We start from the raw sequence: 41,511 nt of genomic DNA, 5'->3' as shown, positions 1-41,511 counted from the left end.
CGCTGGTTTAGGGCGCGGGCCCGCCCCCCGCGGCGGCGCCCAGGCTCGATCAAACCACGGTGTGGGCGGCTTCGATCATTTCCCAGCGTTGGCGCGGAAGCGAATTACCGTGTGCCGTTTGCACGTAGGCCATCATTGATTCCCTGACGAGGCAGCGCAGATCCCACAGTGCGTCGCTGTCCTTGGCGCTGACCACTATGCGGATGCGCACCAGGGAGTTCACGGTGTCCGTCACTTCAAGCTTGCCTGTGCGCCCGTCCCAGAGCGGAGTTGCAGCCAGCAAAGCGTCAAGGTGGGCCCGCAGTTCAGCCACCGGGGTGTGCCAGTCCAAGTCAAGTTCCACGCTGCCCTTGATCTTGGGACTGTTCCTCGTCCAGTTTTCAAACGGTGTTGTGGTGAAGTACGTCGAAGGCAGGATGAGCATCCGTTCATCCCACACGCGCACCACCACATAGGTCATGGTGATTTCCTCGATGGTGCCCCACAGCTTTTCCACCACGACGACGTCGTCGATCCTGATGGCATCGGTGAAGGCGAGCTGAACCCCGGCAAAGACGTTGGAGAGGGAGCTTTGCACGGCCAGGCCGGCAACAATGGAGATCAGCCCAGCTGAAGCGAGCAGGCCAGTGCCCAGGGCGCGGACCTCGGGGATGGTCAAAAGCAGGCCTGCCACCGCAATGGTGATGAGCAGTGCCGCGACGATGCGCCGCCCCAGGGTGATTTGCGTGGTCAGCCGGCGCATCCTCCGGCTGTCCTTGATACGGGAGCGGAAATGGCGCAGCGTCAGACGCTCGGTGATGGCAAGCGTGGCCAGGGCCAACCACACCAGTGCGGCGATGAAGCCCAGCATGAGAACGAAGTCAACCGCGGCGAACCAAGGCTGGTTGGGCAGACTATAGGCCAGCGCCATGCGTATGCCAATAAAAACCAGCACACCGAACACGGGGTACTTTGCCTGGGTTGAGCGGCGGCTGAAGTCAGGAATCTTGTGGAAAATCCGGTTGGCGGCGGTTCGGAGAACCAAGGTGAGCAGCAGTGCTGACGCTACTGCCGCCAAAATTGCCAAGGTGGGTTTAATGATTACTTCCAAGTCTGCCATTGCTCAATCGTGACAGAGGACCCTGGGGGTTTGTCCAACCGGGCCCCGGCGCAGTCCCGGTTCCAGGCGTCCCACGGAGCCTGCGACGCGGCCGCGGAACTTTCTTCCCGCCAACAGCGCCGTTGCCGGGTTTACTGACATACGATGCACACAAAAGACTTGATCGCGAAGGCCGTGCCAGTGAAGGCCGCCTCGCCCTGGTTGGACCAAAAAGGCTGGAGGAAGCATGGATGATGAGGCACGCCGCCGCGAGTTGGGTGAAAACGACGCCCCGGTGGAGGAAGAACTGGAAACCGCCTTTGACAGGATCGTGGACGAAGGTGCGCAGCGGCTGCACAGGTCCTGGCCTTCGGTACTGGTGACAGGCTTCTTTGGCGGCATCGAAGTGGGCCTGGGAGTCATGGGCTACCTCGCCGTGGAACATGCCACGGGCAGCAAGCTGCTGGGTGGGCTGGCGTTTGGCATCGGCTTCGTCGCCCTGCTGCTGGCCAAAAGTGAACTTTTCACGGAAGGTTTCCTGGTCCCTCTCGCTGCGGTGGCTGCGAAGCAGGCCAGGCTGAGCCTGCTGTTCAAGCTCTGGGGCGGGACACTGGCCAGCAACCTGGTGGGTGGGTGGATCTTCATGTGGCTTGTGGTGCAGGCGTTCCCGCAATGGCACGAAACCGTGATCGAATCGGGGACGCAATTTGCTTTGGCTCCCTTGTCAGTCCAAACCGCAGCCCTGGCCATTCTGGGCGGCAGCACCATTACGCTCATGACCCGTATGCAGCACGGCACGGATTCGGTGCCGGCAAAGATTGTCGCAGCCATGGGCGGCGGGTTCCTTTTGGCCGGCCTGCCGCTGTTCCATTCCGTGTTGGATTCCTTATTGATTTTTGGCGCAATCCATGCAGGGGCGTCCTTTGGCTATCTTCAGTGGCTGGGCTGGTTCTGGTATGCGGTGGTGTTCAATGTCATCGGCGGGGTGGTTCTTGTCACGGCCCTTCGCCTGGTGCGCTCGATGGAACTCATCAAGGAGCGTCGCGAAGAAGACGGCGCCCGCACGGGAGGGGCCAGTTAGCGTGGCATAGGTTTTCAGGTGAATTTTCCCGTAGGCTTTGCTGCATGCGTATAGCCCGATTTGTTGCTGATAATGACCCGATGTACGGCGTTGTGACGGGGGAGGCCGGCAGTGAAGTTGTCACTGTCATCAAGGGCGATCCCTTCTTCAACGGCGTGGAACCCACCACCATCAAATATCCATTAGCGGACGTGCGCCTCCTTGCACCGATCATCCCGCGCAGCAAGGTCATTGGCGTAGGCCGCAACTTCGCCGCCCACGCCCGCGAATTGGGCAACGAAGTGCCGGAGAGCCCGTTGCTGTTCCTGAAACCCAACACCTCCGTCATTGGTCCGGGCGAGCCGATCGTGCTGCCTGAATTTTCGGAAGAGGTATCCTACGAGGCCGAGCTGTGTGTGGTCATCGGCCGCATCTGCAAGGACGTTCCGGAAGAACGCGTGGACGAGGTCATCTTCGGGTATACATGCGGTAACGACCTCACTGCCCGCGATGTCCAGGCCGGCGACGGTCAGTGGGCCCGCGCCAAGGGCTTCGACACCTCTGCACCGCTGGGACCGTGGATCGAAACCGAACTGGATCCCGACGACGTCTCCATCAAAGGCTGGCTCAACGGCGAAATCCGCCAGGACGGCAGCAGTAACCAGATGGTCCGCAGCGTCCGCGAACTCGTCTCGATCGTGTCCCATGCCTTCACACTGCTCCCTGGCGACGTCATCATGACAGGTACACCCGCTGGCGTGGACCTGTTGCAAGCCGGGGACCGCTTCGACGTTGAAATCGAGGGTATTGGCCGCCTCTCCAACCCGGTGGTCCGCCGCTGACACCGGTATTCGAGGTCTCATCCCGTTTCGCCCCGCAGTGGCATGGGGCATGACGCCGGAACCTCGCGTGAGAGGGCAGCGCGCCTTGGGGCGTGGGATGGTCCGGGTGATGAACGAGCCGGCGCACCGGCGGCTGAAGAACCCGCCGCCCAAGCCGTATGCCCGTATGGTCTTCGCCGCTGCCGCACTGTTGGGCGTGGTGGCCCGTGTGATTTTCTTGTCCGACGGCCCGCAACTGTTGGCGCAGGTCCTGATCGCTGCCGCCGTTGTTCTGGCTGCCGTCAGCTTCGTCCTCAAACTGCGCATGCGGCGTAAGCAGGGCGGGCGCAAATAGCGAATCGGCAGCGGCCCGGGAAGGCAGTGCGGAAGGGGGCACTTTAGTTGGATGTGCCTTCCTGTCACTGACTTTGAGGCTCAAAGCATGAACACCAATGCACTCACCCTTGGAAGTCCGTGGCGCACCGTGCCGCCGGTTATTGTTGTGGCCGTCGCTGACGTCCTCAGGTGTTTCATCGTGGTGGGATTGTCCATCGATGACGGGGTGATCCCGGAGCCGGAGACCGCCGGGCTTGAATGGGCTCGTTACGGATTTGCCCCACTTACGGCTCCCTTGGGTGCCGTGGCTTTGATTTGGCGGCAGCGCCTCAGCAGTGCAACGGCTGGCGCTGCTGCACTTCTGGGCGGATTGTCGCTTAGCGGCATGGTCTTCTTTGTTGCTCTGTTTCTGCTGTCCCAGTGGCGCCTACCGTGGCCAGAGTGCCCGATTCCGGGATTATCAAATGAACTCCTTGAAGGAACGCGCCGGACGCACCGAAGCTGAACGGACGGCCCAAACGGAACGCACCAAACTGGCTGAACGCGACCGGATCACGCGCGAAATGCATGAAACGCTGGCGCACAGAATGTCGCTTGTGGCAGTCCAAGCGGCGTCGCTGCAGGTTGCCGAACCCGACACGGAAACGGCGGCCGCCGCCAACATCATCCGCCAAACCGTCCATGCGGCGCTGCTGTTTCGCGATTCCAGACACTGATCCGGCAGCGTGACCAAGCACGGAGGAGTAGAATCGAGCAGTCCTTTCTCCTCCGTGCGGTGCTAAACCGCGAAATGGCGGGGGATTTCCTGCAGGGACCCACCCCGACCTAAGGACACCTGAGTGTCACACGACGTCATAGACACTGACTTAAGCCTGCCTGCTCCCGGCAGCATTACCGAAGAGGGCTACCAGCGTACCCTTAGCCAGCGCCACGTCACCATGATCGCCATGGGCGGGGCGATCGGCGTCGGACTTTTCATGGGTGCGGGAGGGCGGCTGGCCTCCACCGGCCCGGCCCTGATTTTCTCCTACGCCATTGCCGGCGTCATCGCATACCTGCTGATGCGGGCGCTGGGCGAGCTGGTCATGTACCGGCAAACGTCGGGCTCGTTTGTCTCGTACGCGGGGGAGCTCTTCGGTAAGAAGGGCGCTTTCCTGTCCGGGTGGATGTACTTCATCAACTGGGCCATGACGGGTGTGGCGGAACTGATCGCCATCGGCCTGTATTTCCAGTTCTTCTTCCCCGGCGTGCCGGTCGAGATCAGTGCGCTGTGTGCACTCGTGCTGCTGGTGGGCGTCAACTTGCTCAGCGTTAAAGCTTTCGGTGAGTTTGAATTCTGGGCCTCCTGCCTGAAGGTTGCTGCCATTGTGCTCTTCCTCGTGGTGGGCACGTTCATGGTGGCCACGAACGCTGCTGTGGGCGACAGCCACGCGGCGGTTGGAAACCTGTTCCACGCCGAAGGCGGTATGTTCCCCAAGGGCGGGCTGGTGATGATTCTGGTGCTCAACGCCGTCATCTTCGCCTACAACGCCATCGAATTGGTGGGTATCACCGCCGGTGAGATGCAGAATCCGGAACGCGAAGTGCCCAAGGCGATCCGCGCCGTCGTACTTCGCATTGTGGTTTTTTACGTGGGTTCGGTGACGCTGCTGGCCATGATCATGCCCAGCGATAACTACAAGTCCGGGGAGAGCCCGTTCGTCACCGTGTTTGCCACCATGGGTCTGGACTGGGTGGGCTCGGTCATGAACTTCGTGGTGATCACGGCAGCCCTGTCCTCCTGCAATTCGGGGCTCTACTCGATTGGCCGAATTTTCCGCACCATGGCGAACAATGGGCATGCGCCGCAATGGCTGACCCGGATGTCCTCCCGCCATGTGCCGTACGCAGCCGTGCTGAGCATTGCCACCGTCTACCTTGTGGGCGTGCTGGCCAACGTTGTCTTTGGCGGCTCGTATGCCTTTGACCTGGCGCTGAACACCGCATCCATTGGCGTGATCTTCACATGGGCTTCCATTTTTGCGTGCCAGATCATGCTGCGGCACAAGAAAGGCAAGGTCTCCAAGTTGCCCATGCCCGGTTCGCCGTGGACAAGTTGGATCGGACTGGGGGCTCTGCTGGTCATCACCGTGCTGATCGGATTCGACACCCTGACAAAACCGGGCGGCGGGGTGTACCTGCTGGGATTGTGGACCCTGTGCACCATCCCGGTGCTGGCCCTGGTGCTGTGGTTCGGGTGGCAGTTCGTGAAGCACAACGAACCGAAAAACGAGCTGTTCAGCTAGGCTGCCGGGCGGTGTTTTCCGTGACCCACGGCGGTTCGTGCGGATCACGCCGTCGGGCGTCTAAACTGGATCCATCATGACTATTTCTGCCCAGATCCCCACTGTCACCGCCGAAACCCCCGTCCGGGTGCGTTTTTGCCCCTCACCGACCGGAACGCCGCACGTAGGCCTCATCCGCACCGCTTTGTTCAACTGGGCGTACGCCCGGCATACGAACGGCACGTTGATCTTCCGCATCGAAGACACCGATGCCAAGCGTGACAGTGAGGAAAGTTACCTCCAGCTCCTGGACGGGCTGAAGTGGCTGGGCATCACCTGGGATGAGGGCGTGGAGGTTGGCGGGCCGCACGAACCATATCGCCAGTCACAGCGTGGGGACATCTACCAGGACGTCATCGCCAAGCTTGTTGCCGGTGGCCACGCCTATGAGTCGTATTCCACACCCGCAGAAGTCGAAGATCGTCACAAGGCGGCCGGGCGGGACGTTAAGCTTGGCTACGACAACTTTGACCGCGATCTCAGCGCTGAGCAGATTGCCGCTTTCAAGGCGGAGGGACGCGAGCCCGCGCTGCGCCTGCGCATGCCCGAGACGGACATCACGTTCACAGATTTGGTCCGGGGCGAGATCACCTTTAAGGCAGGATCAGTCCCGGACTACGCAATCGTCCGTCCCAATGGCGCGCCGCTGTACACGCTCGTCAATCCCGTCGACGATGCCCTGATGGGCGTCACCCACGTGCTGCGTGGCGAGGACCTGCTTTCCTCCACACCCCGCCAGGTGGCCCTGTACCGGGCACTGTATGAAATCGGTGTCGCCGAGTACATGCCGCTGTTCGGCCACCTGCCCTACGTGATGGGCGCCGGCAACAAGAAGCTCTCCAAGCGTGACCCCGAGTCCAGTCTGTTCCTGCACCGTGACCGCGGCTTTATCCCCGAGGGCCTGCTGAACTACTTGTCGCTACTGGGCTGGTCGCTCTCCGCTGACGAGGACATCTTCACCGTGGCGCAGCTGGTGGAGAACTTCGACGTTCACGACGTCCTTGCCAACCCGGCCCGCTTCGACATCAAGAAGGCCGAGGCCATCAACGGCACCCACGTGCGCATGCTCGACGCCACCGACTTCCGTAACCGCCTGGTCCCGTACCTGCAGGCAGCTGGCGTAGTGGGGGAGACCCTGAGCGCCCGCGAGGAGGAAATCCTTGCCGAAGCCGCCCCGCTGGTCCAGGAACGCATCACGCTGTTGGGCGAGGCGCCCGAGATGCTGGCGTTCCTTTTCAAGAAGGACGACGCCGTTGACGTCGCCGACGATGCGCGCAAGGGCCTGCCGGAGAACCTTGGCGAGGTCCTGGATGCTGCCCTGGCGGTACTGGAACCGCTGGAGGACTGGAGCGCGGAGTCAATCCAGACTGCGTTGAAGACGGCCCTTGTCGAGGGCTTGGGTGTGAAGCCGCGCCTCGCGTTCGGCCCGGTGCGCACGGCCTTGTCCGGTCGGCGGATCTCCCCGCCGCTCTTTGAATCCATGGTGATCCTGGGCAAGGATTCCGCACTGGCCCGCCTGCAGGCCTTCCGCGGACAATCGGCCTGAACCAGTGTCTGAAAAAGCTATACTCAACACCCCCAGCCTGCCCCCTTTTCCGGGACGGGTTGGGGGTGTTTTGTTTGACATCGATGAAACCCTGGTGGATCTGGTACAGGCCATGAAGGATGCCATGGTGTTTGCCGGAACCCACCTGCTGCCTGACTACACCCCGGCGCAGTGGGACAATTTCGCCGCACTGTATATGGCTGATCCCAACGACTTCTACGACCGCTACGTGATGGGTGAATTCACTTTTGGCCAGCAGCGGGGGCTGCGTGCCCGTGCCGTTTTTGAACAATTGGGCTTCACAGTTTTTGATGCAGCGGCCGAGCAGCGGTGGATCACCGATTTTGAGGAGGCGCAGCCACGCTACATCCGTGCTTTTGATGATGTGGCGCCGCTCCTTGACGCGTTGGACGCGGCCGGTATTCCCTACGGCGCCGTCAGCAACAACGTCCACGACTACCAGCGCGCGAAACTTGACCATGCCGGCCTTCAACGGATCGGCGTGCTCGTTGGCATTGACACGGTGAAGGCCGCCAAACCGCGCCCGGAAATCTTTCTGGAGGGTTGCCGCCAGCTGGGGACGGCGCCGTCAGAAACCCTATACGTGGGGGACAACTTCCTGGTCGACGGCGTGGGCTCCGTCAAGGCTGGCCTGCACGGAGTGTGGCTGAACAGGGAAAACAAGGCAATACCCGCTGTTGTGGCAGAGGATACTGCCTGTGCGCAGGCGGTACGGATCATCAGTTCCCTGACCCAAATGGGGGAGTTGGCTGGACTTTCGAACCTGCCCCAAGCCTGTGACGCACGACTCAGCAGATAATGGCATTCTCGTTTTGGCGTTCAGCAATCTCTCGGGTATAGTTTTATCCCGGCGCGAGGGCCGCAGAAGAACCGGGGAAACCCGCGGATTTCACGGCAGAACGCAGCCATTGGGATATGGTGTAATTGGCAACACATCGGTTTCTGGTACCGACATTCTAGGTTCGAGTCCTGGTATCCCAGCGCTTGCAAAAGCCGCCTTTTTATTTGGCGTGAACAGCAAATTTCAGGTATTGTTCCTGAAGTTCGTTGGGCAAAAAAGTGAATGTATTAGGGCCCCATCGTATAGCGGCCTAGTACGCTGCCCTCTCACGGCGGTAACGCGGGTTCGAATCCCGCTGGGGTCACAAGCAAGACCGGGAATCAAAAGATTCCCGGTCTTTTTGCTGTGCGCTTGGCACCAGTGGTCGAGCCCATTGAGACTCACTTGTACGCCTGCGCATGTTCAGCACTGCAAGTGGCGCTACCGTCACGGTGGCGCCACTTCTCTGCTTGGCGGTGCGCTGGAGTCAAAGTGGTCCTGAAACTTGCCATCCACCACGCGGTAATCCCGTGCTCTTCCGCCCTGAACTGGCATGATGAAGCTGTGAACTCCACTGATTCGAGTCCTTCAAGCAGCAATGGCGCCTCTGCCTTGGTACAAGAGGCAGCCGTTGAGCTGCTGGAAAATGTGCGCACCGAGCTGGCCGGGTTGGAACTGCCGCTGGCGTTGCCGGGCGTGGACGAAGCCCGCACCACGACCACTTCTGCACTTGCACAGCTCGATGACTACATATTGCCGCGCTGGAAAAGCTTGGATGCTCCGCTGCTGGCCGTGGTAGGCGGATCCACTGGTGCCGGGAAGTCAACGCTTGTCAACGCCCTGGTGGGTCATCCCGTCACGCGTTCGGGCGCCATTCGTCCGACCACGCGCCAACCGATCCTGTTGCACCACCCGGACGACGCCCCATGGTTCACCTCCGGCCGGGTCCTGCCCACGCTGCACCGTGTGCACGGGGAAATTGTCAAGACGCACACACCGGCGTCGCGTGCCGGTGCTTCCCCGGACGCATCTGCAATGGCTTCCCTTGTCCTGGTGGAGGATCCTGCTGTGCCGGCCGGTGTGGCACTTCTTGACGCGCCCGACGTCGACTCCATCTCCGATGACAACCGCCAGCTGGCGGGGCAGTTGCTGGCCGCAGCGGATTTGTGGCTCTTTGTCACCACTGCCAACAGATACGCCGACGCCGTCCCGTGGAAACTGCTATTGGATGCGGCGTCCCGGGACATCACCGTGGCCGTCATTCTTGACCGTGTGCCCCAGGGCGCAGAAGCTGAAGTTGCACAGGACCTGCAGGCGATGCTCCAACGAGAAGGGCTGGCCGGGGCACAGTTGTTTGTGGTCGCGGAAACAGCGCTTGATGAACTCGGCATGCTTCCGGCACACGCCGTTGCGCCGATCCTTGACTGGCTGCGGGAGATCAGCGACGATTCGGCCGGTCGTGCGGACATTGTCCGCCGGACGTTGAATGGCACCGTGCGGTCCCTCTCGGGACGGCTGGAGGTTCTTGCCAGTGCCGCCACGGCACAGCAGGATGCCGGAAGGCAGCTGGCACAGGACGTTGAATCTGCCTTTGCCGATGCTGCGGCCCGCATCAGTAAAGCCAGCAGCGATGGCACGCTGCTGCGCGGAGAAGTGCTGGCACGGTGGCAGGACTTTGTGGGTACAGGCGAGTTTTTCCGGGCGCTGGAATCCGGCATTGGCCGGCTGCGGGACAGGATCGGCGCTTTCTTCAAGGGCCAGCCACCGCCGGCCGTCAAGGTTGAAACAGCCATTGAAACCGGTTTACAAGCCGTCATTGTCGATCAGGCATCGCGTGCAGCCGAAGACGCAGACCAGCGCTGGCGCGCAGATCCGGCCGGCCGGCAGCTGCTGGGCACGGATGACCTGTCTTCCACCAGCGCAGACTTCGCTGTCCAATCAGCCGCTGAAATCCGTGCCTGGCAGGGCGAAGTGCTTGAGCTCATCAGGGCGGAAGGTGCAGCCAAACGCACCCAGGCCCGATGGATGTCCTTTGGCGTCAACGGCCTGGGCGTGGTGCTGATGATCGTCGTTTTCTCTTTCACCGGGGGACTGACGGGAGCCGAAGTGGGCATTGCAGGAGGTACCGCCGTCGTCGGTCAAAAAGTGCTGGAAGCCATGTTTGGCGAGGATGCCGTGCGGCGTCTGGCCAAGGAAGCCAAACTGTCTCTCGAAGCGCGCTGTGAAAATCTGCTTGAGCACGAGAAACGCCGCTTTCTGGATCGAATCGGCAACGGCGAGGACTCCCTTGACGCCCCGGCGGAGCGATTGCAGGCGCTGGCCGCGCAACTTTCCAGCCTTGGCGGAACGGGGGAGCGCGCATGAGTCGTCACCGCCAGGCCCGTGCCGAATCCAGCCTTGACCGCTCACTGGTGGCGTTGAACGAAGCACGCAAACTGGGTGAAGGCCGCCTCGACGACGCCACGCTGGAGCAGGTTTACGGCGTCTTGGAGCGCGCCTCGTCCCGCCGTTCACTGAGCGCCGACCATACTGTCGTCGGCTTCTTCGGAGCCACTGGCAGCGGAAAGTCCTCGCTGTTCAACGCCGTGGCGGGCTCGGATGCGGCACGGGTTGCCGTCCGGCGCCCCACCACGAGCGAGCCGTTGGCCATGATCTGGGGCATGCCGGGCAGTGCTCCGCTGCTTGACTGGCTTGAGGTTGCCGACCGCCGTGAAGGCACCCCCGTGCCGGGTCTGACGTCCGACGCCGGCGGGCTGGTTTTGCTCGATCTGCCGGATTTCGATTCGGTCCAGTTGGAGAACCGTGCGATCGTGGAGCGCCTGGCCGGACAGGTCGACGTGCTGGTGTGGGTGGTTGACCCGCAAAAGTACGCCGATGCCGCCGTCCACAATGACTTCATTCGGCCGTTTTCCAGCCATGCGGCTGTGACGCTTGTGGTGCTGAACCAGGTGGACAAGCTGGCTCCGCACGAGGTCAAACCCGTCCTGGATTCGCTGGCCGCAATACTCGAGCGCGACGGCCTGGGCAAGGCACAGCTGGCCGCCGTCTCGGCCTTGACCGGTGAGGGTGTGGACGGGCTGCGCGCACGCATTGCCGCCGTCGTGAAGGCTAAGGCAGCTAAATCTGCCCGGCTGGCGGCTGATGTTGCCGTCGCCGCTCAGCGCCTGGCCGAGGCTTCTGGCGAGGGCGACGCTGCCGGAGTGCATCAGCAAGATCGCAAGCAGCTGGCCGCCGGACTGGCGGACGCAGTGCATATTGAAACGGTGGTTTCGGCCGTGGGCAGCTCCTACCGGCTCGAGGCCACCCGGCGGACCGGCTGGCCTGTGACACGTTGGATCAGCCGTTTCCGCAAAGACCCGCTGCGTCGGTTGAGCCTGCGCCGGGAGGATTCCTCCGAGCTGAACAGAACCTCGCTTCCGCCGGCCGGGGCCGCCGAGCTGGCCCGGATCGACTCCTCCATCCGGGGCTTTGCCGATGCTGCCAGTGATGGAGCCGCTGGTCCGTGGCGCGTCTCCATCCGCTCGGCTGCGCGCAGTAACCGTGAGGTGCTGCCCGACTCGCTTGATCAGGCCGTGGCCGGCACAGACTTGAAAGCCAACACGGGCGCCTGGTGGTGGCCGCTGTTTGCCGTCATCCAGTGGCTTGCCCTGCTGGTGGCCGTGGGTGGGCTGCTGTGGTTGGGCGGGCTCGCCGTGATGGGCTACTTCCAGTTCCCCGTCCCTGAAACGCCCAAGGTGGAAGGCTGGCCGCTGCCCACGCTCATGGTTTTGGCAGGGGTGGTGGTGGGGATATTCCTAGCGGTCTCCAGCAAGTTCTTGGCGCTGGCCGGTGCCAAGGCGCGGGCGGCCCAAGCACGACGCCGGCTGCGTGAGAGTGTCGCTGGGGTCTCCCAGGCGCTTGTGGGGGAACCCGTCGAAGCGGAGATTGCCCACTACCGTGACTTTCAGGCAGCCCTGGCCGGAGCCCGCCCCTGACGCGGTGGCGGGGTTAGGGCATGGCGTCGCGGCATTTGAGGAGCGTGCGCACGTTGCGGGTCGTCGTCGTGCTTTTGTAGCGCGGCCGTGCTGAAAGTTTGCTGAACGGGTTCTCGAGGGTCCCGCCTGCGGCCGCCCGCCAAGCCAGTGCAATCGGAGCCAACCGGGCAAGTTCGGTGCTGGGAATCCCGCCGGCGTGCCGGGCCAGTTCGTCAAGAATGGCCGGCTCAGCGGACAGGGTCACATAGGCGTGGTGGGTGGCGTCGTCGGCGGGGTAGGGGCAGGCGTCGATGATGGCGGCCAGCTCGGATTCATCGACCACAACCACCCATGCTTCATAGCCAAAGGATTCGCGCAGCAGCGTCTCCACCATGGATTTGAGCTCGGCAGCGGATGATTCTGCCGTGCACACGACGTTTCCAGAGGCCAGCAGCGTCTTGACATTCGAGACTGGCAGCGTGGCCAGGGCTGTCCGCAGATCGGCCATCTTGATGTAGATGCGGCCAACGTTGACTCCGCGCAGGAACATCGCATAGTTCATCATGCCCACACCCTAGCCGGGAGCCACAGGTGAGGCTAGGAAGCGCTCTTGCGTAGGGCTTCGGTGAGAATCCGGGAGGCGTTGCAAACGATTTCTGCGTGCAGGCGACCGGGCTGACGGGTCAGGCGCTCGATGGGACCCGAGATGGAGACGGCAGCGATGACGCGTCCGGAGGGACCCCGCACAGGTGCTGAGACCGAGGCGACCCCGGGCTCACGTTCGCCGAGAGACTGGCCCCAGCCCCGGCGTCGGACGCCAGCCAGGACGGTCGGGGTGAAGCGGGCACCGTGCAGGCCCTCAAGCAAGCGCTCGTGGTCCTCCCACGCCAGCAGAACCTGTGCGGCCGAGCCAGCCTTCATCGTCAGCTGTGTGCCAACGGGGATGGTGTCGCGCAGGCCGATGGGACGCTCAGCCGAAGCCACGCACACACGGGAGTCGCCCTGCCGCCGGAAGATCTGGGCGCTCTCACCGGTGGAGTCGCGCAATTGCAACAGGACTGGGCCGGCGGCGGCGATGAGCCGGTCCTCGCCGGCGGCGGAGGCCAACTCCACGAGCCTGGCGCCGAGGACGAACCGGCCCTGCATATCCCGGCTGACGAGTCTATGATGTACCAAGGCAAGTGCCAACCTGTGCACGGTGGGACGGGCCAAACCGGTGGCTGCCACGAGCTGTGCCAAGGTGGTGGGGCCGGCCTCAAGTGCATCGAGCACCAGGGCCGCTTTGTCAATGACGCCAACGCCGCTAGAATTGTCCATGTAATGATACTGACGTCTCATTATGTGAGATGCAAATCGAAGAATTGGCTTCCATCCAGCGGAGACTGGAACAGTGGGAGCATACAAGTCAACGAAACGGCCGACGGACCTCCCCAAATTCCATGCGAATGCGGCATCCGCCAGGAACGGATTCACCGAGTGAAGGGAGCTGCTGTGAGCGAGTCAACCACTCCCCACGCGGTGGAAAATACAGCAGTGGAAAGTGCAGCAGCACAAGCAGCCGAGCACGTGTCCAAGGTGGCCCCGCGCAGAGCCGCAAAGACACTGGCTGAAAAAGTTTGGCGCGACCACGTGGTTCGCCAAGGTGAGGGTGTTGGCGACGCCGCCCAGCCTGACCTCTTGTACATCGATCTTCACCTGATCCACGAAGTCACCTCCCCGCAGGCTTTTGAGGGTCTGCGCCTGGCCGGTCGGCCGCTGCGCCGCCCGGATCTGACGATCGCCACGGAAGACCACAACACCCCGACGCTGGCCATCAACAAGCCGATTGCCGATTTGACCAGCCGCACCCAGATCCAGACGCTGCGGAACAACTGTGCCGAGTTTGGTGTGCGCCTGCACTCGCTCGGTGACGCCGAGCAGGGCATTGTGCACGTGGTGGGCCCGCAGCTGGGCCTGACCCAGCCGGGCATGACCGTGGTCTGCGGTGACTCCCACACTTCCACCCACGGCGCAGTAGGAGCGTTGGCGTTCGGAATTGGCACCTCCGAGGTGGAGCACGTCATGGCCACCCAGACACTACCCCTGAAGCCGTTCAGGACCATGGCCATCAACGTCGAGGGAACCCTGCGCCCCGGCGTCAGCTCCAAGGACATCATCTTGGCCATCATTGCCAAGATCGGCACCGGCGGCGGGCAGGGTTACGTACTGGAATACCGCGGCTCCGCGATCCGTGCACTGTCCATGGACGCCCGCATGACCATCTGCAACATGTCCATCGAGGCTGGCGCCCGTGCAGGGATGATTGCCCCGGATGAGACAACCTTTGCCTACCTCAAGGGCCGCCCCCACGCTCCGGTGGGCGAAGAGTGGGATGCAGCCGTCGAGTACTGGAAGTCGCTGACTACCGAGGACGACGCCGAATTCGACACCGAAGTGTTCCTGGACGCCAACACGTTGGAGCCCTTTGTCACTTGGGGTACCAACCCCGGCCAGGGTGTTTCGCTGAGCGGTTCCGTGCCGTTCCCGGAGGACTTTGGCGATGAAAACGCGAAGGCTGCCGCCGAGCGCGCCTTGGCATATATGGATCTTGAAGCTGGCACGCCCATGAAGGAGATCCGCGTCAACACGGTGTTCCTGGGCTCCTGTACCAACTCCCGCATCGAGGACCTGCGCGCAGCTGCGGACATCATCCGCGGCCGCGAAAAGGACCCCAATATCCGCATGATGGTGGTGCCTGGTTCCGCTCGCGTGCGTCTGGAAGCTGAGGCTGAAGGCCTGGACAAGGTGTTCCTGGACTTTGGTGCAGAATGGCGTTTTGCCGGCTGCTCCATGTGCCTGGGCATGAACCCGGACCAGCTGGAGCCGGGCGAGCGTTGCGCCTCCACCTCCAACCGCAACTTTGAAGGCCGCCAGGGCAAGGGCGGGCGCACGCACCTCGTCTCTCCCGTAGTGGCAGCCGCCACCGCCGTCCGCGGAACCCTGAGTTCGCCGTCGGACCTCGAATCAGCACTGACCGTAGCGTAAGGAGCTAGCACCATGGAAAAGTTTTCCACCCACACCGGCATTGGTGTCCCGCTGCGTCAAAGCAATGTTGACACCGACCAGATCATTCCGGCCGTCTACCTGAAGCGGATCACCCGTACAGGCTTCGAGGATGCACTGTTCTCCAGTTGGCGCAAGAACCCGGAATTCATCCTGAACCAGGAACCGTTCTCGCGGGGTTCGGTGCTTGTTGCCGGCGCCGATTTCGGCACGGGCTCCTCGCGGGAGCACGCGGTTTGGGCGTTGAAGGACTACGGTTTCAAGGCCGTGCTGTCCTCGCGCTTCGCCGACATTTTCCGCGGCAACTCCGGCAAGCAGGGCCTTGTTGCCGCCGAGCTGGCCCAGGATGACATCGAGTTGATCTGGAAGGTGCTCGAAAACGCACCCGGCACCGAAGTCACCGTGGACTTGGAATCCAAGCTGGTCACGGCTGACACGGTGGTTGTCCCGTTCCATGTTGACGACTACACGCGCTGGCGCCTCCTCGAAGGCCTTGATGACATTGGCCTGACGCTGCGCAACGAACCGGACATCACCGCGTTCGAGGCCACCCGCCCGGCCATCAAGCCCACCACGCTGCCGGCAAAGGTCCAACTTTCGCAGGCTTAACTTTCGCGCTGCCCGAGCCGGTCCGTCCCGAAAAGGACGGGCCGGCTTTCGCTGTTTAAGCGCTCTGGGGGCTGTAGTGGTGATGCGACGGCGCTATAGCGGGGTCCGTGGACCACAACAGCCCCCCGCAGTGCCTTCGCAGGTGGATCGCGGCGCTCCCAGAAAATTCACAGCATAAAAATAGTTCGATGACCGAACAAAGTGCTTACGCTTGAACAGTGGAAACACGGCTGGACTTCACAGGTGAGCCGGATGCCGCAATTGCGGCTGTCCGGTCGCTGGTGCGCGTGTCCCGGCTGCTGGAGCGGTCTCTGGACGAACTCAGCCTCCCGCACTACCGGGTTTTGGCTGCCGTCTCGGCGGGGGAAGAGCGTGCGTCCAAGGTCGCAGCAAGCCTGGCCTTGGGCCGACCCGCCGTGAGCGCGGCCGTCGCTTCGTTAGCTGGGCGCGGCCTGCTGGCCCGGACGGATGTGACCGGAGACCAGCGGGCGGCGGGGTTGAGCCTGACGGAAGCCGGTGCGCAGACGCTGGTCCGCGCAGATGCGGCCATGTCGGCGGCACTGCGAATCCTTGCTGCGAAGACCGATGACCCTGAGGCGATTCTTGAAACGCTGGGGCGGCTCAACGAGGCAGTCAGCGAAACGTTCACTCAACGCATGGCCGGGCTGACTCCCAGACTGGCTGTACTGTGACCCAGCTCAGGGATGCCGCCACAGACACTGGCACGCAGCCAGCGGAACAAAGCCGGGCGAAGACCCAGGGCTGGGTGCGCCGGCTCTGGGGCTATCTCATGCGGCACAAGGCAGACATGGTGATTTCGTTTGCCGCCGCAGTGCTCGGCAGCACCGCCCAAACGATTGTTCCGCTGATCACCCGGCAGATCGTGGACAACGTCATCCTGATCCCGTCCTCGCCGCTGTGGCCGTGGTTGGCCCTTCTCATTGCCCTCGGCGTGGCCACGTTCGGGTTCTCCTACCTGCGCCGTTACCACGGTGGCCGAGTGGCGCTGTCGGTGCAATACGACCTCCGCAACGACATGCAGAAGCACCTGCAGACCATGGACGCCGGCAACCTGGACAGGATGCCCACCGGCCAGCTCGTCGCGCGCGCAAATTCAGACTCTGCCCTGGTCCAAGGACTGCTGGCGTTCCTGCCCATGATGAGCGGGAATCTGCTCATGATGCTGTTGTCCATCGCCGTCATGCTGTACCTCTCGCCGCTGCTGGCCATCATCAGCCTTGTCATGGCACCGGCGCTGCTCCTGGTCTCCTACCGCTTGCGGTGGAGGGTCTTTCCTGCCACGTGGGACGCCCAGCAGCGCGAGGGCGAGGTGGTGCAGATTGTCGATGAGAGCGTCAACGGTGTCCGCGTGGTCAAGGCGTTCGGGCAGGAAGAGCATGAGATCGGCCGGATTGCGGACTCTGCCGGGAAACTCTACGGCTCCCAGATGCGCGCTACCCGTATCCAAGCCCGTTACCAGCCGCTTCTGCAGGCCATCCCGTCGCTGGGCCAGGTGGCCGTCCTCGCCGTCGGCGGCTACTTCGTCCTGCACCAGCAGATCACGCTCGGTACGTTCCTGGCGTTCTCCACCTATGTGGCCCAGCTCATGGCCCCGGCGCGGCAGCTGGCTGGACTGCTCACTATTGGCCAGCAGGCGCGCGCCGGCATGGAACGCATCTTCCAGCTCCTTGACCTCAAACCGGCCATCGTCGACGCCCCCGATGCGCTGGAGTTGGCCGACGTCGCCGGGGACGTCGAGTTCCGTAACGTCACCTTCAGCTACACCGGGACGGACGACGGCGCCACCAAGGCTGTGCTGGAGAACGTCACCTTCCGCATCAACGCGGGGGAGCGCGTGGCTCTTGTGGGCCCGAGCGGCAGCGGAAAGTCCACCGCATCCTTGCTCGTTTCACGGTTTTACGACCCCCAATCCGGCACGGTGCGGATCGACGGCCACAACATCCGCAACCTCGCGCTGAATCCGCTGCGCCGCCGCATCGGGACAGTGTTTGAGGAGAGCTTCCTGTTCTCCGATACCGTCCGGGCCAACATTGCCTACGGCCGCCCGGATGCCACGGACCAGCAGATCGAGGAAGCTGCCCGGATCTGCCAGGCTGACGGCTTCATCCGGGCACTTCCCGCGGGCTACGACACCCCGGTGGGTGAGCGAGGACTGGTCCTCTCCGGCGGGCAACGGCAGCGGATCGCCCTGGCCCGGGCCATCGTGGCGGACCCGCGCATTCTCATTCTTGATGACGCCACCAGTGCCGTGGATGCCAGGACTGAGGAGTCCATCCATGAGGGGTTGCGCGAAACCAGCGATGGGCGGACCATGCTGCTGGTCGCCCACAGGCTCTCCTCCCTGCATCTCGCCGACCGCATCCTTGTGTTCGACGGCGGACGGATCGTCGCCGGGGGCAGTCACGAACAGCTGATGGCCACCAGCGCCATCTACCGGTCGCTGCTGACGGGATTCACGGACGACCCGGACGCTCCGCCGCCGGCCGGAGCCGGAATCGAGGCGCTCGCCGCCTACAACGCACGGAAAAAGGCCTGGGATGCTGCAGAATCCGGTGGGGGCACCACCGCCGCCGCATGGGGCGAGCCGCATGAATCCGGAGCCGCAGCGTCGAGTGGATCGGCCATCGGTGCACCCAGCATCGGAGCCGGGCTGGGCCGCGGCGGAGGCGGCAGCTGGCGGCGCAACCTGGCACCGACCCCTGAACTGTTGGCCCGTGTCGCCGGGCTGAGGCCGGTCAGGGACGTGGCCGCCGTCGACCTTGATCGGGAAACACGGCCGGAGCCACATTTCAGCTTGTGGGGTCTGCTGCGGGAATTCCGCCGCCCGCTGCTGCTCGGCCTTGTGCTGGTGGTGCTCGACGCCGCCGCCTCGCTGATTGGCCCGGTGCTGGTGCGCACGGGGATTGACCAGGGAGTGGGCCAGGGGCTGGAATCCGTGCTGTTTGCGGCGTCTGGCATCTACCTGGTCGCCACACTGGCGGACTTCATCATCATGGTCGGTGAAACATTCGTCACCGGCCGCACGGCGCAGCGGATCATGCTGTCTTTGCGGATCAGGATCTGGGCCCAGCTGCAGCGCCTGTCCCTTGACTACTACGAACGCGAAATGTCCGGGCGCATCATGACCCGGATGACAACGGACGTGGATCAGTTCGAGTCGCTGATCCAGAATGGGCTGCTGTCCGCGCTGGTGGCCTTCGTGACATTCGCCGGTGTCGGCACGGCCCTGGTTATCTTCAATGCCGAATTGGCGCTCTGCGTCTTCGCCGTCGTCGTGCCGCTGGCCATCGCCACGGTGCTGTTCAGGCGCAAGGCCGCGGGGCTGTACGACCAGTCGCGTGACCGCATCGCCGTCGTCAACGCGGACTTCCAGGAGAGCCTTGCCGGGGTACGCGAATCGCAGGCGTTTGTGCACGAGGCGCTCACCGTCGAACGGTTTCAAGGTTTCGGCCAACGGTATCTGGAGTCCCGGCTGGCGGCGCAACGGCTGGTCGCCACGTACTTCCCCTTTGTGGCGTTCCTGTCCGACGCCGCCGCTGCGATTGTGCTGGGCGTCGGTGCGGGCATGGTCACCGGGGGAGCGTTGAGCACGGGCGCGCTGATCGCGTTCCTGCTGTACATCGACATGTTCTTCTCTCCGATCCAACAGCTTTCCCAGGTCTTTGACGCGTGGCAGCAGACGAGGGTGTCGGTGCTGCGGATTGCGGACCTGATGAAGATGGACACGCTCACACCCAATGCGGCGGGCGCAGCTGACCCGGGCCGGCTCGACGGCGAGCTGGTCATGGCCGGGGTCCACTTCAGCTATCCGTCCGAGCCCCTCCAACGCAGCGGCCGCCCCGCTCTTCGCGGACCTGCGGATGCCCGGCAGATCGGCCCGGCGTATGCGGGGCTCAGCAAACCTCCTGAGGCGATCCGTGGACTGCAGCTGCAGATCATCCCCGGGGAGACCGTGGCGTTGGTGGGGGAGACCGGGGCTGGCAAATCCACCGTCATGAAGCTCTTGATCCGCTTCTACGACCCCGAAGCCGGCAGCGTCCGCGTCGATGGAAAGGAGCTGCGAGGGCTGGATCTCACCGGATACCGGCGCCAGCTGGGCTATGTGCCGCAGGAGGCGTTCCTTTTCACCGGCTCCATCAGGGACAACATCGCCTACGGACGCCCGGACGCCGATGACGCAGTGGTGGAAGCCGCCGCGCGGGCCGTGGGGGCGCACGATTTCATTGCCACGCTCGACGGCGGCTACCGGCATGAGCTGGCCGAGCGCGGGCGTTCGCTGTCGGCGGGGCAGCGCCAGCTCATTGCGCTGGCACGGGCGGAGCTGGTGGACCCGGCCATCCTGATGCTCGACGAGGCAACCTCCAATCTGGACCTCGCCACCGAAGCCAAAGTCAGTGCCGCCATGCACCGGCTGTCCAAGGGCCGCACCACCGTGGTTATCGCACACAGGCTGCAAACGGCCCGCGCAGCAGACAGGATCGTAGTGCTGTCGCAGGGGCGGATCGTGGAAGTTGGCTCCCACGCGGAACTGCTCCGCCACGAGGGGGGGTACGCGGCCATGTGGCAGGCCTTCGAACCTGGGAGTTGATTCCCGGGGCTGGTGCAGGGGCTGGTTCCGGAAGTGCTTCTGAAAGGTCAAAAGGCTGGATTTCATCGTGACGGCAGCCCAGCCTCGTGCAAAAGAGCAGGAAGCCTGCGGGGATCGGCAAGGTCGTCCCACACCCAACGGACCACGCTGTAGCCGAGCGCTCGCAGGCGGTCCTCGCGCACCTTCTCCGCCACGACCACTTGGGCGGGTGTCCTGCCCTTGAGATAACGTTGCACCGAATACTTCTCGAAACCGTCGAATTTTCCGAGGACCTTGTATTCGTCCCATACAAAATCGGGGTACCCAACGAGGCCTCGCTTGTCGTGGAAAGGCACCTGCAATGCAGCAGCCGGGAACCCGTTTTCAAGCATGATCGCCCGGCTGAGTGATTCACCGGCGGATTGGGACAGCCCGTTCCCAGCTGCAAGCACCCGCAAGGCCCGGCGTTTCTGGGAGGCGTAGGGCAGCCGTGAAATGGCCAGCTGGATCGTCTCCACGGGGAACGTCAACGGGACGTTGGCGGGGGAACCGGGCAGGACCCGCATCGACAGCAGCCTGTCCATTGCGGGCAGGGACTGGGCCAGTGGCAGGCACACGGCCATGTCACGGGCGGTGATGTGGGGTTGGGTCACGAGCAGTCCGTACATCTGCCACGGGGGAGGGTCGCCGTCGATCGCGGGGAGCCGGTGCACGCCATTGCTGCTCTGGCCGCCGTTCTTCGCGGCGCACAGCGTCTCAACCGGGCGGGGCGCGCGGACCAGCGGCAGGCCCATGACCTGGGCTGCTGACTGCCGGGCGAAAACCGGGGCCGTATGGGCCAACTCGTGCACTGCCTGAATGTGGACCCTGTATTGTTCCCACGGTTTGAGCGAACTCCACAGTTCAGTGCGCAGATACAGGCCGCGTCGCACGCGGTGAAGCTCACCGGATGCGGCCAGCCGGGACAGCTGCCGGGCGCCGTATTCCTCGACCAGAACGCTTGGGGCCTTGATGAATTCGGGTATCTGGAAAGGGCTCATGCTCCATCGTGGATGCTGCCGGTCCGCACACCTCGGGGTGCCGAGGCGAAAGTGGACAAAACTATTCGCAGCCCGGCCTGTGGGGGATGGAGGTGGCCGGGGACTGACGCGCGGAGAGCCTGTTCAGAGACGCCGGGGGCTGTAGTGGTCCACGGACTCCGCTATAGCAGCGTCGGATCACCACAACAGCCCCCGAGCCACTTTTCGCCTCGACCCGGCCGGAGCGCGCATTTCAGCATCTTGAGACGGGAAACTATGCTTGACTGAAGCCCGGGCAGGTTGCGAGCCCACACGTGGAACAAAGGATTAGGTGACGATGAGCAGAATTCTGACAGTCCGAGGCGGTGTTCCGCTCAAGGGACGTGTCAAGGTGCGCGGTGCCAAGAACTTGGTTCCCAAAGCCATGGTGGCCGCGTTGCTGGGAAATGCCCCTTCAACGCTGCGCAACGTTCCGGAGATCAAGGACGTCGAGGTGGTGACCTCGCTGTTGCGGATCCACGGTGTCACAGTTGACATGGATTCCGTCACAGGCGACCTCACGATGAACCCGGCCCTGGCGAAGAAGGCCTCCAGCGCCGAGATCAACACACACGCAGGGGACTCACGCATCCCCATTTTGCTGTGCGGGCCGCTGATCCACTCCATCGGCCATGCCTTCATCCCCGACCTTGGCGGCTGCAAGATCGGTGACCGCCCCATCGACTACCACCTGGACGTGCTGCGCCAGTTCGGTGCCGTCGTGGAAAAGACCAGTGGTGGAATTGCCATCACCGCTCCCATGGGCCTGAAGGGGACCAAGATTTCCCTCCCATACCCCAGCGTCGGCGCCACGGAACAAGTGCTGCTTTCCGCCACCCGCGCCGAGGGCATCACCGAACTCCAAGGTGCCGCCACCGAGCCGGAGATCATCGACCTGATTGCCATCTTGCAAAAGATGGGTGCCATTATTTCGGTGCAGACGGACAGAACCATCCGCATTGAGGGCGTTGCTGAGCTCACCGGCTACGACCACACTGCCCTGCCGGACCGCAACGAGTCAGCCTCGTGGGCCTCGGCGGCTCTTGTCACCGGCGGAGATATTTACGTTGAGGGCGCCACCCAGCGCGACATGATGACCTTTGTGAACACGTTCCGCAAGATCGGCGGCGGCATGGACATTCACGACGACGGGATTCGGTTCTTCCACAAGGGCGGCAGCCTGAAGCCGCTGGTCTTGGAAACGAACGTGCACCCCGGCTTCATGACCGACTGGCAGCAGCCGCTGGTCGTTGCGCTGACCCAGGCCGAGGGCGTCTCGATTGTGCACGAGACAGTGTATGAAAACCGGTTTGGCTTCACCGAGGCACTGACCCGCATGGGGGCGAACATCCAGCTGCACCGCGAGTGCTTGGGCAGCATCCCGTGCCGTTTTGGCCAGCGCAACTTCATTCACTCAGCAGTGATTTCCGGACCCACGCCACTGAGGGGTGCCGATATCAACATTCCTGATCTGCGCGGTGGTTTCAGCCATATGATTGCGGCTCTGGCCGCCCAGGGTACCTCGAACGTCACGGGCATTGATGTGATTAGTCGCGGCTACGAACATTTCACCGCCAAACTTGATGGCCTGGGCGCCGATTTTGACGTTCTGGAATCTGACCGGAAGGCGGGGTAGCCTCCATGGGTGCCGGTTCAAACCCCGACCTCCCCAATTCAGGCCAGCCCAGCCCCAACCTCCTGAGCCAGGGCAAACCGGCGCACAAGCGGCCCTTCAAACCCCAGGGCATGACGCTGCGCACCCGCATGTTCTTCGCCCTTCTTGCAGGGGTGGCGCGGAGCATCATGAACGTGCTCATCGGCAAGGAATGGTTTGGACTGGACCGCCTGCCCCGGGATGAGGGCTTCATTGTGGTGCCCAACCACTGCACCGAAATCGATCCCATCGTGGTAGGGCATTTGCTGTACAACCAGAACGTCATGCCGTATTTCCTGGCTAAGGACGGACTGTTCAAAACCCCCGTCCTCGGCGCTGTCCTGCGCGGAGCCCACCAGATACCGGTGGAGCGTAGCGGTGTGGGTGCAGGCAAGTCGCTCGTGGTGGCACAGGAAGTGCTCGTCGGCGGCGGCGCAGTGGTGGTTTATCCCGAGGGCACGCTCACCCGTGACCCCGAATTGTGGCCCATGAAGGGTCACACGGGCGCTGCCCGGCTGGCTCTGGGCACCGGCGCCAAGGTGATTCCCGTGGTGCATTGGGGCGCCCAAGAGGTGTTCCCACGCTACGCCAAGGGGTTCAAGATTTTCCCGCGCAAAAAAGTGCGGGTTGTGGTGGGCGATCCCGTTGATCTGAGCGCCTTTGCCGGTCATGATGCCGACAAGGCCACCCTGGAAGCCATGACGGAGGTCATCATGGCAGCCATCACCGCCATTTTGGTCGAGTTGCGCGGTGAGCCCGCCCCGGCCCAGCGCTGGGATCCTGCCGCCCACCACCAAGCGGCCCACGGCCGGTTCGTGGAGCGCGGCGGGCAGAGCCCCAAGGCTCCCAAACCGGGGGCACCCAGCACTGGGAAAGACATGAAGAACGACGCCGGCCCAACAGAATCAGGGGACCTGAAGTGAGCTACGTGGATGGCAAGGCGCCTGCCAAGATTGCGGTTTTGGGTGCAGGCAGCTGGGGCACCACGTTTGCGAAGATCCTCGCTGACGGCGCAGAAGGCACCGACCTCAAAGTGGTGCTGTGGGGCCGGCGGCAAGAGGTGGTGGACCAGATCAATGACAACCACCGCAATCCCCGCTACCTGACAAGCATTGCGCTGCCGGCCATCATCACCGCGTCCACGGATGTTGCGGAAGTGCTGCGCGACGCCGAGCTGGTGGTGCTCGCCGTGCCTGCACAAACGCTGCGCGAACAGTTGAGCGGGTGGGCCCCGCACCTGGCGAAGGACGCCGTCGTCGTCAGTTTGATGAAGGGGTTGGAGCTGGGAACGGACCAGCGCATGTCCCAGGTGATCCAGTCGGAACTGGGACTGGGCCCGGAGCGCGTTGTGGTGGTTTCTGGCCCGAACCTGGCCATGGAAATTGCGCGCCAGGAGCCCACAGCCTCGGTGGTGGCTTGTGTGGATGAGAATACTGCCAAATGGGTTGCGAAAATGTGCAAGTCCAAGTATTTCCGTCCCTACACGGTCTCCGATGTGGTGGGCGTGGAGATTGGCGGGATCGTGAAGAACGTGATTGCGCTGTGCGTGGGCATGTGTGAGGGTCAGAAGGTGGGCGACAACACGAAGGCCGCCGTCATTACCCGCGGCCTGGCCGAGACCACGCGGTTGGCACTGGCGCTGGGCGGCAAGGCCGAGACCATGGCCGGGCTGGCCGGGCTGGGCGACCTCGTGGCCACGTGCTCGTCGTCGCTGAGCCGCAACCACACGGCCGGTCGCATGCTCGGTGAGGGCCTTACGCTGGAGGACGTCAACAACCGCATGACGCAGACCGCCGAGGGCATCAAGTCCGGGCGTGCAGTCTCGGATTTGGCCGCGAAGATGGGTGTTGACATGCCCATCACGAATGCCGTGGTGGCCGTGCTTGAGGGTAAACTGACTGTCGATGAACTGGGCCCGCTGCTGTTGGCCCGCCAACTGAAATCCGAAGGCGATTAACGCGTGACTACTGATTCCCCCGCTACATCTGCGCGTATTCGCGTTGCCGTTCTTTTCGGGGGCCGCTCCAGCGAACATTCGGTCAGCTGCGTGACGGCCGCCGGCGTGCTGGGTGCCATTGACAAGGACAAGTACGACGTCGTCCCCATCGGCATTGCGAAGGACGGTCAGTGGGTTTTGGTTGGCGGGGAGATCGACGGCGTGTCCCTCGCCGGGGGTGCCCTGCCGGAGGTTGCCGGGGGAGAGCAGACCGTTTCGCTGGCGCACCTGGGCGGTGGCCACCAGCTGGTGGTCTCGGATGCTGTGAACGTGCCCGAGCAGCTCGGCGCCGTGGACGTGGTGTTCCCGCTGCTGCACGGGCCGTGGGGTGAGGACGGCACCGTCCAGGGCCTGCTGGAACTTTCAGACACCCGGTACGTGGGCGCCGGAGTGCTGGCGTCCGCGATCGGCATGGACAAGCACTTCATGAAGGTGGTTTTTGAGGCCGCCGGACTGAGCGTTGGGCCTTATGTTGCGGTCACCGATAGGGAATGGACCGTGAGCCCGGAGAAGGTGCGCGCGCGCGTGGCAGCCCTTGGCTTCCCCGTCTTCGTGAAGCCCGCCCGCGCCGGCTCCTCCATGGGCATCTCGAAGGTGGACTCGGCCGAGCAGCTGGATGCTGCCATCACCGAGGCACGCGAGCACGATCTCAAGCTGGTGATTGAGGCCGGCATCGTGGGCCGCGAAATCGAAATCGCCGTCCTTGAGGGCCGGGGGAGCGACGCTCCCAGGGTGTCCCTGCCCGGTGAAATTGCCATGGTCGACGGCGACCACCATCAGTTCTACGACTTTGCGGCCAAGTATGTCCAGGGCGATGCCGTGAACCTCAGCTGCCCTGCGCAGATGCCCGAGGCGGACATCGTGCGTGTGCGCGAGCTGGCTGCGGCAGCCTTTGACGCCGTCGGCGCCGAGGGACTCTCCCGCGTGGACTTCTTCTACACCGCGGCCGGGGAACTGATCATCAATGAGATCAACACGATGCCCGGCTTCACGCCGTCGTCCATGTACCCGCAAATGTGGGAAGCCTCGGGACTGAGCTACCCGGAACTGATCGACGAGCTGCTCCAGCTTGCCCTGCACCGCAAAGTTGGCCTGCGCTAACCGGATGGTTCAACGAACCGATATCTGAAGCGACTTCATTCTTCCGCGGCTGCCCGAATTTTTGTGCGCGCTACCGCGGTTGAGAATAGTCGAGCCTGCCGTCAAGGGGTGCATTCCCGGCCGGACGATGGGATCATTGCGGCATGGCGGATGTGCGGGGTAGCCGGGAGTTGATGTATCACCACGGGCCCAGGGTCCTCCTACGGTGTAGGAACCATCCCTGAAAGGACCATCATGGACGAGATCAACGAACCGAGGAAGTACCCGGGCAACCCGTTCCCGCAGATCGACCCGCACGTTGCGGCTGCGTGGAAATTCCGTGTCGTGACGCCTCCTGACGGTTCTGCCACCGTCTACGTCGCGGACTCACTTTTGCTTTCCTGTCCGGCAAGTGAGGTCCAGGAGCGAGTGGAGCTCATCAAAAAAGTGGCCCAGGAGCTTGGCATCAGCGTGGATTTCGTGCCTCTTGGGGTGATGGCGAAAATCGGCATCGAACGTGCCAAAAATCGCTCCACGATGAGCAAGCTCGTCCTTCTAGGCGAGCCTGCGGACCTCGACGCGTGGCGCCTGCTCGTGCACCTCAGGCAGGTGGGCGCCGGGAAGGGGGTTTCCCTCGACCATGCCATGACGGCAGCTCAAGCTTCTTCAGGCCAGTGGGAAGGACCGAACTACTCCGGCACCCCGTACTATGTGGGTGCGCCTTACTACGTGGGGGCTGGAACACCCGCAGCCAGCTACGGTTTCCCCGGCGCGGGCGGACGCTCACCGGTCACCGTGGTCCTGCCCGACCCTTGCGTGCCCGCACCGCCTGGCCAACGGGCTCCTGTGGTCGTCATTCCGGATACAGGTCTCGAAGAGCATCCGTGGTTCGAAGATCCGGAAACTGCTACCGCCAATGTATTCGTGTCCGGCGAGCTGCTGGGCAGGAAGGGGACTGTCTCCGGCTCGGCGACACCTGAACCGGTGCGCAACCCGTTGGACGGCACCCTGCTTCCGCTCGCCGGGCACGGCACGTTCATTGCGGGCATCATCCGGCAAATCTGTCCCACGGCCGTGATCCTGGGAATCCCGGTGATGACGGACGACGGCGTCGTGTCCGAATCCTGCCTCATCGCAACCCTCAACTCACTGCTTAGCCGGCAGGAGGAGGCGCTGATATCCGGCGACACAGCCGAGCTTATCGACGTGCTGAGTCTGTCGCTTGGCTACTACCACGAGGCGCCGGAGGACCAGACGGCAGATGCGCCGCTGTGTGAACTGCTCGAACGCTTCGGCGAGCTTGGAGTTGCCGTGGTTTCAGCGGCAGGCAACAGCTCGACAACCGCGCCCATGTATCCGGCTGCTTTTGCAGCCAACACGCCGGTTCACGGGAAGCTGCCGCTCGTCGGTGTGGGTGCGTTGAATCCCGACAAGACCGTGGCCTACTTCAGCAATGCCGGGTCATGGGTCAGCTGCCACCGGGCCGGTGCCGCCGTGGTCTCCACGATGCCCACGCACCTCCGCGGGGATCGGCAGATGATTGCCACGCTCAACGGTGCTGATCCGCAGCGCTCCACCATTGACCCGGATGACTTCACCGGCGGCTTCGGGGTGTGGAGTGGCACCTCCTTCGCCGCACCCGTCTTGGCTGCGGAGCTTGCCCGGCACATGGTGGACTCCACGGAGCCTGTGGCCGAGAAACGCGTGGACTTGGGCTGGGTGGCGTATGCCAAAGTCCTTGAATGGACAAGGCCATGAGCACGCCACGGAGCCTCGTCGATGAAGCGGCGGAGTTGTTCCGTGAGTTCCAGGGTGGGAAGCGCAGCCAGATAGAACCGCTGGTGCGGCTGCTCAATCCCACCCTGTGGCACTTGGCCCGCGGCTGCGGGCTCGAACGCGCAGACGCGGAGGACGTGATCCAAACGACCTGGCTCACATTGGTGAAAAAAGCCGAGGGAATCAGGGATCCGCAGGCCGTGCTCGCCTGGCTTGGTATCTCGGTCCGCCGTGAGGCTTGGCGGGTTGCCGGGGAACGGCGTCGGGAGGCTCCCCGGCAGGATGCCGAAGTCCTTGTTCAAGTGCAGGATACTGGCCCTGGGCCGGATGAAACCGTGCTGATGGACGAGTCCCAGCGTCAGCTCTGGATGCACATCTCCCGGCTCACCCCCCGGTGCCAAGCCATCCTGCGCGTCGTCAGCCGCGGCGGCCCGCCGGACTATGCCGCCCTCTCCGAGACGCTCGGTATTCCGGTGGGGTCGATCGGCCCGACCCGCGGCCGTTGCCTGGCAGCACTTCGCCAGGCTCTTGCCACTGACCCGACCTGGAGCACACTATGAGCAATGCAGCCGATTCACCACTGGAGAACCTCGACGCCGGGCTGATGGACTCCATTGCCGCGCTGTACGACGTCGTTGATCCGCCCCCGCCTTCACTCGACGACGACGTCATCTTCGCCCTCTCACTCGGGGTGCTCGATGCCGAAATCGCGACCCTCACTGAAGAAGTCATGCCGGCCATGCGTTCAGGGGAGACTGAGACCACCAACACGGTAACCTTCACCAGCTCCGCACTGCAGTTGATGATCCGGACAGTCGAGGAAGATGACGGCACCCTGAGGATTGACGGCTGGGTGACCGGTGGTGGCATCGATGTGGCCGTCCTTTCCGGAGCGAACGCGCGGTGGAGCACCTCGGATGCCCACGGACGGCTGCTGTGGAGGAACGTCGCCCGTGGTGCGTTGCGCTTCCTGCTCCGTCCAGCCGATCCGGCGGAACGGCCCGTGATGACGCCGGTGATTGAGTTTTAAGTGTCTGTACCCGGGGCACTTCCGGCCGCCGACGCGGCGTATCAGGCGGCACGTACTGCAGTCGCCAGATACGACTTGGCCGAGGTCCGCAAACAGCTGGATGAAGCTGGACGTCAGCTGGAGGGGTTGGAGGGACGGGTTGCCGAGGAGTTGCGGCTTCGCCTCCGTCTGACCGGAGCGTGGCTGAGATGCGACGAACAAGGGCTGGCGGCGGGGCTGGAGACAATCGACGTAGTTCTTGCCGAAGCGGCTGCCCGCGGGAGTGCAGACACCTGCGCCCTGGCCCACCTTCAGGCGGGCGTCTTGTTGGCCCGCTCCGGGGAATTCGATGTGGCACTCGGGCGTATGCGCGCCGCCGTGAAACTCTCCGCAGCCCTGTCTGTCGATGAACAGATCAGGTTGTTGATCAACAAGGGAACCATCGGTTCCAGGACCAGTTCACTGGCCGAAGCCGCCGCTGACCTGCAGGCGGCTGCGGACCTGGCCACGGACCTGCCAGTGTACCGATTCATCGCGATGCACAACCGAGGATTCGTTGAATACCTGCGGGGGGACTTGCCGGAAGCGTTGCGGATCATGGCGGAGGCGGACGCACTTGATGTGGACGTGGAACGTTCAGTGGCGTGGCATGACCGGGCGCGGGTGCTACTGGAAGCGGGGCTCGTTGAGGAGGCTGGTGGGCTCCTGGAACAGGCTGTCGAAGGGCTGCACACGGCGGGACTCTTCCAAGAATGGTCTGAAGCCAGGCTGGACCAGGCTCGCTGGGCCGTGCTCTCGGGACAGCCCGCGCGGGGCGTGGCAATTGCCCACGACGTCGTAGTGGATTCCGTCCGGCGCGGGGAGGACGCCCGTGCGCAGGGAGCTGAACTTGTTGCTCTTGAGGCCCGGCTGCCCGGCACCGGTACCGCAGATGCCGAACTTGCCGCCGCAGCGGGGGACTTGGCGTCCCGAACACGAGCAGCCGGTCGCCCATGGCTGGCGGACAGGGCCATCGCCGTGCAGGTCATCGCGGCAGGGACCGTCGGTGGCACGACGCCGGGGGGCGAGACGGTACGTGCCCTGCGGCGGCTGCGGGAATCCTCATACCTTGCCACGCGGATCATGGGTATTTCCGCCCAGCTTTCCATTGCCGGAAGTCCCGCCCACCGCAACAAGCTGATGCGTGAAGCTGCCGCACTCACTGCTGCTGCTCGTGCAGGCGTGTCCAGCTTGGATCTGCGCACCGCCGTCGCCATCCATCTGCAGCCCATAGTCAGGGCCGATCTTGAACGGGTGGCTGCTGATGGGCACGGATGGGCGGCCCTGCAGGCCACCGAGCGCTGGCGGGCGGCCCTACAGGGATTTCCCTCCGTTATTCCGCCGGCCAAGGTGGAGATTGCAGGCCTCTGGTCCAGCCTGCGCCGGCTCCACGAGGAACTGCGCACAGGCGTACCCGGAGCAGCCCCGCAAACACGGACAGCAATTGGCGTGATTGAACTCCAATTGCGTGAGCATTATTGGGCTAGCCAGAAGCAGGGACCGGCCCTCCCGGCACAACGACTGACGAGATCATTTGTCGGCGACGCCGGGGTCATGGACTATTTCTGGGCAGGGGATTTCCTGCATGCCGTACGTCTCGCCCCGGGCCGGCCCGCACAGCTGCTGCGTCTGGGAACCCGGCAGGAAGTCACCGACCTGCTCTCGCGCGTCACCGCCGATGCACAAGCAGGCGCCCAAGCCCCGGCAGGCCGTTTGGAAGCAACTATCCTTTCCTCGCTCGCAGAGTCCTTGGAGCGGCTTGAAGAGATGGTTCTGCCTGATGCTCCCGGCAGCGGCCCGTTGGTCGTGGTGCCCAGCGGGGCACTGGCGCGGCTGCCGTGGGCAATGTTGCCCAGCCTGCGTGGCCGCGGCGTGGTGGTCAGCCGTTCCCTGCGTTCCTGGCGCGCTGGCGCCACCGTTCTTGGCCGTGCCCCCCGGGTGGCCGTTGCAGCAGGCCCTGGACTGGCTCTGGCGGAGAAGGAATGCGCCGGTGTCGCAGCCCACTGGGCCGCCGTGCGGACTATTCCTGCCGATCAGGGCGCGGTCATTAGGGCGCTGGCCACCTACGACGTGGTCCACATTGCCGCCCACGGGCGGCACCGCGAGGACAGCCCGTTGTTTTCCTCGCTGCGGTTGCACGGTGGATTGCTCTTCGCCCACGAGTTGGAACAGGTGCCAATCCGGTCCTCACTCGTGGTGCTCTCCGCCTGCGGCGTCGGCCTGGGGAGGCTGCGCCCGGGAGACGAGGCCCTTGGGCTGACCTCCAGCCTCTTGGCGATGGGCGTGGGGGCCGTGGTGGCCCCGCTGACGGATGTCCCCGATACCACCGCTTCCCGGGTCATGGCAGAGCTGCACCGTCGGCTTGCTGCCGGGCAGGACGGGCCCGCAGCCTTGGCCGCTGCCTGCGACAGCCCGCTCGATGCCAGCTTCACCTGGTTTGGCTCGCCGTGGTGTGCCCCTCGCCTGGAATGACACACCGGAACTGGCATGTACGTATCAAAGGACGATTTTTGCCCTCTTAGTGGGTGCAACGCAAAGACGCGGTGCACCCAACATCACTAAAGGAGCAGCATCATGTCGGACATGACCGATACCACGGCCTATTACTACGCCGATGGAGAGCGGGTACCCTTGGTTCCCTCACGCCACTTCGTCGCCGTCCGGGCGACCCACGATGAAGCGGATTCGATGGTCCGGGGCGCCGCTGCCCTTTCAGCCGATTCACAGGAGCCAGTTGAGGCCTTCCGGATGAGCGACCTGGGCCTGGTGGTCTTCAAGGTCGAGAATGCCGGGGAACCCGGGACGGTTCCGGGTGCCGTGCATGCGGCGGCCAGCCTTGGTGCCGAGGCTGCAACCACGGGACCGAACGTTTACGAATCACAAACCGACGAGGCCGACGGCGTGGAGCCTGCGGCCCTCATCGACAACGGAGAGTTGATCGTCAAGTTCGGCGGCGATGCGTCCGCAGCGGCACGGGTGCTGAAGAAGTACCGGCTCGAAACCGTCCAGGACGACTACCCGGAGCCTGGGGCCAGGCTGGTCAAGACCACAGGCGAGCAGGGTTCGGCCGTGGAGGTTGCCAACGAATTACACGAGCTGGACGGCGTCGATTATGCCGTCCCGAACTTCGTGCGTCTCACCTCTCAGCTGACCGCCATTCAAGAGTTTGAAGCGGAAACTGAGGAACTGGGGGAGAGCGGGCCGTCCTTCACTCCCAATGACCCGCTGCTCTCTTCGCAATGGGGTATCACCAAGATCCGTTGCCCTGAGGCGTGGGATATTTCGCGGGGCAGCTCGGCCATCTCGGTGGCCATTATCGACGAGGGCGGAAACGCGCACGAGGACTACGTTCAAGCAGCTGGCTACGATGCGCGGTTCAACGACTCTGATCCGAGTCCGTATGCCGCTGACGGTCACGGAGTGGCCTGCGCGGGAATTGCCGCCGCCACCGCCGGCAACGGCAGGGGAATCTCCGGCGTGGCACCCAACAGCCGGGTTCGTCACGTGCGCATCGCCTACGGCTTTATTGGCAGTGACGGCAAGAGGTACTGGTCCACAACGGACGCCACCACTGCCGCTGGCATCCGCCGCGCCGTCGATCTCGGGGCAGATGTATTGTCCAACTCGTGGGGTGGTGGAGGGGCCAGCACGGCGATCACCAACGCCTTCAAGTACGCGCAGACCAACGGGCGGGGCGGGCGTGGAACTCCGATCGCGGCAGCCACAGGCAATGACAATGTCCGCGGCGTCAGCTACCCGGCGCGGCTGTCCTCATCCATCCGGGGATTCCTCGCCGTCGGCGCCAGCAACCAGTGGGACCAGCGCAAGAGCAAGACCAGTCTCGACGGCGAGACCTGGTGGGGCTCGAACTACGGCCCCGAGATGGACGTGGTGGCTCCCGGGGTCAAGATTCCGACCACCGACATGATGGGAAGCGGGGGCTATTCAGCGGGCAACCACATCAACACCTTCAACGGCACGTCCGCGGCAACCCCGCACGTTGCCGGACTCATGGCCCTGATTCTGGCGGTGGATCCTGATCTGCGTTCATGGGAGGTGGAGGACATCATCAAGCTGACCGCCAAGGATTTGGGGACAGCCGGCCGGGACGAAGGCTTCGGCTTTGGGCGGATCGATGCCCGTGCCGCCTTGGAAGCGGCTTCGAGAATCTGGTACGACATCAAGGTGACGCCCGTCTTCCTGGGCGCGGGCCGCGAGACCTTCATCAAGGTGTCGATCCGGATGTTCAACCCGGGCATCAACACGGTGCGGCTGAACGGGCTGACTTTCCGCTCGCATGCTCCGAATGGGGCCGTGATTGACGAGTTCACGTTCCAAGGCAACCCCGGGCCGGTCATGCTGGCCCGCAGTGGGCACGATGTCCGTTTCGCCACCCTGCTGTTGCGTGCCAACGGGAACCAGTCCAGCTGGTCGCACAGCTGGTCTGCGTTCTGGGGCACTACGTTCTGGCGCCCGAGCGCACCGGTGCTGGCGCTGGGAGCTATGGATGCCGGCGCTGATGCCGCAGCCACAGGGGCGGGGGTCCTTGACGAAAGTCAGGGCATCAGCGAAATGGGACGGACGTTGGAGGGCAGCGGCTCCGGCAGCCGTGCAGCTGCTGAGTCGAATGAGAGCATCGCCAAGGTGACACCAGCGGTGGAAACAGCTGGGGACCTGATCACCTTCGACCGGGCCACGAGGGAGATCACCATCGTGGTGCGCTGATCCACACCAAGCACAGCACGGTGGGGCCCGACGCCAGAATCCAGGCGCCGGGCCCCACCGTGCTTTGCGGTGCTCGCGTCATGATGCCCGCGTGGTTGTCACCACTCACTGCAAGCGGCGCCCGGACTTATGCTTTGGATAAAAGGTCACGTACTTCTGGGAAGTCTCAATGCTGTATCCGGTTGTTCGTGTTGGCATTGTTGATGACAATGAAGTGGTGCGCATCGGCTTTTCGGCTGGTGCCGCCCTGAACGCCAAGTTTTCTGAACACCCACTGAAGGTCGTGACAGCTGCGGACACTGTGGGCAGGTTGCTGCAAGGATCGCCCGGAATGTTTGATGTGGAGGTGCTGGACTTGTCGCTGTCTGACGGCTCCGCACCGGCGGACAACGTCCGCGCGGGTCTCGCCGCCGGCTACCCGGTTCTTTTTCAGCTTGGGCGACAACCCGGACGCCATCCGCGAAGCCCTCACCGCTGGGGCCTCGGGAATTTCCCGCAAGGCCGAAGACATTCGCGACACCTTGGAGATGGTGCGCATGGTCGCCGCCGGCCAGACCATTGACAACCAGGAACTGGCCGCCGCGATTTCATCGGACAGGGGCTTCGTCGCCGCTGAACTGAGCAAGTGCGAACACGAGACCCTGAAGTTCTACGCCACCGGATTCACGCGGGGCCAAATCGCCACGCGCATGAACATCTCCGCCAACACGGTGGGCACCAACATCAAGCGCATCCGCGAAAAGTACGCGGCAGCCGGCCGCTACGCCCCCACTCCAAAGTTCCGGAGGCAGTCAAGCCCCGCACCAAACCACGACTCGCCATCAAGCCCAACACGGTCGAGTTGACCGAATTGTTGCTGGCCCGTTCCATTGGCTTCTTTGCCTTGCTTCCTCATTGCGCTGGCCCTGCCCGACCTCCTCCAGGGTGCGGGGAGTAAAGCCCGCCTCGACTACATGGTTTTCGTGGTCCTGATCCCGGTGCTGACCCTAGCCACCATGATCCCCCGGAAACGTGCTGGCCTGCGCCGCCTCTTAGCCGGGACGGTCGCGTGGATGATCCTGCTCGGCTTTCTGCTGTGGCATCTGGGCCTGATCGGCAATGGCCTGAGCCCCGACGCCCGCCCCTGGTCATGGGGCATTGCCGGCGCCGGGGTGGGGGCTGACAGCGGTCGCGAAGGACATCAAGATGGCCAGCATCTATGGGCTGGTTTTTTCGATACTGATACTTGCCGTCCCGCTGCTGCCGGCCGGTTCCGGGCGCCACTGGTCCGACTCCTGGCAGGACGCGCTGCTGACCGTTGCCATGACCACCGTGATCGTCGCCCCCATCTGGGCGGTGCTCGGCGCTGTCCTGGAATCTGACCAAGCCGCCGTGGAAGCCGTGGAAAAGTTCGTCGAGGCCGCCCGCTCGGAGGCAGTTTCGCTGGAGCGCCGGCGTCTTGACGCACTGACCCATGACATCATCCTCAGCACCTTGATTGTCGCTTCGCAGGCCCGCTCCCAGGAGGTGGTGGAGGCCGCGCATCGCGCTGCGGTGGCTGCCTTGGCCCAGCTTGAAACTGTGAAGCACGACGCCGGAACCTCATCCGACGACCATCTCACCACCCGCGAGTGGCTGGTCAGGTTGGGGGCCGCCGTTGGCAGCCTGGGTGTGCAGGTAGAGGTTCCGGAGTCTGTGCCGGGTGGCAGGCAGGAGATCCCCCTGCTCGCGGCACGAGCCTTGACCCAGGCAGCCATGGAGGCTGTGCGGAATGCGGCCGAATATGCTCTCGGAGCTGCACTGCAGGTGGGAGTTCAGTTCCCGGGCCGGCACCCGAGACAAGTAGCAGGGCATCCGGTGCCGGGGGTGGGGCCAATGAACACTTCAATGACTTAGAAACTGACTTGGAAACTGACCACGCAATAGTGGTGCTTGACATCAGCGATGACGGGCCGGGCTTCGATGTGGGAACGGTTCCGTTGGAGCGGATGGGGGTGCGTTTTTCCATCTTCGAGCGCATGTGCCAGGCCGGTGGCAGCGCCGAAATTATCTCCCGTCCAGGCGGAGGAACGCTGGTGCGGCTGCAATGGCCACGGAAAGGGGGTGTCCGTGGACAAGGTGATTAGCAAGTGGCTGGTGCTGGCCGTTGCCATTCCCATGCCTGTTGTCCACGTGATTCTTGGCGTGGCCAACCTGCACAAGGTCACGTCCCTTTGGCAGCCGTTGGCGGCCATGGTCGTCACTCTGGCCCTGGTGGTGGCAATTTGCTGGCGGACACGTGAGCACAAGCTGCCGCTGGGCTCGGCACTGGCTGTTGTGACCGGCGTCGTGCTTGTCGATGTGTTGGTGACCGGCGTGCTGCCAACAGGGGTGCATCCGGGCTATGCGTCATGGCAAAACGGTGCCATTCAGATGCTGCTGGTGGCGATGGCGTTTAGGAACCGGGTACTGCTGGCATGGCTGGGCATGGTGGCGTTTGCCGTCCTGGACTTCAGCGCGTCGATGGCGCACGGGCTGTCGTTGGTGGATGCGTTGGCGCTGGTGCTTACCCCTGTCATGTGGATGGTCATTGCCACGGCCATGCATGTCATGCTCGGTCGCAGCCGCAGCAATATCGCCGCGTACACGGAGCAGAGTAGGGAGTCGGCCACGCGTCTGGGTCGCGAACATGCGCACAGACTGTACCGGGACACGTGGATGCTTGAACTGGAGCAGACCACCCGCCCGGCCCTGGAAGCCATCGCGGCGGGGGAGCTTTCCACGGGGCAGCGGCAGGAGCTCGCCCTGTTGGAGGCTGAGCTGCGCGATCAGGTCCGTGGCCGCCTCCTGGCCACCCCGGAGGTTGTGCAGGCAGCGCGGGCAGCGAGGGTGCGGGCCCGCGCGCTTCCCGCGGGAGGAGAACTGGCGGTCACCATTTTGGCGTTCGACGAGTTAATACCGGACAATGAGGTGTACGCGGAAATCAACGAAGTAGAACTGGCGAGGTAGCAGAACGTGAAGAGCATCCCCGGCAGCAGCACTACGCTGGGTCCGAAATTGCAGGCTGTGGTGGCCGTGCTGGCTGGTTTGGCCTTGGCCGCCGGCGGCAGCCCCCCCATGAGCTTCAGCGTCAAAACTGCCACCGCCGTGACCAAAACGACTTCTGGCGGAGTGTCGCTCGTCGTTCCGGGCGCCAACACTTCTTCCCCCGGCCGCGGCATCTCGGCTGGAAAGCCCCGCCTGCGCTGTGATGGACGCCGACGCCGGAATGCGAAGGGCCCCAAAGCTTCTATCTGCCGTGATCGGAACGTCCCCCTCCACCGTCGCCGCCCGCGCGGGCACCGCCACCTCAGCGCCGTCGACGCGAATGCAGTGAGCTAAGCACACACCTTCGTGAGCAACGCGAAAATCCCCGTCTGCCGCCATCCCAAGGAGCATTTTCGCCCATGAGCCATGAGCCATTGCCTGCGGCACCCACCCTGAGCTGGACACAGGGAGACACCGGGCATACGGCCGTGTGGTTCTCCGCCAGCGGCGCACCGGCGCCAAAAAAGGTGCAGGTGGTGGACGATTCTCTCACAGCCGACGATGCCCACCGCCTTGCCGCCCACGGAACGGCCATGCTGTGGCAGGGTGACTATCACAATGCCCGCCAGTTGCTCTCCGCCATGGCCAGGCGCCTGCCCATTTTTTCCAGGCATGACGGCGAGCACGTCGCCAAGGCGTTCTACCGCTACCGCCAAGGGCGGACACAGCGGGCCAGGATGCTGGGCCTGCTGCTCGTGCCGCTGGAGGCGGGCCCCACCGTAGCACTGCGCCGGGCACCCGATGTGGCTGATGCTTGGAGGGCCGCAGCTGGAGACGTGGTGGGGCCCGTGGTGGCCCCGTTGCAGGACGTGCTGGGCGCCGTCGGAGCGTATGAATGGCGCCGCAACGGTGTGTTTGTGCAGGAGCTGGACGCTGTCATCTACCCGCACTACGGTACTTTTGCGCCCATCCGCAGCGAATACCTGGGGCTCGTGGCGCAGGCACCGCTGCCCTCGCAGGAATTGGCCTTTGACATTGGCACTGGCACGGGAGTCCTGGCGGCCATCGTGGCGCAGCGCGGCGTAAAACGGGTAGTGGCCACGGACAGCGAACCGCGGGCCATCGCCTGTGCACAGGACAATCTTGAACGGTTGAGGCTGGCGGATGTTGTCGAGGCCACCGAAGGGGACATGTTCCCGGACGGGCGGGCCCCGCTGGTGCTCTGCAACCCGCCATGGCTGCCGGGGACCGCGAACACCTTGTTGGACAACGCCGTCTACGACCCCAAATCCCGTATGCTCAAGGCGTTCCTGAACGGGCTCGCGGGGCACCTGATGCCCGGGGGAGAAGGCTGGCTGGTCATCTCAGATCTGGCTGAATACCTAGGTCTGCGCTCGCGCGAAGAACTGCTGGAGTGGATTGACAAGGGCGGGCTCGAGGTTTTGGGAAAACTGGACACACCTCCCAAACATCCGCGCTCCATGGATCGCAGCGACCCGTTCTTCGCTGCGCGGAGCAAGGAAACCACCTCACTGTGGAGGCTGGGCGCGAAAGCCTAGTTCGGCGTCGTGCTTGGGCTGGGGTTGGGCACATCATTGGGGCCTACACAGCCGTGCCCTGTGGTTGGAATTTTGGCTGCAGCGGCGGAGATTTCCGTCAGGACCGTGTCGGAGGGAACCTTGTTCTTGGAGAGCAGCAGCTCGGTGGCGGGGTTGCGGCCGTACGTGGTCAGCGTCCAGTAGGAGTCCCCTTCCTTCATGACCCAGTCCACGCCGTTCACGGTGACGCACTTGTCCGTGGTGGGTCCCGGGACGGTGACGCCGCAGCGCAGAATGACCACGGAGGGATCTCCCCAGGCTGCCGTGGCCTGGCTGCTGGTGGTGCGGCGCTTGGCATCGGCCAGCGCATCGGGCAGGGCCACCATCATCGGCGCGCATGCGGGGTTGTTGGCATCCTTGGCTTCGTCGACTGTCACCGACGGCCCGCAAGCGGTCAGAAGTAGCAGGGCGACGGCGGCAAACGGCACAGCAGTGCGCCAGGAACAAACATTCAAAGGCATACACCAAGCCTAGCCGTTGTCTGGATCGTCAACGCACGTGCCTTTTCGCAAGGCTCCGGCTGTGGGGGTGGCATGTCCGGTATGACAGACAGCTGCACAGCGTGATCCCTAGAATGGTGCGTCAGTCAGGGGTTGGATGGAAGGAAAGGAACTTCTGCCCGGAACCAGCTGGTTCCATGAAGTAGACCAGCAGCTAAGGAATTCATCATGGCAACGATTCACGACCCTTCTCGCACCATCCGCGCAGCACGCGGCACCGATTTGTCGGCCAAGTCGTGGCAGACGGAGGCGCCCCTGCGTATGCTCATGAACAACCTGGATCCGGAAGTTGCCGAACGCCCCGAGGACCTGGTGGTCTATGGGGGAACCGGCCGCGCCGCACGTTCATGGGAAGCCTACGACGCCATTGTGGCCACGCTGAAGACCCTCGACGACGACGAAACCCTGCTGGTGCAATCGGGCAAGCCCGTGGGAGTGTTCCGCACCAACGTCTGGGCTCCCCGGGTGCTGCTGGCCAACTCGAACCTGGTGGGGGACTGGGCCACCTGGCCCGAATTTCGCAAGCTCGAGGCCGAGGGCCTGATCATGTACGGACAGATGACGGCCGGCTCCTGGATTTACATTGGCACCCAGGGCATCCTGCAGGGCACGTTTGAAACGTTCGCCGCCATTGCCGTTAAGCGCTTCGGCGGCACCCTTGCCGGGACGCTGACCCTGACCGGCGGCTGCGGTGGCATGGGCGGTGCCCAGCCGTTGGCCGTCACGCTCAACGGCGGCGCCTGCTTGGTTGTTGATGTGTCCGCCGAGCGGCTGCAGCGCCGGGTTGGCAAACGCTACCTTGACGAGCTCGCCCCGGACCTGGACACCGCCTTGGCCCGCGTGCTGGAAGCCAAGGCGCAGAAGCGGCCCTTGAGCGTCGGCGTCGTCGGCAATGCGGCTGAGGTGTTCCCGGAGGTGCTGCGCCGCCACCAGGCTGGCGAATTCACGGTGGACATTGTCACCGACCAGACCAGCGCCCATGACCCGCTCTCCTACCTCCCCACGGAATACTCGGTGGAGGAGTGGCACAACGAGGCCGCGGCCGACCCCGACGGCTTCACGAAGAAGTCGCAGAACGCGATGGCCCGCCACGTCCAGGCCATGGTGGAGTTCCAGGATGCCGGCGCCGAGGTCTTTGACTATGGCAACTCGATCCGCGACGAGGCGCGCAAGGGCGGGTACAACCGGGCCTTTGAGTTCCCCGGCTTTGTCCCGGCCTACATCCGCCCGCTGTTCTGTGAGGGGATGGGCCCGTTCCGCTGGGTCGCACTCTCCGGGGACCCGGAGGATATCTGCGTGACGGATGAGGCGTTGCAGGAGCTGTTCCCGGAAGATGCGCACCTGCACCGCTGGCTCAACGCAGCCGCCGAGCATGTTGAGTTTGAAGGACTGCCGGCCAGGATCTGCTGGCTGGGCTACGGCGACCGGGCGAAGGCCGGCGTCATGTTCAACCAGCTCGTGGCCGACGGCCGCGTGAAGGCGCCCATTGTGATTGGCCGCGATCATCTGGACTCCGGTTCCGTTGCCTCCCCATACCGTGAGACGGAAGCCATGAAGGATGGCTCGGACGCCATCGCCGACTGGCCGCTGCTGAACGCCATGTTGAACACCGCCTCCGGTGCCACTTGGGTGTCCATCCACCACGGCGGCGGCGTGGGCATTGGCCGTTCCATCCACGCCGGCCAAGTGTCCGTGGCCGACGGCACGCCGCTGGCCGCCGAGAAGCTCCAGCGCCTGCTGACCAACGACCCCGGCACCGGCGTGATCCGCCACGCCGACGCCGGCTACGAGCGTGCCATTGAGGTTGCGGCCGAGCGCGGCGTGCGCATCCCCATGCAGGAGCAGTAGTCGGGGAGTGCTGCCTGAGCGGCTGGCACGGTCAGCCCGGCAGCGGTTTCGGCTTGGATGAAAGCTTGACCACGCCGAAACCTACGAAGACCAACTAGCGGAGTTTTAGGGCATTCCAGATCGCTATATGACAACTCAACGTTGTGATCTAAGGAAACTGCTGGCCAAGTGTTGAAGTGGAGGGAAGGATGGCCATCTTTGCCCGTCAAATAATCCTTCGTGTGGGCTCCAAGGTACACGGTGTGAAGCTGCTGATTCAAAGAACAAACAAGTCACAGTAGTGAGCCCATCAGCTGGGGCCAACCATCTGTACTTATTCTGTACTCATCCAATAAATATGAACTAGCACCACCCATGACGGGCTGGGTATCCGCCGCTGACAATGGCAATCACGCCAGCGGGGCAGAAAGTCGTCCTAGCTCGCCAGAATTAGAGCAGACAGATAGACAGTCGATCCTGACCCGCGCGAAGTTCCGCATCAATTTTAAAGCCAGTTCCGACGAATAGTACTCGACATCTGTGCCGTCTAGGCTCATGCTTAGTTTCATGATGCATAGAAGAGTACCTGGGCCAGAGCGTCCGGAGACGACTTGGCATTGCACAGCGCCAGGTTGCCATTTTGAGCGATATTCCATCGACAAACCTGATCCCCATCCACTTCATCCGTTTGATGAAATGGTAGAGGGAAGCGCAGAATAACCAAGAATTGAATTCCTGTTCTTTCGGCGCCTGCGTCGGACGGTGAACGTCTGTAGCTCAATCAATATTTAATATGAGCCTGAGGGTAGGTATAAATTTAGGTCGTTTGAGGATTATGCGTATCTAGCCATTCTGCGATGGTTACAAGGAGGGCGCCATAGGCCTGCGCGGTCGCAATGGCGGCCCGGTACATGATCATGGCAGTCATGTATGAGACTACTAGTAGAGCGTCGGTTCTAATATTCTGCTGAGATAGTGTATGAAGGATGTGGGCGGATCTTCCCCGGCTCCCCGCCCGGAAAGAGGCTCCGTGAAGGCTAGGACACGCACCCGCCCCGTCAGGCTC

General features: G+C 63.6%; 35 protein-coding genes and 2 tRNA genes. 32 read left to right on the top strand and 5 right to left on the bottom strand.

The annotated features are described in order from the left end of the window. Positions 1–49: 49 nt before the first annotated feature. Positions 50–1,099 carry a mechanosensitive ion channel domain-containing protein gene (locus JMA46_RS12770; protein ID WP_207345723.1) on the bottom strand — a complete coding sequence of 350 codons (1,050 nt, stop codon included), beginning with the start codon at positions 1,097–1,099 and terminating at the stop codon, positions 50–52. Positions 1,100–1,325: 226 nt separating this feature from the next. Between JMA46_RS12770 and JMA46_RS12765 the strand changes: the two genes are divergently transcribed. The 12 genes from JMA46_RS12765 to JMA46_RS12710 all read left to right on the top strand — a co-directional run bounded on the left by JMA46_RS12765 (position 1,326) and on the right by JMA46_RS12710 (position 11,980). After that, on the top strand, positions 1,326–2,159 hold the full coding sequence (locus JMA46_RS12765) for a formate/nitrite transporter family protein (RefSeq protein ID WP_207345722.1): 834 nt from the start codon (positions 1,326–1,328) through the stop codon (positions 2,157–2,159). Between the two features lie 44 nt (positions 2,160–2,203). Continuing rightward, complete coding sequence (locus JMA46_RS12760) at positions 2,204–2,980, top strand: fumarylacetoacetate hydrolase family protein (protein ID WP_207345721.1); 777 nt, start codon at positions 2,204–2,206, stop codon at positions 2,978–2,980. A 49-nt stretch (positions 2,981–3,029) separates the two neighbouring features. Then, positions 3,030–3,314, top strand: a complete 285-nt coding sequence (locus JMA46_RS12755; protein ID WP_207345720.1) for a hypothetical protein — start codon at positions 3,030–3,032, stop codon at positions 3,312–3,314. An 87-nt stretch (positions 3,315–3,401) separates the two neighbouring features. Next, entirely contained in the window at positions 3,402–3,800 is a 399-nt protein-coding gene (locus JMA46_RS12750) for a hypothetical protein (RefSeq protein WP_207345719.1), read from the top strand. Beyond that, a complete protein-coding gene (locus JMA46_RS12745) occupies positions 3,760–4,011 on the top strand; it encodes a histidine kinase (RefSeq protein ID WP_207345718.1) in 252 nt (83 codons plus the stop codon). The genes JMA46_RS12750 and JMA46_RS12745 overlap by 41 nt, the downstream gene beginning before the upstream one ends. A 123-nt stretch (positions 4,012–4,134) precedes the next feature. Further along, complete coding sequence (locus tag JMA46_RS12740; protein WP_348770161.1) at positions 4,135–5,580, top strand: amino acid permease; 1,446 nt, start codon at positions 4,135–4,137, stop codon at positions 5,578–5,580. Between the two features lie 76 nt (positions 5,581–5,656). Continuing rightward, positions 5,657–7,165 (top strand): glutamate--tRNA ligase, encoded by a 1,509-nt coding sequence (gltX, locus tag JMA46_RS12735; RefSeq protein WP_207345717.1) that lies wholly within the window; start codon positions 5,657–5,659, stop codon positions 7,163–7,165. Between the two features lie 4 nt (positions 7,166–7,169). Then, entirely contained in the window at positions 7,170–7,985 is an 816-nt protein-coding gene (locus JMA46_RS12730; RefSeq protein ID WP_348770160.1) for an HAD family hydrolase, read from the top strand. Between the two features lie 110 nt (positions 7,986–8,095). After that, positions 8,096–8,167 (top strand) — tRNA-Gln (locus tag JMA46_RS12725). 91 nt (positions 8,168–8,258) lie between these two features. Beyond that, positions 8,259–8,331 (top strand) — tRNA-Glu (locus JMA46_RS12720). Between the two features lie 239 nt (positions 8,332–8,570). Next, positions 8,571–10,370, top strand: coding sequence for a dynamin family protein (locus tag JMA46_RS12715; protein WP_207345716.1), 1,800 nt, complete (start codon positions 8,571–8,573; stop codon positions 10,368–10,370). Next, positions 10,367–11,980, top strand: coding sequence for a GTPase (locus tag JMA46_RS12710; protein ID WP_207345715.1), 1,614 nt, complete (start codon positions 10,367–10,369; stop codon positions 11,978–11,980). Before JMA46_RS12715 ends, JMA46_RS12710 begins: the two co-directional genes overlap by 4 nt. A gap of 13 nt (positions 11,981–11,993) precedes the next feature. Here JMA46_RS12710 and JMA46_RS12705 read toward each other — a convergent pair whose 3' ends face one another. Further along, positions 11,994–12,524, bottom strand: a complete 531-nt coding sequence (locus JMA46_RS12705; RefSeq protein ID WP_207345714.1) for a DUF1697 domain-containing protein — start codon at positions 12,522–12,524, stop codon at positions 11,994–11,996. A gap of 32 nt (positions 12,525–12,556) precedes the next feature. Continuing rightward, a complete protein-coding gene (locus JMA46_RS12700; RefSeq protein WP_207345713.1) occupies positions 12,557–13,276 on the bottom strand; it encodes an IclR family transcriptional regulator in 720 nt (239 codons plus the stop codon). Between the two features lie 258 nt (positions 13,277–13,534). Here JMA46_RS12700 and leuC point away from each other — a divergent pair, with 258 nt between their 5' ends. From leuC to JMA46_RS12680, 4 genes are all read left to right on the top strand, one after another. Further along, complete coding sequence (gene leuC, locus JMA46_RS12695; protein WP_207345726.1) at positions 13,535–14,983, top strand: 3-isopropylmalate dehydratase large subunit; 1,449 nt, start codon at positions 13,535–13,537, stop codon at positions 14,981–14,983. 12 nt (positions 14,984–14,995) lie between these two features. After that, the gene (gene leuD / locus JMA46_RS12690) at positions 14,996–15,610 is read left to right on the top strand and encodes a 3-isopropylmalate dehydratase small subunit (RefSeq protein WP_207345712.1); all 615 of its coding nucleotides are present in this window, start codon (positions 14,996–14,998) and stop codon (positions 15,608–15,610) included. 218 nt (positions 15,611–15,828) lie between these two features. Next, the gene (locus JMA46_RS12685) at positions 15,829–16,302 is read left to right on the top strand and encodes a MarR family winged helix-turn-helix transcriptional regulator (RefSeq protein ID WP_207345711.1); all 474 of its coding nucleotides are present in this window, start codon (positions 15,829–15,831) and stop codon (positions 16,300–16,302) included. After that, positions 16,299–20,219, top strand: a complete 3,921-nt coding sequence (locus tag JMA46_RS12680; protein ID WP_348770159.1) for an ABC transporter ATP-binding protein — start codon at positions 16,299–16,301, stop codon at positions 20,217–20,219. Before JMA46_RS12685 ends, JMA46_RS12680 begins: the two co-directional genes overlap by 4 nt. A gap of 62 nt (positions 20,220–20,281) precedes the next feature. Here JMA46_RS12680 and JMA46_RS12675 read toward each other — a convergent pair whose 3' ends face one another. Beyond that, positions 20,282–21,238 (bottom strand): type IV toxin-antitoxin system AbiEi family antitoxin domain-containing protein, encoded by a 957-nt coding sequence (locus tag JMA46_RS12675; RefSeq protein WP_207345710.1) that lies wholly within the window; start codon positions 21,236–21,238, stop codon positions 20,282–20,284. Between the two features lie 316 nt (positions 21,239–21,554). Here JMA46_RS12675 and murA point away from each other — a divergent pair, with 316 nt between their 5' ends. The 15 genes from murA (at position 21,555) to JMA46_RS12600 (ending at position 38,079) form a co-directional block, all read left to right on the top strand. Beyond that, complete coding sequence (gene murA / locus JMA46_RS12670) at positions 21,555–22,892, top strand: UDP-N-acetylglucosamine 1-carboxyvinyltransferase (protein WP_207345709.1); 1,338 nt, start codon at positions 21,555–21,557, stop codon at positions 22,890–22,892. 110 nt (positions 22,893–23,002) lie between these two features. After that, the gene (locus JMA46_RS12665; protein WP_207345724.1) at positions 23,003–23,833 is read left to right on the top strand and encodes a lysophospholipid acyltransferase family protein; all 831 of its coding nucleotides are present in this window, start codon (positions 23,003–23,005) and stop codon (positions 23,831–23,833) included. Continuing rightward, positions 23,830–24,867: an NAD(P)H-dependent glycerol-3-phosphate dehydrogenase gene (locus JMA46_RS12660; RefSeq protein ID WP_207345708.1), complete on the top strand. Its 1,038-nt coding sequence runs from the start codon at positions 23,830–23,832 to the stop codon at positions 24,865–24,867. The genes JMA46_RS12665 and JMA46_RS12660 overlap by 4 nt, the downstream gene beginning before the upstream one ends. Positions 24,868–24,870: 3 nt before the next feature. After that, the gene (locus JMA46_RS12655) at positions 24,871–26,007 is read left to right on the top strand and encodes a D-alanine--D-alanine ligase (protein ID WP_207345707.1); all 1,137 of its coding nucleotides are present in this window, start codon (positions 24,871–24,873) and stop codon (positions 26,005–26,007) included. Between the two features lie 234 nt (positions 26,008–26,241). Next, on the top strand, positions 26,242–27,744 hold the full coding sequence (locus JMA46_RS12650) for a S8/S53 family peptidase (RefSeq protein ID WP_207345706.1): 1,503 nt from the start codon (positions 26,242–26,244) through the stop codon (positions 27,742–27,744). Beyond that, positions 27,741–28,322: a sigma-70 family RNA polymerase sigma factor gene (locus JMA46_RS12645; RefSeq protein WP_207345705.1), complete on the top strand. Its 582-nt coding sequence runs from the start codon at positions 27,741–27,743 to the stop codon at positions 28,320–28,322. The genes JMA46_RS12650 and JMA46_RS12645 overlap by 4 nt, the downstream gene beginning before the upstream one ends. Then, positions 28,319–28,792, top strand: coding sequence for a hypothetical protein (locus JMA46_RS12640; protein ID WP_207345704.1), 474 nt, complete (start codon positions 28,319–28,321; stop codon positions 28,790–28,792). Before JMA46_RS12645 ends, JMA46_RS12640 begins: the two co-directional genes overlap by 4 nt. Beyond that, a complete protein-coding gene (locus tag JMA46_RS17645) occupies positions 28,793–31,282 on the top strand; it encodes a CHAT domain-containing protein (protein ID WP_207345703.1) in 2,490 nt (829 codons plus the stop codon). 102 nt (positions 31,283–31,384) lie between these two features. Further along, a complete protein-coding gene (locus JMA46_RS12630; protein ID WP_207345702.1) occupies positions 31,385–33,535 on the top strand; it encodes a S8 family serine peptidase in 2,151 nt (716 codons plus the stop codon). A gap of 434 nt (positions 33,536–33,969) precedes the next feature. Continuing rightward, the gene (locus JMA46_RS12625; RefSeq protein ID WP_207345701.1) at positions 33,970–34,380 is read left to right on the top strand and encodes a LuxR C-terminal-related transcriptional regulator; all 411 of its coding nucleotides are present in this window, start codon (positions 33,970–33,972) and stop codon (positions 34,378–34,380) included. Positions 34,381–34,720: 340 nt separating this feature from the next. Further along, positions 34,721–35,410: a hypothetical protein gene (locus JMA46_RS12620; RefSeq protein WP_207345700.1), complete on the top strand. Its 690-nt coding sequence runs from the start codon at positions 34,721–34,723 to the stop codon at positions 35,408–35,410. A gap of 8 nt (positions 35,411–35,418) precedes the next feature. Next, the gene (locus JMA46_RS12615) at positions 35,419–35,640 is read left to right on the top strand and encodes an ATP-binding protein (protein ID WP_207345699.1); all 222 of its coding nucleotides are present in this window, start codon (positions 35,419–35,421) and stop codon (positions 35,638–35,640) included. Further along, complete coding sequence (locus JMA46_RS12610) at positions 35,624–36,502, top strand: hypothetical protein (RefSeq protein ID WP_207345698.1); 879 nt, start codon at positions 35,624–35,626, stop codon at positions 36,500–36,502. Before JMA46_RS12615 ends, JMA46_RS12610 begins: the two co-directional genes overlap by 17 nt. Before the next feature lie 6 nt (positions 36,503–36,508). Further along, positions 36,509–36,874 carry a hypothetical protein gene (locus tag JMA46_RS12605; protein ID WP_207345697.1) on the top strand — a complete coding sequence of 122 codons (366 nt, stop codon included), beginning with the start codon at positions 36,509–36,511 and terminating at the stop codon, positions 36,872–36,874. 65 nt (positions 36,875–36,939) lie between these two features. Then, on the top strand, positions 36,940–38,079 hold the full coding sequence (locus JMA46_RS12600; RefSeq protein ID WP_207345696.1) for a class I SAM-dependent methyltransferase: 1,140 nt from the start codon (positions 36,940–36,942) through the stop codon (positions 38,077–38,079). On the opposite strand, the gene JMA46_RS12595 is transcribed toward JMA46_RS12600, so the two are convergent. Continuing rightward, complete coding sequence (locus tag JMA46_RS12595) at positions 38,076–38,579, bottom strand: DUF3515 domain-containing protein (protein ID WP_207345695.1); 504 nt, start codon at positions 38,577–38,579, stop codon at positions 38,076–38,078. The genes JMA46_RS12600 and JMA46_RS12595 overlap by 4 nt on opposite strands. Before the next feature lie 207 nt (positions 38,580–38,786). Between JMA46_RS12595 and hutU the strand changes: the two genes are divergently transcribed. Next, a complete protein-coding gene (gene hutU / locus JMA46_RS12590; RefSeq protein WP_207345694.1) occupies positions 38,787–40,466 on the top strand; it encodes a urocanate hydratase in 1,680 nt (559 codons plus the stop codon). Positions 40,467–41,511 lie beyond the last annotated feature (1,045 nt).

Origin of the sequence: Arthrobacter sp. E3 (assembly GCF_017353415.1) — a bacterium.
Lineage (GTDB): Bacteria > Actinomycetota > Actinomycetes > Actinomycetales > Micrococcaceae > Specibacter.
Note: the sequence above shows the minus strand (reverse complement) of the source record. Positions and strands in the feature narration are given on the sequence as shown.

Coding starts and splice junctions, on each gene's coding strand:
- JMA46_RS12770 (WP_207345723.1), bottom strand. CDS start 1,099: ATGGCAGACTTGGAAGTAATCATTAAACCCACCTTGGCAATTTTGGCG.
- JMA46_RS12765 (WP_207345722.1), top strand. CDS start 1,326: ATGGATGATGAGGCACGCCGCCGCGAGTTGGGTGAAAACGACGCCCCG.
- JMA46_RS12760 (WP_207345721.1), top strand. CDS start 2,204: ATGCGTATAGCCCGATTTGTTGCTGATAATGACCCGATGTACGGCGTT.
- JMA46_RS12755 (WP_207345720.1), top strand. CDS start 3,030: ATGACGCCGGAACCTCGCGTGAGAGGGCAGCGCGCCTTGGGGCGTGGG.
- JMA46_RS12750 (WP_207345719.1), top strand. CDS start 3,402: ATGAACACCAATGCACTCACCCTTGGAAGTCCGTGGCGCACCGTGCCG.
- JMA46_RS12745 (WP_207345718.1), top strand. CDS start 3,760: ATGAACTCCTTGAAGGAACGCGCCGGACGCACCGAAGCTGAACGGACG.
- gltX (WP_207345717.1), top strand. CDS start 5,657: ATGACTATTTCTGCCCAGATCCCCACTGTCACCGCCGAAACCCCCGTC.
- JMA46_RS12710 (WP_207345715.1), top strand. CDS start 10,367: ATGAGTCGTCACCGCCAGGCCCGTGCCGAATCCAGCCTTGACCGCTCA.
- JMA46_RS12705 (WP_207345714.1), bottom strand. CDS start 12,524: ATGATGAACTATGCGATGTTCCTGCGCGGAGTCAACGTTGGCCGCATC.
- JMA46_RS12700 (WP_207345713.1), bottom strand. CDS start 13,276: ATGGACAATTCTAGCGGCGTTGGCGTCATTGACAAAGCGGCCCTGGTG.
- leuD (WP_207345712.1), top strand. CDS start 14,996: ATGGAAAAGTTTTCCACCCACACCGGCATTGGTGTCCCGCTGCGTCAA.
- JMA46_RS12675 (WP_207345710.1), bottom strand. CDS start 21,238: ATGAGCCCTTTCCAGATACCCGAATTCATCAAGGCCCCAAGCGTTCTG.
- murA (WP_207345709.1), top strand. CDS start 21,555: ATGAGCAGAATTCTGACAGTCCGAGGCGGTGTTCCGCTCAAGGGACGT.
- JMA46_RS12665 (WP_207345724.1), top strand. CDS start 23,003: ATGACGCTGCGCACCCGCATGTTCTTCGCCCTTCTTGCAGGGGTGGCG.
- JMA46_RS12650 (WP_207345706.1), top strand. CDS start 26,242: ATGGACGAGATCAACGAACCGAGGAAGTACCCGGGCAACCCGTTCCCG.
- JMA46_RS12645 (WP_207345705.1), top strand. CDS start 27,741: ATGAGCACGCCACGGAGCCTCGTCGATGAAGCGGCGGAGTTGTTCCGT.
- JMA46_RS12640 (WP_207345704.1), top strand. CDS start 28,319: ATGAGCAATGCAGCCGATTCACCACTGGAGAACCTCGACGCCGGGCTG.
- JMA46_RS12630 (WP_207345702.1), top strand. CDS start 31,385: ATGTCGGACATGACCGATACCACGGCCTATTACTACGCCGATGGAGAG.
- JMA46_RS12620 (WP_207345700.1), top strand. CDS start 34,721: ATGGCCAGCATCTATGGGCTGGTTTTTTCGATACTGATACTTGCCGTC.
- JMA46_RS12600 (WP_207345696.1), top strand. CDS start 36,940: ATGAGCCATGAGCCATTGCCTGCGGCACCCACCCTGAGCTGGACACAG.
- JMA46_RS12595 (WP_207345695.1), bottom strand. CDS start 38,579: ATGCCTTTGAATGTTTGTTCCTGGCGCACTGCTGTGCCGTTTGCCGCC.
- hutU (WP_207345694.1), top strand. CDS start 38,787: ATGGCAACGATTCACGACCCTTCTCGCACCATCCGCGCAGCACGCGGC.